The sequence below is a fragment of the Bradyrhizobium sp. NAS96.2 genome (assembly GCF_001908235.1).
Lineage (GTDB): Bacteria > Pseudomonadota > Alphaproteobacteria > Rhizobiales > Xanthobacteraceae > Bradyrhizobium.
On record NZ_LGHK01000001.1, the window covers coordinates 1 to 57671 of the forward strand.

36 protein-coding genes, 6 pseudogenes and 2 riboswitches are annotated in these 57671 nt (G+C 58.8%); of the genes and pseudogenes, 20 read left to right on the top strand and 22 right to left on the bottom strand.

All coding sequences use genetic code 11. The features are described from left to right. Nucleotides 1-431: 431 nt before the first annotated feature. The 8 genes and pseudogenes from AC628_RS00005 to AC628_RS00035 form a co-directional block, all read right to left on the bottom strand. A pseudogene (locus tag AC628_RS00005) lies at nucleotides 432-1040 on the bottom strand (IS110 family transposase); the annotation flags it as partial. A 518-nt stretch (nucleotides 1041-1558) separates the two neighbouring features. Continuing rightward, nucleotides 1559-2608 carry a homoserine dehydrogenase gene (locus AC628_RS00010; protein WP_074124677.1) on the bottom strand — a complete coding sequence of 350 codons (1050 nt, stop codon included), beginning with the start codon at nucleotides 2606-2608 and terminating at the stop codon, nucleotides 1559-1561. Nucleotides 2609-3052: 444 nt separating this feature from the next. Beyond that, a complete protein-coding gene (locus AC628_RS46045; protein WP_083632494.1) occupies nucleotides 3053-3967 on the bottom strand; it encodes a GntR family transcriptional regulator in 915 nt (304 codons plus the stop codon). Between the two features lie 225 nt (nucleotides 3968-4192). Beyond that, a complete protein-coding gene (locus AC628_RS00020; protein WP_210190135.1) occupies nucleotides 4193-5362 on the bottom strand; it encodes a M24 family metallopeptidase in 1170 nt (389 codons plus the stop codon). Between the two features lie 115 nt (nucleotides 5363-5477). Beyond that, nucleotides 5478-6941: an MmgE/PrpD family protein gene (locus tag AC628_RS00025; RefSeq protein ID WP_074124680.1), complete on the bottom strand. Its 1464-nt coding sequence runs from the start codon at nucleotides 6939-6941 to the stop codon at nucleotides 5478-5480. A 168-nt stretch (nucleotides 6942-7109) separates the two neighbouring features. Beyond that, the gene (cysE, locus tag AC628_RS41890; RefSeq protein ID WP_245320957.1) at nucleotides 7110-7841 is read right to left on the bottom strand and encodes a serine O-acetyltransferase; all 732 of its coding nucleotides are present in this window, start codon (nucleotides 7839-7841) and stop codon (nucleotides 7110-7112) included. A gap of 87 nt (nucleotides 7842-7928) precedes the next feature. Next, a pseudogene (locus tag AC628_RS41895) lies at nucleotides 7929-9065 on the bottom strand (hydroxymethylglutaryl-CoA lyase-like TIM-barrel protein); the annotation flags it as partial. Between the two features lie 2005 nt (nucleotides 9066-11070). Next, complete coding sequence (locus tag AC628_RS00035; protein ID WP_074124682.1) at nucleotides 11071-12180, bottom strand: TlpA disulfide reductase family protein; 1110 nt, start codon at nucleotides 12178-12180, stop codon at nucleotides 11071-11073. Nucleotides 12181-13191: 1011 nt separating this feature from the next. Here AC628_RS00035 and AC628_RS00040 point away from each other — a divergent pair. Continuing rightward, a complete protein-coding gene (locus AC628_RS00040) occupies nucleotides 13192-13437 on the top strand; it encodes a hypothetical protein (RefSeq protein ID WP_074124683.1) in 246 nt (81 codons plus the stop codon). Between the two features lie 849 nt (nucleotides 13438-14286). On the opposite strand, the gene AC628_RS00045 is transcribed toward AC628_RS00040, so the two are convergent. The 3 genes from AC628_RS00045 to AC628_RS00055 form a co-directional block, all read right to left on the bottom strand. Next, complete coding sequence (locus AC628_RS00045) at nucleotides 14287-15297, bottom strand: PLP-dependent cysteine synthase family protein (RefSeq protein ID WP_074124745.1); 1011 nt, start codon at nucleotides 15295-15297, stop codon at nucleotides 14287-14289. A gap of 86 nt (nucleotides 15298-15383) precedes the next feature. After that, the gene (locus AC628_RS00050; RefSeq protein WP_074124684.1) at nucleotides 15384-15872 is read right to left on the bottom strand and encodes a GNAT family N-acetyltransferase; all 489 of its coding nucleotides are present in this window, start codon (nucleotides 15870-15872) and stop codon (nucleotides 15384-15386) included. Nucleotides 15873-16533: 661 nt separating this feature from the next. Further along, a complete protein-coding gene (locus AC628_RS00055; protein ID WP_074124685.1) occupies nucleotides 16534-18018 on the bottom strand; it encodes an MATE family efflux transporter in 1485 nt (494 codons plus the stop codon). 1695 nt (nucleotides 18019-19713) lie between these two features. Here AC628_RS00055 and AC628_RS42385 point away from each other — a divergent pair. The 4 genes from AC628_RS42385 to AC628_RS00080 all read left to right on the top strand — a co-directional run bounded on the left by AC628_RS42385 (nucleotide 19714) and on the right by AC628_RS00080 (nucleotide 23260). Further along, complete coding sequence (locus AC628_RS42385) at nucleotides 19714-19920, top strand: hypothetical protein (RefSeq protein ID WP_143201349.1); 207 nt, start codon at nucleotides 19714-19716, stop codon at nucleotides 19918-19920. Nucleotides 19921-20696: 776 nt separating this feature from the next. Then, the gene (locus AC628_RS00070; protein WP_074124687.1) at nucleotides 20697-21446 is read left to right on the top strand and encodes a P-loop NTPase family protein; all 750 of its coding nucleotides are present in this window, start codon (nucleotides 20697-20699) and stop codon (nucleotides 21444-21446) included. A 61-nt stretch (nucleotides 21447-21507) separates the two neighbouring features. After that, nucleotides 21508-22179 carry a hypothetical protein gene (locus AC628_RS00075; protein ID WP_074124688.1) on the top strand — a complete coding sequence of 224 codons (672 nt, stop codon included), beginning with the start codon at nucleotides 21508-21510 and terminating at the stop codon, nucleotides 22177-22179. A 640-nt stretch (nucleotides 22180-22819) separates the two neighbouring features. Beyond that, nucleotides 22820-23260, top strand: coding sequence for a VirK family protein (locus tag AC628_RS00080; protein ID WP_074124689.1), 441 nt, complete (start codon nucleotides 22820-22822; stop codon nucleotides 23258-23260). Nucleotides 23261-23629: 369 nt separating this feature from the next. Here the strand turns inward: AC628_RS00080 and dctA are convergent, their stop codons facing one another. From dctA to AC628_RS45040, 3 genes are all read right to left on the bottom strand, one after another. After that, nucleotides 23630-24943: a C4-dicarboxylate transporter DctA gene (gene dctA, locus AC628_RS00085; RefSeq protein WP_074124746.1), complete on the bottom strand. Its 1314-nt coding sequence runs from the start codon at nucleotides 24941-24943 to the stop codon at nucleotides 23630-23632. Between the two features lie 2501 nt (nucleotides 24944-27444). Then, entirely contained in the window at nucleotides 27445-27624 is a 180-nt protein-coding gene (locus AC628_RS45035; protein WP_245320955.1) for a hypothetical protein, read from the bottom strand. Nucleotides 27625-27639: 15 nt separating this feature from the next. Next, nucleotides 27640-27873 carry a transposase gene (locus AC628_RS45040; RefSeq protein ID WP_502689519.1) on the bottom strand — a complete coding sequence of 78 codons (234 nt, stop codon included), beginning with the start codon at nucleotides 27871-27873 and terminating at the stop codon, nucleotides 27640-27642. A gap of 2354 nt (nucleotides 27874-30227) precedes the next feature. On the opposite strand from AC628_RS45040, the gene AC628_RS00100 reads away from it, so the two are divergent. Then, nucleotides 30228-30785 (top strand): type 2 periplasmic-binding domain-containing protein, encoded by a 558-nt coding sequence (locus AC628_RS00100; RefSeq protein WP_143201350.1) that lies wholly within the window; start codon nucleotides 30228-30230, stop codon nucleotides 30783-30785. After that, complete coding sequence (gene modC, locus AC628_RS00105) at nucleotides 30782-31948, top strand: molybdenum ABC transporter ATP-binding protein (protein ID WP_074124692.1); 1167 nt, start codon at nucleotides 30782-30784, stop codon at nucleotides 31946-31948. The genes AC628_RS00100 and modC overlap by 4 nt, the downstream gene beginning before the upstream one ends. A gap of 174 nt (nucleotides 31949-32122) precedes the next feature. On the opposite strand, the gene AC628_RS00110 is transcribed toward modC, so the two are convergent. The 5 genes and pseudogenes from AC628_RS00110 to AC628_RS00125 form a co-directional block, all read right to left on the bottom strand. Beyond that, nucleotides 32123-32473, bottom strand: coding sequence for a hypothetical protein (locus tag AC628_RS00110; RefSeq protein WP_074124693.1), 351 nt, complete (start codon nucleotides 32471-32473; stop codon nucleotides 32123-32125). Nucleotides 32474-32485: 12 nt separating this feature from the next. Next, nucleotides 32486-33520 (bottom strand): Y4kA family protein, encoded by a 1035-nt coding sequence (locus AC628_RS00115; protein ID WP_074124694.1) that lies wholly within the window; start codon nucleotides 33518-33520, stop codon nucleotides 32486-32488. Between the two features lie 1004 nt (nucleotides 33521-34524). Next, complete coding sequence (locus AC628_RS43655) at nucleotides 34525-34713, bottom strand: hypothetical protein (protein WP_210190136.1); 189 nt, start codon at nucleotides 34711-34713, stop codon at nucleotides 34525-34527. A gap of 45 nt (nucleotides 34714-34758) precedes the next feature. Next, nucleotides 34759-34899 (bottom strand): hypothetical protein, encoded by a 141-nt coding sequence (locus tag AC628_RS43660; protein WP_168193269.1) that lies wholly within the window; start codon nucleotides 34897-34899, stop codon nucleotides 34759-34761. A gap of 573 nt (nucleotides 34900-35472) precedes the next feature. Beyond that, nucleotides 35473-36066, bottom strand: a pseudogene (locus AC628_RS00125) (septation protein A); the annotation flags it as partial. An 819-nt stretch (nucleotides 36067-36885) separates the two neighbouring features. Between AC628_RS00125 and AC628_RS00130 the strand changes: the two are divergent. Beyond that, entirely contained in the window at nucleotides 36886-37740 is an 855-nt protein-coding gene (locus tag AC628_RS00130) for a host specificity protein (RefSeq protein ID WP_083632495.1), read from the top strand. 617 nt (nucleotides 37741-38357) lie between these two features. Here AC628_RS00130 and AC628_RS00140 read toward each other — a convergent pair. Both AC628_RS00140 and AC628_RS00145 read right to left on the bottom strand, forming a co-directional pair. After that, nucleotides 38358-39503 carry a ribonucleotide-diphosphate reductase subunit beta gene (locus tag AC628_RS00140; RefSeq protein WP_074124699.1) on the bottom strand — a complete coding sequence of 382 codons (1146 nt, stop codon included), beginning with the start codon at nucleotides 39501-39503 and terminating at the stop codon, nucleotides 38358-38360. A 22-nt stretch (nucleotides 39504-39525) separates the two neighbouring features. Then, nucleotides 39526-42402, bottom strand: a pseudogene (locus tag AC628_RS00145) (ribonucleoside-diphosphate reductase subunit alpha). 116 nt (nucleotides 42403-42518) lie between these two features. Beyond that, a riboswitch (cobalamin riboswitch) is annotated at nucleotides 42519-42740 on the bottom strand. Here AC628_RS00145 and AC628_RS43665 point away from each other — a divergent pair. Next, nucleotides 42713-42988, top strand: a complete 276-nt coding sequence (locus AC628_RS43665; RefSeq protein WP_168193270.1) for a hypothetical protein — start codon at nucleotides 42713-42715, stop codon at nucleotides 42986-42988. It overlaps the preceding riboswitch by 28 nt. Here the strand turns inward: AC628_RS43665 and AC628_RS45045 are convergent. Further along, nucleotides 42988-43116 (bottom strand): annotated as a pseudogene (locus tag AC628_RS45045) (IS5/IS1182 family transposase); the annotation flags it as partial. The gene AC628_RS43665 and the pseudogene AC628_RS45045 overlap by 1 nt on opposite strands. A 541-nt stretch (nucleotides 43117-43657) precedes the next feature. Here AC628_RS45045 and AC628_RS00155 point away from each other — a divergent pair. From AC628_RS00155 to AC628_RS00205, 11 genes and pseudogenes are all read left to right on the top strand, one after another. Continuing rightward, nucleotides 43658-44455 (top strand): glycoside hydrolase family 12 protein, encoded by a 798-nt coding sequence (locus AC628_RS00155; RefSeq protein ID WP_074124701.1) that lies wholly within the window; start codon nucleotides 43658-43660, stop codon nucleotides 44453-44455. Nucleotides 44456-44996: 541 nt separating this feature from the next. After that, nucleotides 44997-45216, top strand: a riboswitch (cobalamin riboswitch). Nucleotides 45217-45327: 111 nt separating this feature from the next. Beyond that, on the top strand, nucleotides 45328-47679 hold the full coding sequence (gene metE, locus AC628_RS00160; RefSeq protein WP_074124702.1) for a 5-methyltetrahydropteroyltriglutamate--homocysteine S-methyltransferase: 2352 nt from the start codon (nucleotides 45328-45330) through the stop codon (nucleotides 47677-47679). A 17-nt stretch (nucleotides 47680-47696) separates the two neighbouring features. Then, the gene (locus AC628_RS00165) at nucleotides 47697-47894 is read left to right on the top strand and encodes a hypothetical protein (protein WP_143201351.1); all 198 of its coding nucleotides are present in this window, start codon (nucleotides 47697-47699) and stop codon (nucleotides 47892-47894) included. Nucleotides 47895-48470: 576 nt separating this feature from the next. After that, nucleotides 48471-49673 (top strand): cytochrome P450, encoded by a 1203-nt coding sequence (locus AC628_RS00170; protein WP_074124704.1) that lies wholly within the window; start codon nucleotides 48471-48473, stop codon nucleotides 49671-49673. Between the two features lie 100 nt (nucleotides 49674-49773). Beyond that, the gene (locus AC628_RS00175; protein WP_074124705.1) at nucleotides 49774-51063 is read left to right on the top strand and encodes a cytochrome P450; all 1290 of its coding nucleotides are present in this window, start codon (nucleotides 49774-49776) and stop codon (nucleotides 51061-51063) included. Nucleotide 51064: 1 nt separating this feature from the next. After that, nucleotides 51065-51373, top strand: coding sequence for a ferredoxin (locus AC628_RS00180; protein ID WP_074124706.1), 309 nt, complete (start codon nucleotides 51065-51067; stop codon nucleotides 51371-51373). Beyond that, nucleotides 51360-52205, top strand: coding sequence for an SDR family oxidoreductase (locus AC628_RS00185; RefSeq protein WP_074124707.1), 846 nt, complete (start codon nucleotides 51360-51362; stop codon nucleotides 52203-52205). Before AC628_RS00180 ends, AC628_RS00185 begins: the two co-directional genes overlap by 14 nt. After that, nucleotides 52205-53548: a cytochrome P450 gene (locus tag AC628_RS00190; protein WP_074124747.1), complete on the top strand. Its 1344-nt coding sequence runs from the start codon at nucleotides 52205-52207 to the stop codon at nucleotides 53546-53548. The genes AC628_RS00185 and AC628_RS00190 overlap by 1 nt, the downstream gene beginning before the upstream one ends. Nucleotides 53549-53633: 85 nt before the next feature. Beyond that, nucleotides 53634-54641, top strand: a complete 1008-nt coding sequence (locus tag AC628_RS00195; protein WP_502689520.1) for a polyprenyl synthetase family protein — start codon at nucleotides 53634-53636, stop codon at nucleotides 54639-54641. Nucleotides 54642-54793: 152 nt separating this feature from the next. Beyond that, a pseudogene (locus tag AC628_RS00200) lies at nucleotides 54794-56339 on the top strand (hypothetical protein). Further along, the gene (locus tag AC628_RS00205; protein ID WP_074124708.1) at nucleotides 56336-57238 is read left to right on the top strand and encodes a terpene synthase family protein; all 903 of its coding nucleotides are present in this window, start codon (nucleotides 56336-56338) and stop codon (nucleotides 57236-57238) included. The pseudogene AC628_RS00200 and the gene AC628_RS00205 overlap by 4 nt, the downstream one beginning before the upstream one ends. Nucleotides 57239-57671: the final 433 nt, after the last annotated feature.

Genomic DNA, 57671 nt, shown 5'->3' on the forward strand with positions numbered 1-57671 from the left:
AAATGGCAGCCCAATCCAGATAATAAATTGAACATTAGCATCAACGATGAGTGGTGGGCTGACCACTTCGAGGAGCTAACGGTGCGCTTTAAGGAATGGGTACTAAGCTAGTGACATTGTCATATCCTTTTCACGGGGGCTTTTGCTGACGAAGAGAGATGGAGAGAGAGAGAATGCGGAGGCCTAAGGACCGACCGCTCTTGTCGAGTCGGCCACCGCGTTCTTGTCTTTTATGTGTTTCCGCCGCGCGTTAAATCGCGCACACAAGTTTGAATGGCACTGGCCACCTCTTACGGCGTATCAGCGGCTTTTGTTTTTCGCACATTCTGGTCCATGTTTGAGATTCGCATAAGCGCTGCCGCAGCGAGCCTCTTTCCGGGTATCCTAAAGGGATACATCCAGCGCGCCAGACGCTACCGTCCACACGGCGCTCGCGCCGACCCGCTCCCTGGGACGCGAATTGCTTCGACTATCTCTTGGAGCGCGATCTGATGTGCGGGGAGATCGAACTGCCGCTCGTGAAGCCAGCGCAGATAGCGCATCGTCCAACCCTTCTTGCGAAGGTAGGTACGGCGGTGCTTGAGCATGAAGGCGCTCACCTGTTCACCTGTCGAGACCCGCAGCGCCTCAACCGCTGCGGCTCGAGCGCGAACGAGATCTCGCATCGCTCGTGACCTTCATCGGGAACCCACACCGACGTCAGTTCGCCGGCGCGCAGCAACCGGGCGGGAGAAACGGCGTCTCGGCGGTTCGTCTTCACCCTATCGCCCGGCTTCCTTGGGATCGGCTATGGCACCACCACTGTGCATTCATGGCCGAGCGACCGGATCAGGCGATAAAGGCCATAACCGGTCGGGCCGGCTTCATAACAGAAGCGGAGGCGGTCAAACCGAGCGGCGATCCGCACTATGACGCGGCGGCCGAAGCATCGACCTCACCGGAGAAGCGAACCTCCCCTACCGGTCTGCGTCCGCAATCGCGACGGCATATCTCAGCTTGGCCACGTCGATTCCGACAAACCCTTCCCTATAATCCGCCACGGCTCGTCCTCCTGTGATGAGGATCGGCTCGGACCGCCCGAGCAACCCGCGGACGCGCAGTGTAGGGCGAGCCACCTCACCGGCAGCGGCGGACATACGGTCCTACGATTATTAGACATTCCGCAGGCGTGTGGCGCAAAATGCCTCCGAGCGACGGCGGTTATCGGCAACGATGCAGGCTTTCACGCCGAACCTCATAGGCGCGGCGGCTATAACCCCGCACTCCACCTCCGGGGTATCGAAAGAATGAAGCTTCCGTCCACGCCGGCGTTGCTATTGTGAGCGGATTTGCGTGGCTCAGCTAAGCCGGGAGGCGAACACCACCTGCAGCGCCGCGTGCCCCTCGATCTTGCGGCGGGTGTCGCGGATGAACCGGTCAGCCGGCCGCGCAGGATACCCGATGCAGTGTGGACCGCACAGAACTAGATTTTTGCACCCTGGCTTGCGGCATTATTCCTCCTTCGCCCCGCACTATCAAGAATTAGCCTCGAGGGACGTGGCTTTCAGAATCCCGTCAGTTAACCAGCCCGCGCGAGATTGTCAGAATGGATTGTAATAATATCAGACAGAAGCGCATATGCTGTCTCCGTCCGCCCTGCTCCCGGACCTGATATCGTTACTGGTCCGAGCAACTCGGTATTGAGCGAAACCGCGTTGATACGACCTGCAACCGCTGCGAGCGGGTGTCCGAGCGGCAGTCGTTTTGGACTAACGTTCGCGACCACACTCCCGTCCTTGTCACGAATGGCGGACCCAATTAGCTTCCATCGGGAGTTCTCCTTAAGCGCTGCGACGATCTCATTGAGAGACAATCTAGAGATTCCTTCGCAAGCAACGTCCTTTGGTTTGAGGTTTGCACCTAGTAACTCGTTCGCAAGGATCACGACTTTCAGTCTAATGTCGTTTCCTTCGATATCCGAAGTCGGATCTGCCTCAGCGTATCCCAGCACTTGCGCTTCCTTGACGGCGGAGAAACGATCGATGCCGCTCTCCATCCGCCCCAGAACAAAGTTTGAAGTCCCATTCAGAATACCCTCGAAGCCGGAGATCTGATCTCCAATGAGCATTTTTTTCGCCATGCGCATTATTGGCGTTCCACTCATCACTGCACCTTCGTACTCGAATTTTACCCCCTGATTCTTCGCCAACGTCTTAAGCTCGCCAGCGGCAAGAGCCACTGCGCCCTTGTTCGTGGTTACGACATGTTTGCCGGCGTTAATTGCCCAACGGCAGTGCGTCGCCGCAGGCTCACCGTCTTGCGAGTTGGTAAACGTCGCTTCAACGATGATATCGGGCGGCGCTGACTTGATGATCTTTTCATTCTCTGCTTGGGAGCTACCGCCGGAAAGCTCCCCAAAGCCAACTTGAGCGAATTTTGACTCGATGATCACTTTCGGGTCGAGCCCATCGGGCGACACCACGGAACCAAAGCGAAGATCGCTGACTGCGACAATCCTTAAACGGAAGCCAAGTTCACGCTCCCATGCCTCGTTCCTCGTTGCGACAAGCTCCGCCAAAGCTTGGTTCACGCCACCAAAGCCGATCAGTGCAACGTTGTAAGTCGTCATGACGCTTTTCCAAGATAATTTGCCAGCTATCTATATTGAAGCCCGAACCACTAAAAGCAAGGTGTTAGCCAAACGAAACTGCGGATCGCTCTGTCCAATGTTTATCGCCATTCCGTTGGCAATTGCTGGCTCAACTTGGAACGCCGATCGAGAGCACTAACCCAAGCGCGTTACGACGAAGAGCACTCGACTTCGAAGCATCGCTCCGCACTCGAGCGTGATACTTTTCAGAGCGCTAGGCTATTCGCATGCACAACCCCGATCGTTGAAAAGAGAAGCCCGCTGCGGCTAAGGAGACTCTGCTTAACCGTAATCCCCTTCCAGTTTTCCTCTTCCGCTGAACGGAATCTGCAAGGCCGATTGAGACAAGCACCGCCTTCGAGGAGAGCCTCCTGCACCATCGAAATGCATCTAAGCTTGCATCCGGTCGTATTGGAGCTCGTTTCAGATCGGACTCGATTGGCGATTTGATCCGACGCGACCCCGCCTAGATGGCCGGCGTGATGATCGCGACTCGCTCCATTTTAGGGACGGCCGGCAAGAATAGGCGAGTTGGTCGAACGGAGCTTGGGCAAGACCAAACAAAATCATCTCTGCGTCGCTTGTCGTACATTTATAAGAACGGCGCAGCATCGGATAACCGGTTGGTACTCCGAAGAGGCTCCCGAGCATGCCTGTAGCGGGAGCCGCGTCAATTACTAAGTCGGTATTCACGACGTAGACACTATGACTCTCTAGCGCCATCGTTACAAAGCGCTCACCGAGCCCCTCTACTATCCCGGCTTCTACATCGGACGAAAGATAGGTGGACTCATACATCACGGGCACGCGATCATCGAAGATAAGCTTACGGACACATAGCATGGCCTGCTTAGGCGGCCCGAATGCGCCTATTGCTGGATCAGATATCTTTTCCCGCGTGATGGACAACAGCTGGATCGTCGCACCGTCAACAGTAGGTGCGGCGACATCGAGCCTGCGTAGCATCCTTGTCTGCTTCTTCACATAGGTCCCCTTACCTCTGAACGAAACGACAACTCCCGTGGTTTGTAGATCGTGTAAGGCTCGTTTGATAGTGATTCGACTGACGCCAAATTCCTCAGCGAGCATAGCCGTGGATGGGATGGGAGCGCCCGGCGGATAGGTATGGCTCTCTATTCGCCTAAGCACTTCCCCACGAACCGCCTCATACAGCAACGATGATGAGGTTCTTAATGGTAGCTTATTCACAAACCTTCTCCATTGCGTGTGGCCCAAAGCTGACGTCGATCCATGACAACTCCGGTGACGGATCAAGACCTCGACACGTTGCGTGTTGGCCGATCGTAAACCCACTCGAAATCTGAGACAGTCAAGCATGGGGACGTAAAGACGAGGCCCTATTAAGCTCGCGATTACTAATTGGAAGCACAACAACGCCGGCTTTGCTGCACACTCGATCTTGCGTCAAGTTTCTCGGCCGGCAAGATCACCATTGCATTCATAACCAAGCGGCTTGGGGATGCGGAGCTACCAATCCGCGCGTGCAACACGAACGGTTTTAGGCCGTCACAGTCGCTGCGTGGTGAGATTTGCAACGAGCACTCAAATTTCGACAACAGGCAGTTTGGCCGGTGAGAGTTCTGTCAAGAACTCAGGACCGCTCGGCGTAACCCTGAACACTTCTTCCATTTGAAACACGCCGTCGGCGGCCTCGAGCTTTGGCTCTACATGCAGAATCATGTCTTCCAGAATCATCTCCGTAGAACCGGCCATCAGAGACGGCGGTTCCGTCAGCGCCACCCCCGAGCCATGTCCGACACGTCCGGCGCTGCCGACATTGCAGAGCCTCCGAGCAGACCAAAGCTTGTCAAAGAACGCATATACGTCGTGTCCAGTCATGCCTGGCCGGATTCCTTGGGCCAGACGGAGCGTAACACCTCTTACGAAATCATACATCCGCTCTTGTTCCTGCGTCGCCCGGCCCACCTTAGCCATCCGGCTTACGTCGCTGATCTGATCGGCACGGCGCGCACCTATGTCGACCCAGACGAAGTCGTCGTGTTGCAGCCTGCTGTCCGAGTTCGGCTGGGCGTAGCTTTTTCCTCCCCGTCCAAAGCGAACCGGGAGCCACTCGACGCTGTCTGCACCGAGGCCAATCATGCGTTGCGTGAGCAATTGCCCATATTTGTATTCGCTCATCCCCAGTTGGAGGTCCAGCAACCCATCGAAAAATGCATCAGTCGCAATCTTGCAGGTTACTTTTTTGGCTTGTAGCTCGTGCTCCCCCTTAACGGCGCGCTGTCTCCAAATCAGTTCGGCAGCATCCGCCAACCGAAAGTAATGCGGGGCGCCGCGCAGAGAATCGACCAAGGCTAGCGATCCGCGGCCGAACATATCTTGTCCGTAATCCAAGCCGATGACAGATCCGTTCGGAAGCTCTCGCAGTAAGTTGCCGGCGCTCTCGAGGGCGGCTTCGGTGAACCCGTCATAGAAAATCGGATGCACATCCGGATTACGACCACAATATTCGTTACGTTGCTCGATCCGGTTGATCAGAATTGAAATCCCGCATTTGTCGCGCCGAACAATTCCCAGCAATGGACGCGTGTCGGAGATCCAGGATAGCGTTCGGAATCCTGTGTAGTACTCGAAATTGCAACGAGACGTAATGACAAGCGCATCGAACGGCGACTCGATCATGTTTTCCTTCAGACGAGAGATTCGACAGCTTATTTCAGCCTCGCCCGGCCAGGAGGGAATCGCGGTTGACATCCTTTGCTTCTCCATAGACGTCCATTGCATTAAAAGATGAGATACGGGTTCCGTACGCTTTCTTTGAACCGACCGGCTTCGGGCTCTCAATTAGAATGAACGACCTCATGCTCACCTAAGTTCGGGTTGTACTCAGCAAGCCGCGAAGCTCGCTCAATGAGCTAAACCGGTCGATATTCATCGCTGTCTCGACAATTTGCTCTCCATGCATTTCAACACGCGTCCCGCGCACATTATGCAGAAATTTTTTCTCGACGTCGGAAGCACTAAAAGGTCTGCGCCAATGACCGGGTGGCCACGCGACGGTTGAACTGAAATGCTGGCCGTCCTTCAAAGAGATCATTACTGACGACATACACTGGCCATGGCTCCAGAATGCTGCTTCAGCAGTGGGATCGACTTCGATTTGGATTTTTCTCATCAGCGCCGACACGCTATCGCTTGCCATAATCGCCGGAGAGTACCACTCCCTTCCCACCTCTATCGAAAGCAAAGCCATGGCTGAGACGTATTGCACCGAGAATTGAGCATCAATCCAGGAAGAAGGCGCGCTGTCTGAAAACCACTCAGCTATTCTTGAGAAACAACGAATCCGTAGTTGATCTACCTTCTTATGATCAATGTGATATACGTCGACGAGCCGCGAAATTGCATCAATCGTGGTATGAAAAAAGCCACAACATGGGAATGCCTTGAGCGATGTTTCTCTTGTACGCCACACTTTCCCAAGGCCTGCTGAGAGATGGGTTGGGTCGAATTGATCGGATCCAATTATCTTCGCAAACCCCCTTTCTGCATCGCTTAGCATTGAGAACGGACCGACGATGTCTTGACGAGCGCAGATGGCCGCATCGAGACCACCCAGAGCCATCTGACCATAGTTTGCTTTGAGAGCATGAGCTGGCCGACCGTATTGAACGTACCAAACGGGAAGACTTGTATTGGCAGCGGCATGCCCTAGAGCAGATCGAAATTGCTCCTCCGACCCGCCTGACACGACCATAGCGGCAGCGCCAGCTGCCAGGCCGTGCCACGCATGGTAGACGGCTAGTTTTCGATAGGTTTCCGGGCTCGCTCTAGTCGCATCATGAACGCGTACACCTGCCTCATAACCAGCAACGACTGCCGCGAGAAACTGCTGCGGTGTTGTATTGAGATGCTCCGCCATAGCTAAGGCTGCGGGTATTATTGTTGCGCTTGGATGACCAAACGTTGCATCCTCGTAGTCAAGCACATCAGACAACCAAGCGTTCAACTTAGCTGCCAAGGATGGCGACAGTCGCAAGGAAGTGCCGGGAACGCAGCAGCCGTTCGGTTGGTTTCCGGTACCATATGCAGTCAAAATCTTCTCGCCGAGAGGCGTGATCGTCCCCGATATGATACAGCCTAGCGTATCAAGCGTAATAAGCTTTGCCGTTTGAAGAACATCGCTCGGAATATCTTCGTACCTTAAATTGGTAAGAAAGCGCGCTAAACACCCAGCATCCTCGTGAAGTGAGCTGCGTGGAAAGAGGATGTGTTCAAATGAGGAGAGCGCCCCAGTTTTCTCAACGAAAGTGTCGGTTCTTTCTATCGGCATTGTCTTTCCCGCATCTAACGGTCTGTCGAATTGGCCTTTGCTAACTTCTCTAGTATGCGCCTTAAGATACGCAGCTGCGTCCGTTAACGAATGTCGGGGCTTACTCGCCGCATATGAAGGACGAAACTGGTGGACTGAGGGCCCCTTGCTAAGGGACGATGTTGTTCATCATGCAACACCACATCGTTCTTGGCTGCGGGTGCCAGTTGATAAGGCCTTGTGCTCCGTACGCAGCGGGTCACGTAGTTGCTGTTGCATGTGGCCCACTCGCATCTCCAGAAATTCGAGGCGGTCAAGCAGCAGGGCGACTGCCTTGCCCACCGGCTTCGGCATCAAATGGTGGTCCAGATCGATATAGCCGGAACCGCGAGACTGACTATTTTGCGACCGCACCACTCTTGCTGGGATGCCTACGACGGTAACATCAGTCGGAATACTTTCGTTGACGACCGAGTTGGCGCCGATACGCGCGCCGTGGCCGACCGTGATTGGCCCTAGGATCTTTGCACCTGCGCCAACCACTACCCCGTCCTCCAGCGTCGGATGGCGTTTGCCGGATGACCATGGCCATGTTGCGCTGCCGAGCGTAACACCATGATGGAGCGTCACATCGTTGCCAATCTCCGCGGTCTCGCCGATGACGACACAGGCGCCATGGGCGATCAAAAATCGGGAGCCAATCGTCGCGCCAGGATGAATCTCGACATTGGTTAAGAAGCGGCCGAACAATGATAGCAGCCGGGCGGAAAGCCGCCAGCCGGCCCTCCAGAAGCGGTTAGCAATCCGGTACCAGATCACAGCTTGGACACCAGGACAGGTGAGCAATATGTCCAACCGGCTGCGCGCTGCCGGTTCGCGCAGCCGGACGCCAGCGATGTCTCCGCGGATCAGAGCGAGCACGGTAGGGGCTCGTGGCTCACGGCAGCGGAACCGGAGAAGAAGATGCTGACCGTTGACGCGTCGCGCGCAACGTAGCAAAGAGCCCCTGCAGATATCGCGCCAGCTTACGACGATGATGTTGCGCTCGGCCTGCCCCTGCTCGACCGCATACTTGCGGATACGCGCGAGAGTCCTGAGCGCTCGCCGTACATTGACGTTAAACTGCTGAGAGAGCCGTGCGACAGCGGCAGAAGACCATGAACCACTGCCAAACAAAGTGCGATTGGAGCACCCAAGCCGAGGCGGACCGATCGATCGATAAATGCGATGATCGTTCTGTCCGTCGACGTGGACAATTGATTTAGGCGTCAATACATGATCACCGAGACTTGCATTTCTGTCAATGTTCGCGCGCGCGGCTGCGATCGCGACCAATGCGGAGACGTTATCCAGTTCTGAAAGCACGATACCGGTGTTGTGTCGGTAGAGCTGTTTCAGTGCAACCGCGACGTCCTCCAGCCCCGCGTTGGCAGCGCGCTTACCCAAGCAGTTCACAGCGACCGAGGCATGGCTCGCGCCCCCCTTGATTGCTGCGAGCGTGTTAGCAGTGGCGAGCCCGAGATCATCCTGTCCGCCAAATTCCAATTCGAGATCGGTGGTTGCGCGCAAACGGACGACAAGTTCATAAGCCGAGAGAGGATCGAGGACGCTAAACGTGTCGGAGACACAAAAGCGCCTCGCCCCCGAGGTCTTTGCGGTTGCGATCAGCGAGATGAGAAAATCAACATTAGCGCGGGAGGCGTCCTCGCCCGCTACAGCCACTTGAAGCCCTCGCTCGCGGGCGTAACTGACCACCCGGCGCACCCGCCGCAGCGCCAGCTCGCGATCACCACCAAGCTTAGCGGCGATTTGAACGTCAGAGGCCGGAATCGTGACATTGACCATCGACACTTTCGCCTCGATTGCCGCATCGACATCGGCTTCACGCATACTGCAGCAGCCGATGGTCAGGAGCGGAAGACCGGCCTCGGCAATGGCTCGGATAGACCCAATTTCCTCTTTGCTCAGTGCTGGAGTGCCTGCCTCGATCTCGGTGACGCCCGCCCGTGCCAATGCCTGCGCAATTATCAGCTTTTCGGCAGCAGTAAAGGTAGCGCCGGGCGCCCGCGCGCCATGCCTAAGCGTCGCGTCGCTGAGTACGATGGACGTCGTCTCGGAGCATTTGGCAGTATTCGCGGTGATCATGGGAAGCTCCTCCTCGCCCTTGGCCAAGTAGGCGTCGAGCAAGTCGCATGCCACCCTGCATTTGTCCAAGGTGTCCAAGAAACCGTAGTTCGCCGTGCAGCCGGATTGTAGCAAATTCGACAGTGTCGCAACGCCGACACCATCGCGCTTGCAGCTCGGAACTCCGGATTTGTCTCAAACCGACTGGTGACCTAATCGGACGATGCGAGAGGATTCATGTCCCGACCGCCGCTGACGTGCCTCGATGGTATGATGTAACACATTTGATACTGTTCTCGCGCGACCGGCCGGTTGTGCAAGCGTTGTACCGCGCTGGTAGGCCCTACGATCTAACTCGCGTGACCATACTTGCTGCCCTTGATTGATGACGGATCGTCGCAAGAATCCACTTTGCAGACCCGTTTCGATATCTCCACGGCGTCAGTGCCACGGAATGTGAACAACGGCTCCAGCGTGCGCGAGAGCGCTAGAATGTATCGACGATCAGCAACATACGCATCTTGTGGTTGCGCGTCCGTTCGTCACGAACGAAGTCCGTAGCCCTCGTCTCGTTGGTCCTGCCCGCCGCCTGTCCCGCAGCTTTGCCTTAACAGGACGCTTGGGCATCTTGTCAAGTAATTGCAAGGCCAGCCACACAATAGATGCGCCGACTCCAATCTGATTGACGAGCCGACTTTTCACCGCTTCAGACGTGACGGTCCTTGTACCGCAGCGCAGGCTATTCTGACAAACCATCCACTATTCGGCTTGCCTGGACGATGAGCCGCGAAACCGCTGGCGATCGACGCTCCCAATCGTGATGCATCTCATCAACGAGCTTGCGCTTCCGGACGTGCATTAGATTTTCCGACGCAGCGTATCCTGCCGGTTTTTCTTGTCGAGCCGAGATATGTCATCAGGTTGCGCAGCCTGTCGTCATCGTCTTCGACCTGCTTCAGCGGTTGGATCTCGGTCGGCAAACGCGCGTCATTCTTCTAAATTGAGTAGCTCAATTGGCAATCCTTTCGCAGCTGTCCATCACCAGCATCGCATCGGCGCGTGCTGCACAAGGAGCGACTCTTCCGCTCTAAAAACTTCGAAGCCTTCATCTTTCTCCGCTCCCTCATCACAGCGAATTGCTGCGGATGCCTTCAGCGAGAGCGCTCCCGTAGTAGGAGCTTCAGGCCGCCGCCGATTGGTTCGACGAAACGATGGACTAATTTGTCAATATGCAAATTCTCGAGCCCATCTATGTCTTCTCCCTCCGGCTTGGCGTGTTAGGAAACTTGTTCTCCGAAGTCGAACGACTCTCGATTCATCTGGCATGCAAATTCGTCACCCGGAGGAGCGTTGGGACCTGAGGAGGAGAGCGAGGGCGCTTGTGGCGCATGCATAGCCGGCCGATCGCGCCGTTGGTACTGTGTCAAAATGAGCAAGCGTACTTAGGAAATGCTAGTTCGTCATCATCGCGTTGCCCAGTCGCTATCAAGCGATGCCGTGCGATCCGGCGATGTGCGGATGCCTGACCAAGAAGGCCTCGCGCCAAGCTCCGGCGCGGCCGCGCGACCGATTTTGACGCTCGCTATGGTGCTATGTAGTCTACACTGCAGTCCAGTCGCTTCGCGCTGTACTTTGAATGCGATACCGGCCGGCCAACGCACGGGCGATCCGCTTGATAACTGCGGAGATTGCCTTTTCGACCAAATCCGTCGATTGTGGGCCGCGTTCGGCTTGGCGCACCAGACATCCAAGTCTGGTGAACGATCCGCTATTCGTCGACAAGCTACGCGGCCTTCTTATCCCCACCTGAACACAGTCAGCGCGGACACCCGATCGCGAGCCGCCGCTCTTGCCTGGCGTACTGGAACGTCGCAGGCACAGCTATGTACGCTTGCCAGCCTCCGCTGCTTGTTGCACTTGACGTCGTCTCACGGTTTATCATCGGCGTATGCTACAGGCGTTACCATGGTGACGCAGACCAGATTTGGCTCCTGTCAAGAACTTCGATCACAAAGCTCGGCACTCCTTATTGGCGGACTTGACGTTCGCGTAACTCGCAACCTTTCTTGTAATTGGCCAAGGCCTGTAGCAACGACGGCATGCAGCGCAGCTTCACTCCGTCCGGGACATGTTCTGGAGTGTCCAGCGACTTTAATGCCAGCTCGACCAATTCGATCGCGCGCTCCTTGTCGCCACTCTCGTAACAATACTGAGCAACCGCTCCATAAGACAAGAACTTATAGCCCTCGTCTTCCGGGGGATTCAAGGCAAGAATTTTCTCGGAGAGATCTCTCCCCATCGCGAGCCGCTCGGCGCGCGGAATATGGTCGTGGTCCTGCGTCGGATCAAAGAGTTGGCTTATAGCCTTTGTCATCCACAGCTCGGACTCTTTATCGATCGCATCGCGAACCAATTGGCGCATGACCAGCAGGCCGGCCTCCACGTCATGCAGTTTGTGAAGCAAGAGGAGCGCATGAGTAACACGGAACTCGATGCTGTCCGGCATCAGGACGATTCCCTCTTCGACAGCCGAGAGCGCCCTTTTCCAATCCTCAGTCTTCATCGCCGACCGCAGTTTGGTGTAGATCGGTCCGGTCATGGCTAGAATCATAACTCGGTTTTCGGATATCCGCTCGGCATCCAAAGCTTTAGCTTCATCGCTTTTGCGCCACACGCCAGCGACAACTTTAGGCAAGACATAATCGAGCTGCGTCGGACTACCGACGAAGGCGATGTGACGATCTCGGTCGACGACAAACGAGGTAGGAATCGCAAGCGAAGAACGGGGATCACTCCAAGCATTGCGCATTTCATCGGTATCAAGAGCAACCCGATAGTTCAGTCTCGACAGGGTCTCGGTCAGACATGCGTCGAACTCGATTCGCGGTTCGGCCGTTGTTGAAGCTCGCCACTGACTCGCGACTCCTATGACCTCAAGTCCGCTATCTCTGTATTTCCGTTGCAGCCGTGCAAGGTAGAGCATCGCCGCCACGGATGGTCCGCAGGAAGTTGCCCAAAATTCAATGATGTACACTACTCCGATTTGGAAACTCGTGAGGGGCTGTCCACGCAGCCAGCTCTTCACTATCATCGGGGGAGCTGGGCTCTCCATACGCAGCACAATGTTGCTCTCCATAATCTGGGCATCGATTTACGCAACCTTGCGAGTCGGCTCTTAGAAGAGTGCACAGACTTCCGCAGCAATGGGAGCGTCGCCCGTATTGCGTTTGCTCGCGCTCACGTTCGCTCAACGTTGCCATATCAAAAAAAGCAATCGCCGTGCCAGCCGCCCTCTGGCGTACTAGGTCTCCGATAGTGCCCCGCCCTCCTCGATATGGAGATCACCGTGCTGACCGTAGCGAGCTTTCGCGAGAGGCAACCGACATCTATTGAGATGCAACCGTGTCCGATCGCAGACGACAATGTCGGAACACCATCAACGGAGTGCAGCTTGACGGACTGACAGCAAGGCGCGCTCCCGTTCAAGCGGCGTCAGCCATCCTCCGAAACAACCGACGATGAGGCCTTGATCATTTAGACCAATCGAGCGGGCTGAGCGTTCGAAGCCGGCCGGCGGGCGCATTGTCGAGGACGCCCGGTCAACCACCGATGACGAGCGAGAAACACATATGGCATATCATCGTCTCTAACGTTCAAAAGCTATCTCCAGCAGCTACCTCTTCGTCGTGCAATTCATGTCTGACTTAAGGCCTTGAGCTCGTTAAGTGGCTGCAAATTCAAATGGCCTATCGCCGCGCATCCGATCTCGCGAGTGGCACGCCGATTGCTGGAGCAAGATCACCAGGGATAGACCGGCGGCTCTTTCGCGGATTTGGTGGGAGCGCCTCCCCAATTGATGGTAACGAATGCGCTGACGCCGTTTATCCTGAGACTAGCACCGCCGACGCGGCAACGATTCACGCACCGGCTGCATCATTGATCCGATGGAGATTGTTGCAACAATCAAAAACACCAGTGACCTGGCCGTTTGGCGGCGCTGAGCTTCGGCTCAAGCGAATGGTGCTGCATATAGAGGTGCGCTAAACGCGGCGTCGCCAGGTGGTTCTCTCGGGCTAAGAACCCCATGCTGAGGAAGGCGATCGTCGCACGATTCCGGATCACTTGTCTTCATGGAAGGATTAAGAATATGAAGATTGTCGATCATCCTTCGTGCCCAGCATCGATCGTTTGTGTTGGCAGGAATCGTCGTGGCAACTGGGTTGCTCGCGAACAGAGCGGCCTTTTTGGTGGTCTGTTCGCGAGCCGCACCCAAGCCTTCAAATACGCGCTTTTCCAAAATGGTCATCATCCAGAAAACATCGTCGAGGTGCCGCACGAAATCGAACTCGAGATTCCCTATCAGAAACCCCCGTCGACGGGTCATAGAAGATGACTCCAATATCTCTCGTACTCCCGTGGTCTCTCAAATATGCAGATTCTGACTACGTCAGTGTCACGATTCTAGTCTTCCACGTCGCAGGCAGCACGCGGAATTTCGGCACGACGCGTTTTCAGCTGCTTCACTAGAGTTCTATGGAACCTCGATTAACCCAGCTTCGTCGCGTCAACCTTCTAACAGAGAACCTGAGAGTCTCATATGATAGCGTCCTGAACCTACGTTAACTAGCATCCGATCTTGTTCAGCTAAGCTCTGATGTAGCTGAGGTGGTCAGCGCGATGTCTTGCCGCCAAGTATCTGCATCGCTATCATGCAAGACTCGTCAATGTGATGATCCTCCCCAAAAACCAATTGATAGGGTTAAGCTGCTTTCTGCTCCAACACCTCATACTACAGGTGTCCATCAGTTCGGAGACGATTCAAGACACCCCCTATCGACGAAACACCTGTTAGCATACGAACAAATGCGTTTGCCGTTTGAGCCCGAGGCCATGCGGCACATCCTCAACGCGCCAGTCGGCAAATGCCGCGGACACCACCCACCGCAAAAAAATGAGAGAGCGCCGAAATAGAAAGCTTGTCTTCCGCTGAAGGTGGTGATGCATTCGGGCCCACCAGAGAGGGGCTCGCCTTGCCTGTTTGCGAGATCACGAGAAGTCGGCTTTCGAGCGCCCCACTTGGACTGGTTGCGGACACGGCCTTGCCTAGCGCTCACAAATAGGCATCTGGCATTTTTTCTATGCCACTTCTGTGGAGCCAGTCACAACGAAGTTCAGACGACTAGGCATTATTTGAAGTGGGATGTCTCGAGTGGCACGACCGATCGGCAATGCAAATGTAATCTCATGCTGCATGTGCCTTGCCCAAAAGCCAGGCATCCAATTGAGCGGCGATCTTCGGATCCAGCAGACGACGTTTCGCCATCCACTCGTCATCAAAAATCGTACTAAGGTACTTTTCACCGCCGTCGACAACCATGGTCACGACCGTGCCGGTTAGCTCGCCTGCAGCGATAAACTCCAAGGCCTTGTAAATCGCGCCTCCAGTTGACCCACCGACTAGAATTCCCTTACGTCGAGCGATGTAGCGTGCCGTCTCGAAGGCTTGGGTGTCGGTCACCTGCACTCCATTATCGATGCAGCCGTAGTCCAGCACCGAGCCGACCCAGTACCCCGATGGTATGCCCGTGCCCGATTGATAGTAAGGATGCCCAGGCTTGCCAAAGACAATGGAGCCGGCTGGCTCCACGCCGACCGTGCGCAGATTCGGATTATGGCGCTTGAGGCGCTGCGCGATACCCGTGATCGATCCGCCGCTCCCGACGCATCCGACAAAAGCGTCGATGCCATCGGAAAGCTGGCCGATCAGTTCTTCCGCGAGGTCCACATAACCTTCCGGATTTGCCGGATTCTCCTGTTGGTTCATGAAGAGGGCACCGGGAAGCTGTGCGCCGAGCTGCGCCGCTACGCGGATGCGCTCTGCGACAGGGATTTCGTCCTCGGCAAAATCCCCATCGACGTAACGGATCTCGGCGCCGAGCGCGCGCATCGTCCGGATCTTGTCGGGTGCCGCATGGTGATCGACAACGGCGATGAAGCGAAGGCCAAATTCCAAGGCGGCTAGCGCGAGCCCTGTGCCAGCATTTCCGGAAGAGGATTCAATTATCGTGCCCCCTGGGGCAAGGCGCCCGTCCCTCAGCGCGGCGACGACCATGCTGCGTGCCATGCGGTCTTTCATCGAGCCGCCGGGATTGTTTTTTTCGAGCTTCAATACCAGGCGGACGTTGGGGTTGGTGACTTCTATTAACATAATCGGTGTCTGGCCGATCAATTGCGTTACGATCCTGGGCAGCATCATATCTCTCACTGTATTTGGTAAGACTGTTGGCCGAGCCGCCGGCGGATGGGCCGGTAGCGCCACCGGAAGGTCAATAAGGGGTATCATCCCGAACTGATTTCATATTCAAGGATGTTCTGAGGACCGATTGGGCCAGAGTGGGTAGCGCCAGTATCCCGAAAACCAGACTTCAGATAGACGCGCCTAGCTGTTAAGTTTCGTGCGTTGACAGCTAGCATGAGACGGTTGATGCCTACTCGGTTTGTGGAGATCCATTCAGCGGCAAGCCCAGTTGTTGCCTTACCATATCCGTTGCCTTGGAATGCCCGGCCAACCCGAACACTATGCAAAGTGACCACGTCTGGTGGCGCCCATTCAGGCAAGGCCGCCTTTTCCCGAAGAACAAGAAAACCTACAACATCGGGGCCGAAAACAATCGAGAAGGGGTGCTCAAGTTCGTGATGTGAACTTTTTCGAAGCTGTGCAAACACCAAATCCAAGGGATCCACGAACTGTTCCTGCTTGGGCTCGAGCTTCAAATGGGCAACCATGGCGTAATCAAAGTAAGAGACGGCTTGCAGCCTCGCCCGCATATTGATCTCCTATTAGCTCGACCTCGATCTCAACCTCTGATGTACAAGTAAATTACTCACCAGCTGGTATGGCTGGCAGCTCCTTGCTCCGGGCAAGGGATGTCAAAAGTCGTGCCAACTGCGCAGAAAGAGGCTCACCACAGTTTCTCACAATGATTCAATCGATTACGGGGGCGCAGCACGGATCAAGCCTAACATGACGGTGTCGCGGACCCGACAACCCCCAATAGTGGTTGTCTGGTGCTTGAGCTTCCCGAAAGACTCACAGAGAGTATTCCGAAGGTGGCAAAACTAGACCCGTCACTGCGTATTTCCCCCAAGATGGAGTTTTGCTGACGAACTCACCGCGCCGACGCTGGCTCCTGGCTTCGAATGGACGAAAACGGCCTAATTTGGGGCCGATGCACGATATGACCGAACCTTTGGCCTCAGCGGTCCCACGGCGTCGGTTTGTCGCTTCGGAGACAGCCGCTCCGGCGAATGTGTGGTCCAGTTGTTATCGCCGTCCTACAAGCAAACGGTTGAGCTGCTATAAGTTTGCACGGGCCCGATCGCGGCCTGATGCCATCACATTGGCTGGCTGCAGATCACACAGCACGAAAGTTCTTCGAGCCGTATATGCAGTGAACTCAAGAGTCGTAACGACACGGTCGAGCGACCGTTACACCTCAGAATTCTCTTTTGCCGAGCAGGCGGTGCAATGACGTTGGCTTGCGCGATCAAATATTGGTTCTGAGGGGTGCCGCCTGTTTGTCAGCAGGTGGAAACGCAGGACAAGAAGTCCCGCGTAGATGGTCGTCCCAATTGATAAACCAATCCAGATGCCAACGATGCCAAGGCCTATCTTCAAGCCAAGCAAGTAGCTGAGAGAGAAGCCGATCAGCCAATGAGCGATGCCGACGAATAGAAGCGGCACCCGCGTGTCCTTCAGTCCGCGCAAACTCCCTGCCGCAATGAACTGCGCGGCATCAGCGATAAAGAAGCTCGCGCCGACCAATAGGAGTTTCGTAGCCAGTCCGATCGTCTTATCGGCATCATTTTTTGAGTTCTCGAGGAACAATTCAGCAATTTCAAAACGTGCGGCGATCACCGCAAGCGTCAGTATCGCGGCGATTATGATACCGAGCAAGATCGCGGCCAGACCTGCCCGCCTGATACCGGGACGGTCGTTGCGGCCGACGGCATGACCAACGCGCACGGCCGCCGCCATGCTAATACCGAAAGGTATCATAGAAAGGCTCATAGTGACTTGAAGAGCGATTTGATGAGCAGCGAGCGCGCTGGTGCTGATCAGACCCGCCAGAAGTGCTGCGGCCGAGAACGCACCGTAGCCCATTAACGAGGCGATTGAGGTCGGCATTCCGATTACTATGATTTGTCGCATCAAGGGCCAATCAAAATGCGAAAGATGTGCAAACACGCGGTAGTCATGGAAAGGGCGACGCATTGTGGCGAACCACAAACCGGCCAAGAAAGTCGCATAATTCACGAGGGTCGTCGCAAGACCTGCCCCGAACAGCTCAAGACGCGGCAGCCCAAGCTTCCCATATATGAAAAGATAAGCCAGCAGGGCATTGAGTGGAATGGCCGCGACCGTGATCCACAAAATGGGCTCCGGACGGTTGACCGCACCCATGAAGCCGCGGATAGCCACAAAACCCAGCGCCGGCGTTGCGCCCCAGGCTAACCCGAATAGATATCGCTGGGCGAGTTGCGCCGTGTCGGGCGCCTGGCCAAACGCCAACAGTATTTGCTCTCCGCACAACGCAAACGCCATAGTTGGGAACGATAGCATCATCGTCGCCCACAATCCCATGCGTAGGGTACGCCGTACCCTGGCAAGATTATTCGCCTCAAATGCCTGTGCCACCAACGGTGCTATCGGTGACAGCAGGCCCGTACCAAACGTGAAGGCAAGGAAATAGACTCTGCTAGCCAACGCTGCCGCGGCGACCGGCTCTGCACCGACGTGCCCAATGAAGGCAAGATCCGTTGTCATCATCACGATCTGGCCAATTTGGGTGAATGCTATCGACCACGCGAGTTTCATGGTTTCGCTGAGCTCGACAGCGACGCTATGGCCCGCCCGTCTGGTCACTTCCTGCCCCGAAGCCGACCCCGGCATTCTTTCGGCTATCTTGTGCATGAGAATTTTTGTCCAGGTTTGCCTCAGTGGTTAGACAACTTCGTTTTCCATTGAGATGGATCCGATTCCCGGCCAGGATTCACTGCCACTCGCGGGCAGGACTCACGCGCAGCGCTGTTCAGAAGCGCCTCGCAATCGACGCACGCAGTCGATAAAACTGACGTTAAGCTCGGATCTGGCACACACTTGGCCCATTGAAGAAACCAATGCACCTCGGCTCAGCCTTTCCGTCAGCGAACGCGGCAGATGGCCCGCGCGCCCGAAATTTGCTCGATTGCCAGCATCGCCCAATTGATGCTGTGCGAACCGCGATCACTGTGTGGTCCGTCAGAGGATAAATTCGTCTGCGACCAGCACTAAGGCGGATCCTTTGCATACGGGGCATCGATGTGATGAGAAGCGACAATTTCTATAAGCCATCACTGGAAATCCTCGAGCACGCGACGGGGGGCATCTGGATAGCATCTGCTTTTCAAGGCTCGTGCCATCTGTAGGAGCCTGATTTGTGACGACTATTTGCTCAAGCCCACGTTTCGTGGTCCGACAGCATGTCGTACATCCGACAATCGGTATGAGACGCTTGGTTGGGCATTACAGTGATCGCCCAAATGAAAGCTTTCAGTAATTGCGCAGTCCGCCGTTGGACCGGCCAATCCGGCCTGTTTGTGCCGAACAGATAAGAAACAACAACAGTATTGACCTTGCTCCCACATTTTATGCAGTTCTTAGTCCGCCCCGACAATCGCTATGGAGCGGCCGCGCGTCCGGTTCTCTGTCCATAATCGCGTATCTGCCGTAGGATAAGGCCCGTGGGTCTGAAGCGTGACATTATGCATCTAGTCATGTCGACGCATAGGGCACTCGCGATCCAGTGGAGTTTCTCAGGAAAGCCAGCCGGCAGCGACAGACCGCGACTGGACCAAAGCTCCCAACCGGTTTCGTCGACTTTGAGTCGCTACACAACAATCAACTATTTCGAGTAACTATGCGCGAGCATTCCGATTCTATGACACTGAAGGCCAGACTCGTCTCGACTACCACCAAACGCGGAGATGCAGCGGGTTACAAACCAAAGCTGCGGCTAAGTCTTAAGATTCCTCGGGAAGGACATACGCGGCATTTACTGATGAGCTCTCGCGACCTGACGACCGCGCCACTCTTACTATCACGCAGCTAACGTCCGTCGGAATATACTTCCATGCCTTTGGCGTTCGATTATCGCCCAAACGCCGCCAATTGAACCCGGATCATCATAGCGCCTACAGAAATATCGCAGCGAGCGTACCAAGCGCGCCGAACGCCAGCCCGATCAGCGAACCGGTTGTCGGTATTTCTCGAAAGAGCAGGAACGTGAGAATTGGTTCCACCACCAAAATCGCTCCCACAGATATTGCGACAATTATCCAAATATTCTTGAGATGCATGCATCCGAGTGCGTAATCCATAGACGAGCAAGATGCCACCGATCGTAATCAGCAAGAGCGCCGGCAGCAGTGTTGTCAGATACTCGCCGGCTTTTCCAAACTAAAGCGAACAACTCAGCGACTAACGAAAGGACTTCTCCTAAGAAAATTGCCCTACCGCTACAACCTTCGACACCGAGCTCATCGTCTAAGCTTAGCGAAAAGCAAGGATGAAAGGTACCTCCCAATATTCAACTTGGTTTCTAGACTGCCTTTAACAGCTGGAACCGCAATGCAATTACTCGTAGTGCAGCGGATTGATCGGGGATTCGGCGCGCTCGAAAGTCTTAACGAGGGCTTCGGCTATTCCATCGCTCCGAAGCTTGCCACAAAATCTAAGTCGGAATCTGCCGGCAGCCGTTTGCAGGAACATCGCGCGATCCGCCATCATCCGCAGCTGCTTGCCGTGCTTGACCACTGCGGTCGCAGAAGTCGCTAATGTAGCTCGCGCACTCAATCTCGTTTAGGGCGGCATTAAGCAACGCACAATCCTTTCCGAGCTGCCAGCGCTCTGGGCGGGTCCGCTTGGTCGTCATTCCCGGCCGGCACTCGGCTACACATGGATGCCTTCACAGCGCGAAGGCAATGGTTGGACGCTTCTGGTGTTTGCGAACCCCTTATTGTCTGACACAAACGCTAGTTCGAAACACGCAAATTCAGTGCCAACCCCGTCACCATGCATCCCGCATCTTCACATCATCGCAGCTCGCATCAAGAGAATGCACATGGTCTTGCGCCGGGATGATCCTCATCTTCGAGGTCACTGCGCGTCCAGCTAACTCACTCACTGGCAAGACCTCTTGGTTCGCCTGTTAGTCATCGATGCCAAGCGTGGCATCTCATACGTCACCGCTTCTTCAACTCTACAACCTGACGCAACGTGCGGTTCAAGCCATTTTAATACTGATACACAGTCGAACAACGCGACCGTTATGCGAGTGCCACTATCTCAGCAGCCCGGGCCTTTGCCGAAATGCTCGTTAGGATGCTGGCAAGCCATTGGAGTCACCATCAGCAACTGCCGATCGCTTCGCTCTTTTATCGTCATTGCACTCCTCGTCCTGATAGCTCGGTAATGAAAATTGTCGCCTAAACCCTTGGATGATGTCTCAAAGAGTCACTTGTCCCTCGTTCTGCCATGTTCGCATCCAAAGCAGACCGCCGCCGCTGGCGCATGTCGCGCCGGCGCGAGAGCGAGTGTCTCAGGGGAATTCCATGGTGAAGCCAGTTGTGATTGTGGTCGGCGCGGACAAGGGTGGCGTTGGAAAGACGACGGTATCGCGAACGCTTCTCGACTACTTCAGCAACAATACCGTGCAGACACGCGCGTTTGACACGGAGTCACCGCGGGGAACGTTGAAGCGCTTTCACCCTGACATCACCGAGATCGTCGACATGACGACGACCGGGGATCAGATGAAGATTTTTGACACCTTAAACTCCGGGCTATCCGTCACCGTGATAGACGCTCGCGCTGGCCTATTGTCCTCGGCGTTGAGTTCCTTGCGCGATATCGGATTTTTGGATGCCGCGCGGTCCGGGCAAATCACATTTGCCGTGTTCCATATCCTGGGTCCTTCCATCGCCTCGCTGGACGAGATCGCCGAAACCGCCGATTTCATGGGCGGCGCGAAATACTTCCTGGTGAAGAACTTCATCAACGACACCCAGTTCTTCCAGTGGGACCAATCGACCTACAACTCCTATTTCCACCGCATCAAGTATGCCACCGAGCTGACCATACCCAAGCTCGATGCGATGGCCTATGAGCAGGTCGAAGTCGCTTCCGTCCCCTTCGTCGACTTCGTCGCAAACAAGGGACGACGCGACGAGCCGGCGAACTACTCTTTCGTGCTGCGCGGCTACGTCCGTCACTGGCTCGCAAATGTCTGGAGCGAGTATGACCGCATCAACTTGACCGAATTGACCGGCGCCAAGCCGGTGACCCGCGGCGGCGAGAAATAGCCGCGTATTCCGCGAGCGACGGGCTGGGCCCACGTACGAAACTCGATTGATACTGCCGGCTATGTTAGCAACACCCATCTACATCATCTGCTCTCCTAGCCCGCAGGTCGGCAAAACCCTGATCGCCCGCCTCGTAAGCGAGTTCCTGGTGCTGACGAACGGCACGGCCCTCTCGTTCGATGTCAACCTGAGGGAGCCGTCATTGCTCGATTATCTCCCTCGCATCACTGAAACCGCAGATGTGATCGATACTTACGGCAAGGTCCAGCTGATCGACCCGCTTATCGTCCACGATGGGTTGGCCAAGGTGATTGACCTCGGCTTTCATGCCTTCGACGAATTCTTCAAGACGTGCGAAGAGATCCGCTTCATGAAGGAGACGGTGCGCCATTACGTCGTCCCGATTATACTATTCGTCGCAGGCACTGATCGTATGTCCTGGCGCAGTTACGAGATGCTGCGGCGACAGACCCCGCCGGGGGCGCTGGTCACCGTCCACAATGAATTCGTGCTACGCGGCGCATTGCCGGACATCATGGATGACGGGCGTGTGCTCCGGATCCCCGCGCTTCCGACATTTCTAAGGGCCTACATAGACCGACTGAGTTTTTCCTTCACTGGATATCTGCGCAACGAGAAGGATTGGTCGACCGAGCTGCATCAATGGATACGAGGGAATTATACCCTGCTTCGCGACTTGGAAATGAGTGCTCAGATACGGAGATCATATTAAACTCGCAGATTCAATGTCGTTGGTCTAGGTCGCACCATTGAGAGTCGAGGCTCCATCGGGTCGACTGCACCAATCGTCCCGTTATGAGCGCGGTCGTTGGCCATCGGCCTAAAATCTCCGCGATATGAGGTCACCGCGCGACCTGCGATAGGCGATCACGCGGGCGGGGCGGTGACTGTCGAACCCGCCGGACGTGGAGCATGGCAGAACGAAACTGATCTCGCTTCGACCTACATAGTCCAGCCCATGGATCTTCCCATCAGACTTTGGACTGCCTGGTCCTATTGCGCCCATGTCACGACGGCGCATTGGTCTCGATTCGATTGCGCAGCACGGAGATCAGCGTAGCCGCCGAGCCAATACGCTCACGAAATGCCGCCGCCTGATTGCGTCCGAGTCGGCATGTGGGGCTCGGTTCTGAGCGAGGGCGCAGAAAACTCGTCGCGTCGTTTCGAAAACCTCACATACGAGTTTGTGACGTTCGATTAGCCCTCGCAATGACTAGCTTGCGGTTGCAACGCATGGTGTTGTCGGAAGGCAAACGCGCCAGATGTCTGGGTTCTGCCAAGCTGGTTAGGGACACGACGCCGGGCAAGTTGGCGCATGCGCGGACTTTGATTCCTATCGAGGAGAATACCATATGCAGTTCAGTGGCAGATGCGTGTCGATCCTGTTGTCCCTGCTGTCGGTTGCAGGCGTGAGCGCGATCGCCAGGGCTGATGAGCCCTCGCCGAAATACGCCGAGGTGCTCAGTGCCCTGCAGGACGGCAAGAACGTGAAGGTCGTACTGGACCTGAGCCGATGCACCACCGCCGATGGCGGCAAGCCCGGACCGGCCGTGCAGGGCGGACTGGCTATCCGTGCCTTCAGGGTGTCCGCCCAGAACGGCATCAGCTTCGCCGATGCGCATCAAACCCTGGACAGCTCGGGACATCCGGTGACCGAATACATTCGCCACAGCCTCGGCCGCGACGGCAAGCTCACCGTGCGGGCGTCCAAGCTGGCTGCCGGAACTACGGAAGCCGTAAACCAGGGCGAGTTCACCTGCGAATTGCCCGATGGCGCGAAGTTCGTCTGGTAGTCGGAGAAAGCGCAGCCGTCGGCCGGTGTGCAGTTTCGCGCATCCTGCTGATGGCTGGCGCGCGTCCGGCTCTGGTCCTTAGTGACTTTGCCGGGCGATAAGCGATGTATCGTTCGCCACGAGATTTGGCCATGAACTCCGCCGATGCCATGACGGCAACATCAAGCTATAGGTCGGGGTACGCTCTCCACGAGTTCCCGGCCCCCGATAGCGTCTGCGATCCGCCGCCAAACGAAACGTGAGATTCAAGCCGAAATGCCAATCCATCAGCCGGCGGCGATGTCGCTGATGGCGATCGAAGGATCACGACCGACGCCACCTTCCTTCGCCGACACTGCTCGCGGTCGAAACACTGCCACCTACCCCGCCTTATTCGGATGTCCCGACATCGGCCGCTCGGTCTTCCCGGTTGAGTCGCTTGCGTAGGCTCGCTTGGTCGAGCTCGCCTTCCCACCAGGACACAAACATTGCGGCGACACCGTTCCCCGTGACGTTTGTCAGCGCACGCACCTCACTCATGAACTTATCGATCGAGAAGACGATCGCGATGCCCGGTACCAGCGCCGGACTGACAACCGTCAGGGTCGCTGCGAGCGTAATGAAACCTGCACCGGTGACACCGCTTGCGCCCTTCGACGTAAGCATCGCTACAATTATGATTGTGAATTGCTGGCCTAGGGTCAGGTCAATATCGAGCGCCTGGGCAATGAACAGCGTCGCCAAAGTCATGTAAATGTTGGTGCCGTCGAGATTGAATGAGTATCCGGTCGGCACCACGAGGCCCACCAGCGGCTTCGAGCAACCCAGCCGTTCCAGCTTTTTCATCAGCTGCGGCAGTGCGCTTTCCGAAGACGAGGTACCCAGCACGATCAATAGCTCATCCTTGATATACGCAATGAACTTGAAGATGGAAAAGCCGATCAAGCGCGCAATCAGGCCAAGCACGAGCACCACGAAAAGCGCGGCCGTGGCATAGAACAGGATGACCAATCCGACCAGATTGCCAAGCGCAGCTGGTCCGAATTTGCCGATCGTGAAGGCCATGGCGCCAAAGGCGCCGATCGGCGCCGCCTTCATCACGATGGCAATGACGCCGAATACTGCGTGGGCGGCATCGTCAATGATCCCACGCAAACGCTCACCCTTCTCGCCGAGGGCCATCAGCGAAAAGCCCAACAGAATGGCAAACAGCAGCACTTGCAGGATGTCGCCCCGCGCCAGCGCCCCGACCACGCTGTCCGGAATGATGTTGAGGACGAAATCGACCCCTTTCTGCGCTTCGGATTTGTTGACCAGGCCGGCCACAGCCGCGGCGTCGGGCTTGACCGCGAGCCCATGGCCGATCGGGACCAGATTGCCTATGACCAGACCAAGTAATAGGGCAAAAGTGGAAACAACCTCGAAATAGACCAGCGCCTTGATGCCGACCCGGCCGACCTTTCCGGCATCTTGAATGTGTGAAATGCCGGATACGACGGTGCAAAAGATGATCGGCGCGACAAGCATCTTGATCAGCTTGATGAATCCATCGCCGAGCGCCTTGATCCAGTCATTTGTCGCAACAGATGGCCACAAGTAGCCGACCATGACACCGATCAGGATTGCGATAAGTACCTGGACATAGGGGATTTTGTACCAGGAGCGCGAGGGCGCCGCCGGCGGAGCGGCTGCGATGATTACCATGATGATCCCTTCCCAAGCGAACAAGGACACGCGCCGCAGCCCCACGCGGCAGGTCTTCTCCTCTCGATGGGATTACGTGAAGCCTGCCATTTCAGGACAGCGAATGCTGTTTGTGGCCTTGTGAGACCGAGCGAGCCGAAAGTGCCGGGTCGCGTCTTACCCGGCCAACATGCGATTGGCGCGCCGAGCAATATCTTTACAGAGACAAGCGAGGCTCGGATGCGACGCCGGAGGCGCCGACATAGAGCAAGACTGCTACGGCGGACAGGATTTCGGAGCGCGTCCCGCAGCAAGCTATAGATCAGGACGCGGATGATTTCCGAATAGTCGCACTTGAGCGTCGCTAGTTCGTCGCTGTCGAAAGTCGCGCCCGCGCGAACCGCGACAGATCCTAGACAGAGCTGGCCCGATTTTGCGGCTGTCGTTCGATACTGCGCACTGCTCCGGGTCTGTCCGTTGAGCGCGATCGGAAAGCGGATGACAGTTCGGTCGTGGACCGGATCGAGGTTATTCGCCGGTGCCACGACATGCGAGTAGCGATGACGGGATCTCAACCACGGCCAACGAACACTGGCATCGGTTCGCAGGATAAAGATCTGTATCTTGCTTATCAGCCCACCTTCGACGAATCTCTTCGCCACGTCCGACCTCCCTGACCGGCGACTGCAAGGCTTGCAGTGGTCGCCGCTTATCTTGTTCTCCCCATCCAGCAAATGGCATGCCGCCGAAGAAGAGTGTGAGCTTTGCTTAAATGGGCGAAATGCCACGCGGTTCGCGACGTTCGCGCGGGACGCGTGCCCGTTAGTCGGACTTGCGACATTGATGCCTTCAACTAGACATTGCAGGAACACGACAAAACGATGACAGGCCGACGTGCTTTTTTGCCGGGCTCGACCCTCTGGAGCACGTCCTCCTATGGAGGTTTCACTCAGGGGACTTGCCTAGGGGCTTGCGCGAGCAAGCCCGGTCCGAGATTTTCAATTCAGCGCAGTTCGAATCTGACAAAGTCGGCGATAAAATATCGCCAGGGTTGGCGCGGGAGGATCGAAACCGGCTTTCCAAGCCTGCTGACGGGTTTGAGGCGCCGGACAATCCGCTATCCCTTTGATCGATCACGCATGACGGATAGTTCTTGGCCGCTCACGCCCGGGAGCTCCTTCGGACCGGCCGGGGTCCGTCAGGGCATGAATCTTGGATCTTGCAGTAAGGTCAAACGTCACGCACCTGAGAAGCAGGTGCAACGCTTCCGGACGCCCGCTAGATCCGCCACCTCATCGGCGTCAGTGATCAAGCTCGCGGGACGGAAACTCTAAACCCACGGCACGACGATGCCCTCTCGTTCCTCGAACCCTCGCGCCTGGAACATGCCGGATAGGCAATCTGGTGGTGTTTTAGAACTCGATCTCTAGCCACGAGCACATCTCGTCCGAGTACCCGTTGTCAGGCAATAGAAGCATTTGCTTCATGCAAGGCAACCTTTTTTTGCGCAATAGATAGAGACCTCATCCCGAGCCCGTTGAGACCGATGCTGCGCGCAATCACAAACCTCTTCGAACCTGGTTGCTGCCATAATCGGCTCAAGGACATGACGTCTGCAATCGAAAACTCGCAAGTACCGAGGCGTCTAAACCCGGTACCTTTATGGTCACGAGCATCTTGCCTTAGCAACTCCCCAGGACTTATCGCTTCCGCCGCGATCCAGCCCCAGCTTAAGATGCTATCGGGTGGTGCGCGCACAACCTCGCAGCGCTGCAGGAATCCCCAATTCGGACGCCCACAACGCCGGTAAACTTCGTGATCCGCCGCAAATGAGGTCACACGCGCGGCAACAGAGCGATATCGATTGAAGGCCTCGCGTACATTGAACTATTCGCAATGTCCCCGAAGCAAAATGGTCCGCGCCTTGCACTTGCGTAGAAACGAGACCGGTCGGCATAACATGGCGTGATGGAGCCGCGGCTTGCTGCGCGCCGGCACGCTGGTCACTTTACCGAAAGTTTAAGTCGGCGTGCGTGATGACTTCGATTGATGATAAGCTCAGCGAGATCAGATCAGTACGAAACGACATTTGGTGGTATCGTAAGCTGCTTCAAACCGAGTTACCTGGTGCGGAGCGGAAGCTCATTGAGAATCACCTGCTCGAACAGCATTCTGTTTTTGAGCGGCTGTTAGCGACAACATTTCCTTTGAGTTTCCGGCTCTGAAACTGGTTCGAGGCCAGCGCCGCTAAACCGTGGATAGGGATGAATGTTTAGCAGGTAGCTGACGTAGCCGGCTACTCTTGCTCGATCCACTGCCGGAAACTCGATGTCAAGGCGAACCGACCCCGTCAACAATCCTGCGACAAAGGCACGGTCTTCCGCGTCGTCGCGGGCGCCGTGAACTTAGCGGCGCGCGGCAGAAGACCTACGAGATCGCGTGCGCCTCGAAGCCCTCCACTGCCTTCCGGACGTCGACCGACTAGGTCGCCATCATCACTGGGGCCGTTCCGGATGGGCCGATCACCGAGTTACCTTCAGCGCATGAACGATGGCAGCAACCATCGCTGCGTCCGCACGGCGGCCGGCCCGGATGGTGATGCCATCGATCTCAATCACGATGGTACTCGCGCTATCTGGTCTGGCCTTGCGTCCTCGTGCCTTGCGCTCCGAGGCGACGGCCACGGTCGGTGCGTCGACCACATCAAGTCCAAAGTACTACTCGTCCGCCTTCGCCGGCGGTACCTCGCGCGCTTGCCGGCGCCAGGTGAACACTTGTTGGGGCCTCAGCCCGTGTCGCCGGGCAACGTCCGAAACGACCGCGCCGGGCGCCAACGTCTCCTCGACAATCCGGGCCTTGTCATCCTTGGAGAAGCAACGACGCCGTTCCGTCTCCGTGATCACTTCCAGCCGGCTCGCCGTTACGTCCGATTTAAGCCTATGGTCAAGCATAGATACAAGGCGATCCCTTCAAAGAGATCGTGAACCTCACCTATCCCGCGCGCCGCGAGAAGGGTTCAGAACCATACTTACGGTGCACCGCCACTAAAGCGCGGAAATGTGGCGATCGCCAGAAGTCAACTCCAGACGGCATCGTGGCCCCACTTTCGCGACGTCCGCCACCTTTCGATGACTGGATGACAATTGACTATTAGTCACGTGTCCCTCGGTGGACCAGCTACCAATCTTGGTGGGGCGAGGCCTCTTTCTTCCCTACTGATTGTCTCAATTCTCTCGGCGGAATGATTACAGCTCGAGTCGCATCGGTTCGACGGTTCGCTATGGTACCGTTGCGCACTTGCAGCTCGGATGCTCTCTTCCGAGCGGAGACGCTCGGAAGAGAGCGTTTGTTGATACCGCCTCCTCCGATGCCTCCTCTTCTCTCCGTCGCACCTGGAACCAGGCGGCGACATTTCGCACGCAAGGTTTTAAAGTGCTCCCTGAGACAAAACATAGCGGCGTCTGGGTCATCACGCCCAGTAAAATGGTCACAGAAGCGTATCAGGTCCGGCCTGCAAGACGCTAGCGTCTCTGCCGACCTCAGATCTCGCGCTCGAGCGTGTCTTGTATGCACGGTTGTTGTCGCCGCCAGAATAGCGATGGCTGCTGCAAAGCGATATGCCATGCAGATCCAATAGTTGCGTCGCTTTTGATTCACCATCTCTCTCTTAAGCTACGAGCGGTTCGCTATGGTCTTGCGCAATGTACAACGTGGCCTGCCAACCAGAAAAACAAGCCGAACCTCTTGAAGCATAGACGGCAGGGGACGCGCTCTCGTCCTCCCCCGATCGATGGCAGCGCTCTCGACTCGTTGACGCAGGGAACTACTCGCAGCCGAGACCAACTTCATTTGCGGCCGAACAGCGGGAGAAATTGACATACGATGCTCTCGGTGCTGGCCTGAGCGCGCAATCAATCTCAGAGCGCCGCTAGCACCTGCTCATGATCTGACCATCAAGCAATTGATCCGGTTGGCTCAAGCGCAGATCCAAACGATCCTTGCCGCGATGTGGGTAGACGAACGCCACCCTTACAAGAAGATCAGATCAGGGCCGAATGCCGGGCGATTCTGCGTTCGGTCAAACCAGGTGCGTCGGTGACTCCATAGCTGGTTGAGGAGAGTAAGCAGTTCATCCCCAGTCAGCATTTGACGTCTATGACACTATTGGGTGCTGTAAACCCGACCATCTGCGAAGAGCGGCGCGGAACATCGAAGACCGCACCTCGCCCGGGTCTGATCTTCAGCAGCACCAACGCTAAGACGTTCCGCTCAGATCTCGAACCGATCGTCCTGCTCCGGTGCTGCTTGACCCGCACCTATGCCGTGCATAGCCACTTTGAGTACTGAGCTCTCAGCAAGGATACACAAAGGGCTCTAGCGGAGTGAGCTTTGCAAGCTTGAGGCATTCGAGTTCTTTATTGCCCGAGGTGAAGATTCGAGTGGCGACAGCCGCCCGCCTCGATCGTACAACCTGACGCTACGTACGCTTCAAGTCCTTTTTTGCGCCCTGGGTGTGACGATAACGTCACGCGTACGTCTCGAAACATCTGGCCTGGCCACGACCGGCGGCGACACTCTGGCTGGCTTGTAAATGGCAGGTCAATCCGTCGTGTTGTGACAACAACGACAGGACGGCTGATCCGTTAATTGAGCGCGCACAGAAACGGTCTGTGTCGCCAGACGACTTGCGCGATTTGGATCTCCTCCGTGTCCCCTCCTGTTTCCGCTCAAGTGGTTGATGTGTTGTCGAAGATTCGGTCACTGGCCACGATCCGTATGCCGATCTGATACGAACCGGCTGGTCGGGGACCTATGTCCCATCGGATGCACATTGCGCATTCGGCTTCGCGCGCGGGGACCTAGATTCAGTACCACCTATGCCAACGGGTGGAAGTGGACGAAGCCGAGATCTTCGAGTGGGTTGTGAAAAAAGAATCCCTTGCACGCCACCCGTTCAACAGACGGTGCAGAGAGATTCAAAGCCGGCCGTCTCCTCCTACGCTGCAAACAAGCCGCTCGTCAGTCATCCGGCGGCTCTGCTTGACGAGATCATCCGTCCCGATATGCATACGCCCGAAGCCGGCGCCCTCGAGTCCGACTCTCGTCTGGTATCTATGTCCGTTTGGAGACACCAACGTCGGAAACTGGACGGATGCCGCGCGGCCAGGAGCTGCGCTGACAGCTCGAATTTCACCACGATCAAGCAACGCGCGCAAATTCCGGAAGCGGCACGCAGATTGCTGTGATGAGAAGCCAAGCGCCGCCGCAAGGAAAGCGGCGCAACCGCTCGCGCACGGGGTCGCTGATGAAGCTGAGACTAGCCCAGTTGATTCTGATCGTTGCAGCTCTGATGCTGCTTACGCTCGGAAGCGCTGGAGCGGTGAACATCCATGTGGCGGTCAGAGCGCACCTTGCGCTATTCGCCCAGGGAATTGCAGCGCCGTTTAAACCGAAGACCCGACACGAGGCCCTGGTGAGCTATGGTACGAGCCGATTGCTCTACAGCCAGACTACCCAAGCCGATTCATTTCAGGCGTCTCTGCCTGCCGACGGCTCCCGGCCGAGCGGAGCGATCGGCCATGGAACTGCAGTTCCATCAAGCGACTTCACCTGTCCGATCGGCGGCCACGCGCCGCGCAGTTCGGCTGCGGCGTTGATGAATGACACGGACGCGATCAAAATGCCGCGCATCATAAAACCGATGGTCTGCAATCCTGCCCCCGCTTCTTATGGCATAGAAGCGGGGCAGACGTCGCGCTCAAGCGAGACAGGCTGGCTTGCCGGCAGCATCGTGATGTTAGGGCTTGCGGTAGCCTTGATCGAAACCTTGATCGAGCGATACGGCCTGGGCACGAGCACGTGAGGACAGCAAAACCGGGCCGTCTCGAAGTCGCCTTCAGCGGCTCTCTCGCGAACATTCCGCTGGATGCCCAATTCAGCGTACCGGCAAGCGGTATGACGGCTATTTTCGGCCCGCCGGGCTGCGGCAAGACTACGGTGGCGCGTTGCATCGCAGGCTTCCAGCATCTGCCGACTGGTTTCTGCAAGATCGATGGCGAAGTGTGGCAGGATGAGACCACGTTCCGGGCGGCGCATCTGCGTCCCGTCAGCTATGTGTTTCGGCATCCGACCATTTTTCCTCATTTGTCTGTCAGATCCCATCTGTTTTATGCGACGCCTAAATCGGGACCAACGCTGATCGGTTTTGAGGAGGTGGTCGAATTGCTCGGCTTGGCATCGCTCCTCGACCGTTCTCCCTCGCATCTCTCCGCCGGCGAGCGGCAGCGCGTTGCCATGGGCCGCGCGCTACTGTCTCAGCCCCGATTACTTGTGATGGATGAGCCACTGGCCTTGCTCGATCGCTCCGCCAAGCGCGAGATTCTACCGTTCCTCGAACGCATGCATGACACGCTCACGCTGCCGATGATCTATGTCAGCCGCGACCTGGCCGAAGTCGAACACTTTGCCGATCATCTTGTCATGATGAAACACGGCAGGGTGACTGCGGCAGGGCCATTGCATGTCTTGCAAAGCGATCCAGCGCTGTGCCTTGCGGCACGTAGCGAAGCCGCCATGAGCCTCGATGCCGTGGTCGGCGGCTATGACGGGCGTTATGGGCTCATCATACTCCGCCTCAAAGGTGCGCGCCTGTTGGTGCCGGGACCACCGCTCAAACCCGGCGCACGCCAAAGGCTGCGCATCGCAGCCTGCGACGTCGGCATCGCTCGCGAGGCACCGCGCGCAAGCTCCATCCTCAACGTCTTTCCAGCGCGCATTAAAGCCTCTTTGCCATTCAGCGCGGCGGAGGTCACATTGGTGCTTGCCCTCGAGACTTCAGACATAGGCGCACAGATCCTGGCGCGCATCACGCGCCGCGCCTTTCATGCACTAGGTCTCAGCGAGGGAGTGGACATATTCGCCGAGATCGCACGCATCTCTCTGGTCTCAGCCTCTGAACGGCCGCTGCACGCCGTTTCGACCTTGAGCTTATCGACAGATGTTGCACGGGCACGCACCATGAGGTGACGCCATGACAATAGGACAAAGCCGGCGACTGCCGGCCCCGCCCAAGACAGCTGCCGCAGCGCCTCGGCCCGGCATGTCCTTTGACGGGAGATCAGGACTAGAAATTCAGCGAACGTACTGACGAGACGGCGGACACGATCACGCACCTTCAAGTGTCGTCAGCGCCCTGCCCATTCACCCCGGAATGTAAACGCATCCCGGATCGTCGGGTGGGCAGTCACAATCGCCGATGGTCTGAGCTAAATTAGAGAGTTGCGGTCTCTCTTCCACGAAGCCCTTGATCGCCGTCAAGCTGTTGCGGCGCACTTTGACGAACTGTCCGGAACCGGCAAGATGCGCATTGAGCTCATCACCCAGGCCGGCGTTGTGTATGGCAGTCATGATTTTTCCCAAGCCGTGCACTCCGAAGTCGACGTGGGTTCCTCCCGAACGGGCGGGCTTTGGCGGAGCGGCCGTCTTGCTAGCTTTCCCCGCCTTCTTGGCCCGCGATGGTTTGCGGGTCTTCGCCTTTTTGACTTTTGCCATGTCAGGACTCCCTTATAGTGCTGGCTTGAAAATCTTCAGTGCTAGAAATTGCTGAACAGCCCGCGCGGCGCCTTGTTCGGCTCTTCCACCTGAGGCGGTGATGAGCGAACCTTCATAAATCGGACCCCGAGCGGCATCGAGGACCTTTGCCTCGCCCTTGTCCAGATACAAGCCCACCGTCAGCTGGTGCGTATCCTTGCGCGACACGGTGACGGGAAAGCTCACGTCAGTGACTTGTAGCTGCGGCCCTGAGGGCGCGAAGACGATCTTGGGCGATGCCCCGCCGCCGATGGCCGTGGTGAACTGAAGCTGCTGGACCATGCTCGGCGGCCCTTTTTTCACCGTCGCAACGTCCTTGTTGAGCTCATCGAGATTCTCAAACAGGCTCATCAGGGTAAATTCCTTGATCAACTTGGCGAGCCCTACCTTTCCCGCGATCGGGTAGATGTAGTCCTCGGTTCTCACCAGATGGTTCGCGCAATAGCTCCCACTCGTCTTTTGAACGAGGTTTCCAAAGTTGTCCGTGATCGTAAACGACCATTCGTTCTGTCTCTGCCTGTCGAAGCTGCCGGTGAGGCCGAGGGTCACCAGTGAAGTTATGGGCGTCGGCCGAATGAGGTTCGCCGCCGGATCTATGTTGTTGGTCTCCAGGCCCGTCAGATCGTAATAGTAGGCAATGCCCGTGCTGTAGAGTAGCTTTGTCACCGTATGGGCGAAACCAGTCACCTGAGAGGGATCGAAGGCTCTGATCGCCTCGGGATTCTCGTTGTAGGCCCGCTCCAGCTCGTTGCCGATGGCAAAGGAGTAATCGTCGAGTTTCTTCTTGTTCACGTTGTTGTCGGCGCTCGTGAGATAGCCGAGCAGCGCGTCAATGACAGCCTGCCGTGCTTCACAGCGAATCTGCCTCGCAATATTGGAGGCTGAAACATGCGCGACGTCATCCGTGACCGGCGCAATGGCGCATCCGCTCAGTAGAAACAATGCACTAAACAAAAATGGGCGACTGCCCTTCGCCCGGAATCTCATCGCGCCCCCGCAATAAATCATTGAAAAACATCCGAGAATTTGAAGCCAAAAATTAGCTTAGAAATGAAGATAGAGAAATTCGCTCTCGCAGGTTATCGATCGAGCCTTCAAAAACGCAGGCGCGCGCGGTTGCTACCGAGCGGGCCACGCTAGCGGATTAAGTTCGGTGCTCCGAAAAGCCGTGAGCCTTCTCCTCCGAACGGTAAGCAAAAAGCCCGATGCGGCAGACCGATCCGACCTGTTCTTTGCGACAAGCCGAGGTCTCATCGTAGAATAGAGCTCCCCCTTCGGATCAAGGACAACGGCCCGGCTGGCTTGGCTCGCCCCGAGGCGGCGCCAGCGTTGGGTCCCCGCCGTCTCTACTCGCCGACAGACTTCAGAATGCACGGCTCCTTTTGAGAAATGTAACAAGATTGCTCAATTGCGTCCACGATGCTCCAGCCGACGCGCTCCCTTGCTGTGGTGCCGGGCAGATCAACTCGCCTCGCGTTCTCCTCGGGACGAGGTGCGGGCTATCCAGTCCATGTCTTGTCGCTCCACCGTCAAAAAAGGCGAAGAGACTCGCCTACCGCAAATTGCCAGCGCGTTGGGCCTGTCGCCGCGCGTTGCAGTCCGTCGGTAGGCGTGGAAGTTGGACGGCGGACCTTGGATCAGTCGAGATTCTTGCAGTCTTTGCAGCGCGGCCTTCCAGCATCACCAGGCTTGCGGTGAGCTTGCTTGATCGTCTTTCCGGCGGGGCAATTGTCGCGGTCGTGATAGACGTTACGGTGGGACGGCGGATATTCGAGCGAGTCAGTGTGGTAGGGAACTACTTTGGACATGTAAATCCTCTAATGCACCGATTGAGTAATGGTTGATAACAATCGAACGTTGACGGTGCAATCAGACACACGGTCCGGAACGTACGATCGTCAGCCGGCTGCTGGACGTCTCGCTCCAAGCCGCAACCTATCCGTCGAGACGCGGCTCGCTTAACCACACATTCAACAGCTAGCTACCTTGAACGATCCGCAGTACAAACGGGATTATTTGGTGATCCCATGCTGGACGATGAATTTAACAGGCAGCGGGCTCGTCTGGTTCGCGACCTTGCCGATCGGGCCGACCCGTTTATCAAGCGGCGGCTCCTGGATCTTGCGTCCCGGTACGAGCAGCCCCGGCAGACCAAGCCGCTGGTGCTCCCCTCGATAAACGTTGAGAAGCATCTCGACCACGGGGACGATGACTAGGAGCGTCCGCTAAATAATCCGGTCCCGCTCCTACTCCTTTTTAGCATTCTTCTCTGGCTCGGCTTCGGCCTCGACGTGTTCAAGCACGGCTTTTCGCTTGTCTTCGCTCTCGATCTTCGAGAATGCGCGCAATAGCCTGAGTGCCTGCAAATTTGCCTTCGTCACCTTCATCCTGTTCTTCCACCCCTCTTATATCCGAACGCGCGGAGGACGTCCTTCGCGTTCGGCTTGACTTGACGCTCTTCGCATTTCACGGCTTCGCCTCTGACGACGATCGGCACGGATGTCAGGTGCGGGACGTCCAGTTGGCCTCTTTCGATCGGTACCATTGTGACAATCCTGCGCCGCTCGGCCAAATGACAAGCTTAGCCCGGGACTGGACGTTAATGGGTCGGAGCATCAGATCGTTGCGTCGTCGGCCAGTTGACTGCCGGTCGAATGGGCGATACCGCCGTTCGTAGCATCGGCGAATGTTTTACCTGACCGACGCGCTTCCCACGTTAAGGGATTCGAGTTGCGGGAACGCGCAGACGAGAACTTTGCCGGGAAGGAATGCCGATGCTTGCGTGTCGACCGGCGCATCTCTTTGTTCGATTTGGATCCGATCAGCCTCTGGATCATGCCGAAACGGGGCACCGCTCAATTGCGACGTTCGCCGGGTCGGTCAATCGGTTCTTGTTCGACCGGCCCCTCGACATCTCCCCTGAATTCCGACTCGGGCAGTCGCTGATGGACTTCGATAAGAGATGATTGAGCGGACGGCGGCGCAGCCCCGGCATAGTAGCGCGTGGTCAGCGGCATCAGAACGGAACCGAAGAGCAGACTCAACATCGTCACGCCCAACGTCCTGAAAATCACCCAGGCATCCGTGGTTTGGGTTCGCCAGATGACCTCGTTCAAGACAGCCATGCCTGCGAAGAACATTGCCCAACGAAAGGTGAGGATACGCCAGCCCTGCGTTGTCAGATTGAAGATGCGATCCAATGTCACCACGATGAAGGAGCGGCCAAATAAAAGCCCGCCACCGAGAAGCGTCGAAAGCAGTCCGCTGACGATGGTTGCCTCTACCTTGATGAACGTATCGTCATGCAACGCCAGTGTCAGCATACCGAACGTCAACACGCTGACGCTGGTGATCAGCGATGTGATCGGCATGTGGCCCTTGACCACGAGGGATGCGATCGCGGCCAGGACGGTCACGACCATGAATGCGGCGGTAGCCGTAAAAAGCCGGAATTTCGCGTTCACAATATGGAGGACAATCAGCGGACCGAGCTCGGTGGCGAAGTCGAGCATCGTATGCGGTTGGTCTTGTCTATCACCTGCGCTGGCTGCCATCCTCTGACCCTTTTATTCAGTTGGAGAACGCTAAGGCTGAGGATGTACAACCTGACGCTGCGTGAGGTTCAAGCCCCTTCGAAGCCGATTCTCTTATGCCATGCTTGCGGTAGCCGCAGCCTTGGTTCAGCGCGGTGTTTGCTTCGTTCAAGGCAGCATCACCAAGTCGCCCGATGATACAGAGGTCTATTCGGCGCGTTCGGCGTCAAATGTCAGACCCCGGCGGAAGAACTGGATTCCGCCCAATCAACGTGAAGAATCCTATCAATCCTGGCGCAACACTATGTCTCCACTGCCGTCCGGATCCTGGCTGCTGTCGACGTCTCGATAGATACTTTGTATCGAAACGGAGCCTTGCGGGAGAAAGGCTTCTAGGCGTTCGGCCAACTAGTCCGTTTTGGGATTGCGCCTGCCAGAACCTCTGCACACGGTGATTGTGACCGATTGAGCGCCAGATCAAAGTAGATCCGGCAGTTAGCTGGGATCAAAATCATCGATGCTACGGGAACCTCGGCGGCCTTCCGATGAAGCTCGCGTTCAAGCGTCAGCACCATCTGGTGAACCGATGGTAAGATAACATGGACTTACTCCTGCATGTCGGTTTCGGCCGAAGCGCGGCTGAGCACCGCAGATCTGGGCGAAACCAATGCGGCCCCGCATGGCCGGTCAATTTGACGAACGCAAATGGGTCAGGGCATGCAGCCATGTACCTTTCTTGTACATCAGCTTGTTGTCAGCTCGCTCGCCTAAATTGCTGACTGGTCTTGAGTAGACCGACACCAACTAGCATCCAATGTTGTCGATAGGAGAACTACTCGCATGTATGGCAGAATCACTGGACCATTCAGCCCGTCTACAAGCGCGGGACAAGCCGACGAGTCTGGGCAGGTCGCAGATCACCATATGTTTACGGAACGGCTTGCAGACGCCGCGGCTGGCTCATCGTCGGCGAGACGGCCGTATTCCCTAACCGACGAGCCTCCGATCTACGAGATGGACAGCGATTCATTCAGGCGAGAACTGCGCAACTTTTATGGCGACGATGTCAAGCACATAGCCGATCATCCGCAAGAATACTCGGACTTCGTGTCCTCAAAGGCCGAGAGCACCGTAATGGTCGCTAGAGCCGGCTCGACCGAGGATCACAAGACGGGTTCGCAATACTTTAGCTACCAGCTGGGCGATAAGAGTGTCGGACTCCTAAGGACGGATCCAGGATTTCGCATCAAAGGGGAAACGTGGCAGAAGGAACACTTTCCGGATCGCAAGAACATCTCATCTGTCGTAGCTCTCCGAGTCACTCATCCGCTCGTTCTGAACGCGGGCGATGTTCTGCTCGAACATCAGCTGCGGCAGGACGGCAGGCGGCCATTGATCATGTCGCGTCCTGCCTCCGATGAAGCCAAACCACGTCTGGAGCAGATGGGCTTTGTTGACGTCGGTGAAAACCAGTTCGTGCTTGACCCTAGACGTCACCCCGATAAGTGGACGAAGAACGACCAGGATGAATGGCAGCGCGCAGACAAGCCTCGACAGTATCTTCAAGCGGAGAGCGAGGGTCCTGTCGAAGGAAGCCAGCACGATAATTCGAACGACGAATACCAGACAGACTCGTCTGGAGACGATCCTTCCTGGTATTTCGATCGCCTCAATATGGGCCCACCGACCAGCTAGTATCTCGTCATAGAGAGGTTTGGGCTGGTTGAAATTGACCTGGCTTGGCATCGGCCCTTGCCGGTCGTGCCATTTGACGTGAGCGCATTCGACATTGCGCCGCTTCTCCAGACCGGCCGCCTCGGCGACGAGGCGGCCGAAACTGTCGAAGCGCCGATCGAGGCATTGGCAGGCGACGAGAGCCCGATCAACTCATCGGCGAACTGCGCGAGCCGGTCCAGGCCGAGCAGGGATAGATCGAGCGCTGCGATTGCGCATGCTAGTCGAATGTCGTGACTTGCTGACGCCAATTGTAGACCGAACGTTGCGCAATCAGAGAGTCAGAGAGACGACCTCTGCGCGCCAATCTTTAAAGGCCCGCTCCGGCACTGTTCCGACTGCCGTTTCGATTCCCGCCGTAATTTGCAGCGGATTGACATGCCCTGAATTTTCATTCGGCGGCAAGCAGCATCAGAGCGACAACGATTCGAAGCGATCGCACATTCCATAACCACTTGGCTCGCAAAGCGACCGAAGTGGTTAAGGCGGCGCTGCCTGGCGCATAGGAGCAATATCCGGCGTTACGACAGCTCGGCTCACACCGCACAGATCACAGGCACCGGTTATCGCAAATCGGTTCAGCCCCAATCGAGCGCACCGCCGTTCTGATACTCGATGATGCGGGTCTCGAAGAAATTCTTCTCCTTCTTCAAGTCCATCGCCTCCGACATCCACGGGAATGGATTCTCCGCCTCCGGGAACACCGGCGTGAGGCCGATCTGCGCGCAGCGGCGGTTGGCAATGAAGTGCATGTACTGCTCGCACAATGCGGCGTTCAGCCCGAGGAAGCCTCGCGGCATCGTATCGCGGCCATAGGCGGCCTCGAGTTCGGCGGCCTCGCGGATCATGTTGCGAACCTCCTCCTGGAAAGCCGATGTCCACAGGTGCGGGTTCTCGCTCTTGATCTGGTTGATCACGTCGATGCCAAAGTTCAGATGGATGCTCTCGTCGCGCAGGATGTATTGATACTGCTCCGCGATGCCGGCCATCTTGTTGCGGCGGCCGAACGAGAGGATCTGCGCAAATCCAGTGTAGAACCACATGCCCTCGAAGATCACGTAGAAGGCAACAAGGTCGCGCAGGAACGCCTGACCGGCCTGCGGTGTTCCGATCTTGAAATCGGGATCGTCGAGATGCTGGGTGTGCTTGATCGCCCACGCCGCCTTGTCGGTGATCGAGGGCACCTCGCGGTACATATTGAACAGCTCGCCCTCGTCGAGGCCGAGGCTTTCGACAATGTACTGAAAGGTGTGGGTGTGGACGGCCTCCTCGAAGGCCTGGCGCAGGAGATATTGCCGGCATTCCGGATTGGTGAGGTGGCGATAGATCGCCAGCACGATGTTGTTGGCGACCAGGCTTTCGGAGGCCGCAAAGAAGCCGAGATTGCGCTTGATGGCGCGACGCTCGTCCTCCGAGAGGCCATCGCGTGATTTCCACAGCGCGATGTCGGCCTGCATCGAGACTTCGGTCGGCATCCAGTGATTGTTGCAGGCGGCGAGGTATTTCTCCCATGCCCATTTGTATTTCAGCGGCAGCAGCTGGTTGACGTCGGCGCGGCAGTTGATCATCCGCTTCTCGTCGACCGAGACGCGGCCGCCATGACGGTCGATCGTACCGAGGCCGGTTGCCTCGCTCAGAGCGGCGGGCGCCGCCGCGAAGGACTGCGGCATGAAGCGCGTGCGCTCCTGGCGGGCTGTGGTCGCAGTTTCTGAAAAGTCGAGCATAATGTCCGTTCCTTTGTTTTGCTTACTGGCAGGCTTCGCAGTCGGTATTATCGATCGAGCAGGCCATGGCGCTCGGTAGATCGGGGCCCGGCGCGGTCAGCGCCACTGGCGAGACAGCATTAAGCTTGCCGTCGGTGCCCTTGAGCGTTGACTTCTCGACATGGGTCGCGCTGCGCGAGCGCAAGTAATAGGTCGTCTTCAGGCCCAGCGACCAGGCTTGACGGTAGAGCGCGTCGAGCTTCTTGCCGGAGGGATTGGCGATATAGAGATTGAGAGACTGCGCCTGGTCGATCCATTTCTGCCGCCTCGCCGCGGCCTCCACCAGCCAGCGCGAATCGATCTCGAAGGCGGTCGCATAAAGCGCCTTGAGGTCGTCGGGGATGCGGTCGATCGCACCGACGCTGCCGTCAAAATATTTGAGGTCGTTGACCATCACCTCGTCCCACAGCCCGCGCGCCTTGAGGTCGCGCACCAGATGGTCGTTCACCACCGTGAAATCGCCGGACATATTGGATTTGACATAGAGGTTCTGGTAGGCCGGCTCGATCGACTGCACGACGCCGCAGATGTTGGAGATCGTCGCCGTCGGCGCGATCGCCATCACGTTCGAGTTGCGCATCCCGACCGAGGTGACGCGGCCGCGCAGGGCTGCCCAGTCAAGCGTGCTCGTACGGTCCATCGCAACCCCACCGCGGGCATCGGCAACATAGTCGATCGAATCGATCGGCAGGATGCCCTGGCTCCACAGCGAGCCCTCGAACGACGGATAGCGTCCGCGCTCGGCGGCGAGATCGCAAGACGCCGAAATCGCATGATATGAGATCGCCTCCATGCTGGTGTCGGCGAAGGCCACGGCGGCATCGGACGCTACCGCAATGCGCAGCATGTGTAGCGCGTCCTGGAACCCCATCAGCCCGAGCCCGACCGGGCGATGCCGCAGATTGGAGCAGCGTGCTTCCGGGATGGTGTAGAAATTGATGTCGATGACGTTGTCGAGCATCCGCATCGCCGTCGTCACCGTCTTTTTCAGCCTGACATCGTCGAGCCGGCCGTCCTGGATGTGGTCGGCGAGGTTGATCGAACCGAGATTGCACACGGCGGTTTCGTCGTCTTATGTGTTCAGCGTGATCTCGGTGCAGAGGTTCGAGGAGTGGATCACGCCGGCATGGCGCTGCGGCGAGCGCAAATTGCACGGGTCCTTGAAGGTGATCCAGGGATGACCGGTCTCGAACAGCATGGTCAGCATCTTGCGCCACAGGTCGACGGCGCGGATCTGCTTGAATAGGCGCATTTCGCCGCGCGCGGCCTTGGCCTCGTAATAGGCGTAACGCTCGGCAAATGGCTTGCCATAGAGATGGTGCAGATCCAGCGTCTCGTCGGGCGAGAACAGCGTCCATTCGCCGTCGGCCTCGACGCGCTGCATGAACAGATCGGGCACCCAATTGGCGGTGTTCATGTCATGGGTACGGCGGCGGTCGTCGCCGGTGTTCTTGCGCAGATCGAGGAATTCCTCGATGTCGACATGCCAGGTCTCGAGATAGGCGCAGACCGCGCCTTTGCGTTTGCCACCCTGGTTGACGGCAATCGCGGTGTCGTTGGCCACTTTCAGGAACGGAACCACGCCCTGGCTTTCGCCGTTGGTGCCCTTGATATGAGCGCCGAGCCCGCGGACGCGGGTCCAGTCATTGCCGAGCCCACCGGAATATTTGGCAAGCAGCGCGTTATCCCTGATCGACTTGAAGATGCCGTCGAGGTCATCGGCCACAGTAGTCAGGAAACACGACGAAAGCTGCGGCCGCAGCGTGCCGGAGTTGAACAGCGTCGGCGTCGAGGCCATGAAGTCGAACGACGACAGCAAATCGTAGAACTCGATCGCGCGAGCCTCGCGATCGATCTCGCACAGCGCAAGCCCCATGGCGACACGCATGAAGAAGGCCTGCGGCAGCTCGATGCGGTTGCCGCGGACATGCAGGAAATAGCGGTCGTACAGCGTCTGCAGGCCCAGGAACTGGAACGACAGATCGCGTTCCGGTTTCAGCGCCGCGGCAAGCCGCGCGAGGTCAAAACGGCCGAGCTCGGCGTCAAGCAGTTCCGACGTGATGCCGGTCTTGATATAGGCCGGGAAGTACTCTGCATAGCGCGTGGCCATGTCGGCCTGCGACGCGCTGGTCGGCGCATCGAGCACATTGGTCAGCACCTCGGTGCGCAGCTTGTCAAGCAACAGGCGGGCACTGACGTAGCTGTAGTTCGGCTCCTGTTCCACGAGGGTGCGGGCCGCCATCACCGAGGCGAGCGCCAGCTCGTCCTGGCCGATGCCGTCATAGATGTTGCGCTTCGTCTCGGCGATGACGGGCGCAGCGTCGACGCCGTCAAGGCCGGCACAGGCCTCGTTGATGATCAGCGCCAGCCGCGCGTGGTCGAGCGGCACCTTGGTGCCGCCGCGTAGCGTGACCTGGACCGCTGGTCCCGCCGCAGGCTTTGCCGCTTTCGCCGCCTCCTGCTCGGCGCGCTGCCTCGTGCGTTCCTCTCGGTAGAGCACATAGGCGCGCGCCACCTTGTGGTGCTCGCTGCGCATCAGCGCCAGCTCGACCTGATCCTGCACGTCTTCGATGTGGAAGGTGCGGCACTCGCTGATCCGCCGCGACAGCGCGGTGACGACCTCAGCAGTGAGTTGCTCGACGATCTCACGCACCCGGCGCGAGGCGGCCGCGGTATGTCCCTCGATCGCGAGGAACGCCTTGGTCATCGCAACCGAAATCTTGCTGGCGTCGAATTTCGACACCGTGCCGTTACGGCGGATCACCTGCATCGGAGGCAACGCTTCCGGCGCGGCGAGCGATTCTGGACGCAACTGGATGCGTGGCGCTGGCTTTGTTTCGCGATCGAGAGAGAGTGACATCGTATAGACCCCGTGATGCTTGTTGGGGCCGGATGTCGAGAGGACGCTGCGTCATTCCGGCGGACAAGCGTCGCCGGCATGGCTGTGCAAGCGACCGCCGGGACACCCCGCCCGTGGACGTGTTTGGTGTCGCGGCAGGTCTCCTGGCTCGCAGGTCGCCGTTGCTCCCTTGTCTTCCCAATGCCTCGCGGCACCAGTGACTTAACAGGGCGAGAGCAACTCACTGCTTACAGTTGCGGGGGCAGCGCCGGATTTTTACGGATCGATCCGTAGTTCACCGGCTTCCCTCTTAGCCACCAAATCTTGCGATATGGCGGACCGTGACGTCTATATCTGGTGCGATTTGGAGAGGAATGTCAACGACCGCAAGATCGCCTTTCCAAAATTTCTGCAAGCTTATCCCAAGGCCCATGAGCGACTGGCGAGAAGCTTCAATGCGCTCCCCTTCTCATCCAGCCCAAACCTCGACCGGGTGATGCGGACGCTCTGCCCCGAACTTGTGTATCGGGCACAGGCCAGCAGCTCTTTCGAGCAATGGTGGTCTTTGATTACGAAAGGCGCCCTTACCGATCGTATGCAGGTCTAGTGCGGTCGCCCGACGTTGTTCGGCCTTGGCATCAACAGCGCGATCAATCCCCTTCCGAATCGTACGTCGCTTTCATGGCGGAGCTCTGGTCTGTCATGCTGACAGCGGGTGATTTCGGTCCAGGTCATCTACCTCTCCGATGGCTTCGCACACCTCGAAGAGTCACAACCCGCTGAAACCACCCGACTTTAATTCCGGTCGCCCTCTTACACTCCATCAGGCGTCTTCGGCTGACTATGCCCGGCGGAAACTGCGCGCCCGATTGAAGTTCCACTATGTCCCAGAGCACGCCTGGGGGCTGAACATAGTTGAGATCGAGATCAGCATTCTCGCCCGCCAATGCCTCGATAGACGCATCGACAGTTTCCCACACCTCGTCAAAACGTCGCAATGTCAACCACGCCTGCGTCAATTGGATGCTCACAACCGAAAAGGCTCGCGCAAAATGGCGTGCGCCGTCCAAACCCTTCAGCCAGATCAAGTCAATTTCAACGACCCAAAACCTCAGTGTCGAGGTCTTAGTCAGCTTCTCGAAAGCTGACCTTCCTAGCATCGGACTTGGTCTGTAGATGCCCTTGCCGCCCACGCCTGAGCTTGGTCACGAACCTAGGGTAGGCGCTGGGCCGATCGGAACGATGCTTTGTCGCTTATAAGAGCAAGGAGAGCCCTATGGATTCCAATCGGATAAACGGTGCCCTCTCGCGCGGGTCCCAAACTTGGGACGTCAGCACACAGGAGAATCATGAATTATTTAGCCAGACTGTGAATCAAGTCAGGTCAGCGTCCGCCGCGCCTGTATCGGCAAAGACTCCGATTTGGAGTTCGAATGCTCCGTACGGGAACTTCTCACGCAATGGACACTCCTGGAACAACGACGTATGGGGCGCTGGCGCTGGGCCTCAGACGATTTCGGTGTATGAAGCCAACCGGTGGGGCGTGTGGTCGAACCAGCCTAATTCGAAAGGCATCAAGAGCTATCCGCACGAGTCGGTCGATATCGGCAAACCCCTCAGTTCAATCAACACTCTAAGCTCGAGCTTCAATCAGGTTGTTCCTGCTGGTGGCGCTTGGGACGTCGCCTACGATATCTGGGACAGCTCAAAACAGCAGGAGATTATGCTCTGGACAAACTACACCGGAAACCCAGACGGCAGCGGCAACGTAAAGCCGATTTCATATCACTATGACTCTTCCGGGGCGGCGATCCCGGTTTACCGCAATATCCATGCAGGCGGGGCGACTTGGAACGTGTTTGAAGGCTTCAATGGTCACAAAGTCATCTCACTCCTGCGCACTTCGAAGACCAACAGCGGGACAGTCGACATCAAGAGTATCCTGCAGTGGATCAAGTCGACGGGCTATTTCGGCGACATAAACGTCGGTAGCGTGCAATACGGCGTCGAGATCACCTCCTCTCCCGGGGGGATGAATTTCAATTTCAACAACTGGACCGTGACCTCGAAGTGAATATCCGCCTCCTGGGACGTGAGATCTGAAGGGCACCAGCCGCAAACGGCACGAACGCCATTTCGTGGAACATAAGCCTGCGCGGATGCTCTGCCTCATGGTCGACAGCGTTCCGAGCGCTTCGAGCCGAATTTCTAGTTCCGCTCGGAATAAGCTGCTCCGGCTTTCACACTGAAGAGCGAGAGGGCCGCCGGCGCCGGTAGGCGCTCCATCACGGCCTCCGACATCGGCAGGATAGGGCCCTCTCGCCTTTAAGACGCCTTTCTTCACGGCCGCTGAGTTTGAGGCCATCGGCTGCGCGATGGTCATTGGCCAGCGTCCGCGTTGGGTCGCCAGCAAGGCGCAATCAGACGTTATTCCGCCATTTCGCGGATGACAACGCGCACATGGTTGTCGAAAGCATCCAGATGGGCGCAGAATTCTACGCAATCATTGAGTTGCCACTACAAGTCACTCTATTCTCGTCCGTACAGAGCATCATTCCCGTCGGGATGCCGCAGCGACCATGATTTCTGAGGGTTGACGCAGTCCCTCCCTTGCAGGTAATCGAAACCGTTGAGGTTCTCCAGATCCAGATTGACCTGGAGCTAAGAGGGAAGCCGGTGCGCAGGTTCTTCGGAACGATGCAATGCCGGCGCTGCCCCCGCAACTGTAAGCGGCGAGCCATCGTCCATTTCAGCCACTGAAGCGCAAGCTTCGGGAAGGCCGGACGATAGCTAGGACCCGCGAGCCAGGAGACCTGCCTCGGCAACATAAACGTCCACGGGCGGGGTGTCCCGGTGGTGCGGTTGCGACCCGCTCGCCCCTCAACGCGCCTTGCGGAGTCCAGACGTGTCACTACGGCCTTTGCCCCCAACTTTGGGGTTAAGCCAATGTCCTCTACTTCTATCTCCTCACTTGCGGTCGCAACTCTTGGTACGCCGCGCATCGGTCCACGCCGCGAGCTCAAGCTTGCGCTCGAAAGCTTCTGGTCCGGCACATCGGACGAGAAGGCATTGATCGAAGCCGGGATCGGATTGCGTACCGCCAACTGGGCGCGGCAGAAAAAGCTCGGCGTCTCGGTGATCCCGTCGAACGATTTCTCGTTCTACGACCAGGTGCTCGACACCTCGGTGATGGTTGGTGCGATCCCCGCTATCTATGGCTGGACCAGCGGCCCAATACCGCTTGCGACCTATTTTGCGATGGCGCGCGGCAGCCAGGGTGATGTCCAAGGCAACCCGCACGATGCGTCCCGCGGCAACGCCCATCATGGCCAAAGCCTGCCGGCGCAAGAAATGACCAAGTGGTTCGACACCAACTACCACTATATGGTTCCGGAACTTGCGAAGGATCAGCAATTCCGCCTCATCTCGCGCAAGCCGATCGAGGAATACGAGGAAGCCAAGGCGCTGGGCTACCAGACCCGACCCGTGCTGGTCGGTCCGGTCACCTTCCTCAAGCTCGCCAAGAGCAAGGATGCCGGCTTCGAGCCGCTGTCGCTGCTGGACCGGCTGCTGCCGGTCTATGTCGAGGTGCTGCGGGAGCTTGCCAGCCGCGGCGCAGAATGGGTTCAAATTGACGAGCCCTGTCTGGTGCTGGATCTCGACGAGGCGGCTCATGACGCGCTGGGGCGTGCCTATGCCGAAATCGCCAGGGCAGTGCCGCACATCAAGATCATGCTGGCGAGCTATTTCGGCGGCCTCGGCCAGAACCGCGACACGGCGTTCGCGCTTCCAGTGGCCGGTCTGCATTTCGACTTGGTGCGCGCGCCCGAGCAGCTCGACGACCTCGCCCGCCTGCCCGCCGACCGCGTCGTCTCGCTCGGTGTGCTCGACGGCCGCAACGTCTGGCGCGCCGATCTGAGCAGAATCCTCGACCGGCTTGAGCCAGTCGTCGCAAAGCTCGGCAACGACCGCGTGCAGATCGCACCCTCCTGCTCGCTGCTGCATGTGCCGATCGATCTCGCCCTGGAAGCCAAGCTCGACGCCGAGGTGAAGAGCTGGCTGGCCTTCTCCATGCAGAAGATCGAAGAGCTGGCCGCGCTCGGCACGTCACTTGCAAGCGGGCGCAGGTCGATCACAAAGTACTTAAAGGCATCCGACGCTGCCGCGCTAGCGCGCAAGACCTCGCCGCGCATTCACGACGCGAAGGTGGCAAGCCGTATCGCCGGGATCGACGAGGCAATGCGTCGGCGCGCCAGTCGGTTCGAGAAACGAACCGAAGTGCAGCATGCGCGCTTCAACCTGCCAGCTTTCCCCACGACGACGATCGGCTCCTTCCCGCAGACCCAGGAAATCAGGAAGGCGCGCGCCTCGCATGCCAAGGGAGACCTGAGTGATACGGCCTACAAGACCTTCCTGCAAAACCAGACGGCACGCACCGTGCGCTGGCAGGAAAGCATCGGCCTCGATGTGCTCGTCCATGGCGAGTTCGAGCGCAACGACATGGTGCAGTACTTCGGTGAGCAGCTCTTAGGATTCGTCTTCACCGAGAACGCCTGGGTGCAGTCCTACGGCTCGCGCTATGTCAGGCCGCCGATCCTGTTCGGCGACGTGTCCCGTCCGAAGCCGATGACCGTCGAATGGTGGCAGTATGCGCAGTCGCTCACCACAAAGCCGGTAAAGGCGATGCTGACCGGCCCGGTCACCATCCTGAATTGGTCCTTCGTCCGCGACGACATTCCGCGCAGCCAAGCCTGCCGCCAGATCGCGCTCGCCATCCGCGACGAGGTTACAGATCTCGAAGGCGCCGGCGCTGGCATGATCCAGATCGACGAGGCCGCCTTGCGCGAAGGCCTGCCGCTGCGGCGCTCGGAGTGGGCAACCTATCTCGACTGGGCGGTAGAATGCTTCCGCATCTGCTCGTCGGGCGTCCGGGACGAGACCCAGATCCACACCCATATGTGCTACTCCGAATTCAACGACATCATCGACGCGATCGGCACGATGGATGCCGACGTGATCTCGATCGAGACATCGCGATCGAAGATGGAGTTGCTGGACGCATTCCGGAACTACCGCTATCCGAACGAGATCGGACCCGGCGTCTACGACATCCACTCGCCGCGTGTGCCTGAGGTCACCGAGATGACGGAGCTGCTCAAGCTGGCGCGGCAGCGCCTGTCCGACGACCAGCTCTGGGTCAATCCGGATTGCGGCCTGAAAACTCGCAAATGGGACGAGGTCCGTCCGGCACTCGTCAACATGGTGGCGGCCGCGCGCGAGCTGCGGGCAGCAGGCTGATGTCAGGGAGCCTGCCGATGCAATTCTGGATCAAATGCACCCGCTACGGCAAAGCGGAATCCTACTATGTCAACATCTCGCTCGTTAGCGGCATGTCGCGCGAGCGCGACAAGACGATCCTGGAATTCGTCGGCGCTCAAACCATCGTGGTGAACGAGACGCCAGAACAGATTCTGGCGCTTCACCTCGGTACGTCTGCCGGACAACGCATCTGACTCGCAGGGCTGGAGCATGATCGTCTGAGGCTGATTCGATTGGGTATTCCCGAATCAGGTGGGTTCTGATTCAAGGTGCTGACCGGACTGGAGGCCAGCATCCCGTGGGGCGAGCCTATTCGCTCCATTTGCACAAGAGGGGCGTTGCTGCCCGCGCCAAGCCAGTGCGGTGGTCCTTCGCGCCGCATGCGTGATCCTCGAACAGCTGACGCGAATCAACGCCGCGGCGAGCAGCGCATCGCGCCTTCAAGTCCGTGGTCCGGCGGTCGGAGGCCGGCGATACGCCGCATGCGGCCAACCAACATAGGCGGACACCCATCGGAAATAGGTTTGCGTTTGGCAGCGCATGGCGAAGAGTTTTCCGCATATTTTTGCGCCACCAGGCTTTTGGCTTAAGGGCCGGCTACAAGATTCGGTAGATGGCTAAAGCCAAATTGAGGCCCTAGGATCCGGCCGCGTTCCCCGCCTGTCATCATATCATCGACGAACGGAAGTGAACGCAAGCGCACGTGAAGCGGCGGCCCGCAACGCCCACCCGTCAGCTTCCGTCTTTCCATCGCTTAGTGGGGTAACATCATGTCCGAACAACTCTTGCCGACGCTGCCGATGTGGCGCGTCGATCACATTGAGCCGTCGCACGAGATGTTGGCACTACGCGCCAAGGGGCCGATCCAGCGCGTGCGCTTCCCATCGGGGCACGAAGGCTGGTGGGTGACAGGCTACGACGAGGCCAAGGCGGCGCTGTCGGACGCAGCGTTCCGGCCCGCGGGAATGCCGCCGGCGGCATTCACCCCGGATTCGGTGATTCTCGGTTCGCAGGGGTGGCTGGTCTCGCACGAGGGAGGCGAGCATGCCCGGTTACGCACGATCGTGGCGCCGGCCTTCAGTGACGGCAGGGTGAAGCTGCTTGGGCAGAAGGTTGAGGCGATCGCCGCGCAGCTGTTCGAGACGCTGGCGGCCCAGTCCCAGCCAGCCGACCTGCGGCGTCACCTCTCCTTTCCGCTTCCGACCATGGTCATCAGCGCGCTGATGGGCGTGCTCTACGAGGATCACGCCTTTTTCGCCGAGCTGTCCGACGAAGTGATGACGCACCAGCATCAAAGCGGCCCGCGCAGCGCGTCGCGCCAGGCCTGGGAAGAACTGCGCGCCTACATTCGCGGCAAGATGCGGGACAAGCGCCAGAATCCGGGCGACAACCTGCTGACGGATCTGCTCACGGCGGTAGACCAGGGCAAGGCAACCGAGGAAGAGGCGATCGGCTTGGCGGCGGGCATGCTGGTGGCAGGGCACGAGAGCACCGGCGCGCAAATCGAATTCGGCCTGCTGGCTATGTTCCGCCATCCGCAACAGCGCAAACGCCTGGTCGGCGATCCATCCCTGGTGGACAAGGCGGTGGAGGAAATCCTGCGCATGTACCCGCCGGGCGCCGGCTGGGACGGCATCATGCGCTATCCGAGGACCGACGTGACCATCGCGGGCATGCATATTCCCGCGGAGAGCAAGGTGCTGGTCGGCCTGCCGGCGACGTCGTTTGATCCACGCCATTTCGACGCCCCGGCAAACTTCGACATCGGACGCGAGGAAAATCCGCACCTGGCGTTCTCTTACGGACCGCACCACTGCATCGGCGCAGCGCTGGCGAGGCTCGAGCTCAAGGTAGTGTTCGGTTCGATCTTCCAACGTTTTCCTGCACTGCGCCTAGCCGTGGCGCCCGAAGAACTGAAGTTGCGCAAGGAGATCATCACTGGTGGGTTCGAGGCGTTTCCGGTGATCTGGTGATGCGCAGACGCCGCCGGGGATCGCAATCTTCTCTGCAATTTGCCGGTGCGCGCTCCCGTCAGATCAGCCAGCCAACAGGAAACCAACACAGGTAACCAAGATGGACATGCAAGAAACCACGGCAGCATGCCGGGACGCCTTCGCCGAACTGGCGTCACCAGCGTGCATCCACGACCCGTATCCGTTCATGCGCTGGTTGCGCGAGCACGATCCGGTGCATCGGGCGGCATCGGGCCTTTTTCTGTTGAGCCGCCATGCCGACATCTACTGGGCCCTCATGGCCACGGGCGATGCGTTTCGGGGACCGGCGCCGGGCGAACTGGCGCGCTATTTCCCACGTGTGCCGACCAGCCTGTCGCTCAAGCTGATGGCGTCCACGCTAGCGATGAAGGACCCACCGACGCATACGCGTCTGCGCCGGCTGATCTCGCGTGATTTCACCATGGGCCAAATCGACAAGCTGCGGCCGAGCATCGCGCGCATCGTCGCAGCGCGCCTGGACAGCATGACTCCCGCGCTGGAGCGCGGGGAGGCGGTGGACCTGCATCGGGAATTCGCCCTAGCCTTGTCCATGCTGGTCTTCGCCGAACTGTTCGGCATGCCGCAGGACGACATCTTCGGGCTCGCCGCCGGCATCCGCACCATTCTGGAAGGCCTGAACCCGCAGGCCAGCGATCACCAGCTCGCCGCGGCGGACGCGGCCAGCGCCAGGGTGCAGGCCTACTTCGGCGGCCTCATACAGCGCAAGCGTACCGATCCCCGCCACGACATCGTGTCGACGCTTGTCGGCGCACACGACGACGATGCCGACACGCTCTCGGATGCGGAGTTGATCAGCATGCTGTGGGGCATGCTGCTCGGCGGCTTCGCCACCACCGCTGCGACCATCGACCATGCGGTCCTGGCCATATTGGCTTATCCCGAACAGCGGCACTGGCTGCAGGGAGATGCCGTGGGGGTGAAGGCATTCGTCGAAGAAGTCCTGCGCTGCGACGCGCCCGCCATGTTCAGCGCCACTCCGCGTATCGCCCAGCACGACATCGAACTGGGCGGCGTGGTGATCCCGAAGAACGCGGACGTGCGCCTGCTGATCGCGGCCGGTAATCGCGACCCGGACGCCTTCGCCGATCCCGACCGCTTCGATCCCGCGCGGTTCTACGGCACCAGTCCTGGCATGTCGACCGACGGGAAGATCATGCTGAGCTTCGGCCACGGCATCCACTTCTGCCTCGGTGCGCAACTGGCCCGGGTGGAGTTGGCCGAGAGCCTGCCGCCGATCCAGGCGCGCTTCCCCACGCTGGCATTGGCCGAGCAGCCGACCCGGGAGCCCTCCGCGTTCCTTCGGACGTTCCGTGCGCTGCCGGTGCGGCTGCACGCGCAGGGGGGCTGAGATGCGCGTCGTGGTCGACCAGGATCTGTGCGGAACAACCGGGCAGTGCGTGCTGACGCTGCCGGGCACCTTTCGCCAGCGCAAACCGGACGGCGTAGCCGAAGTGTGCGTGGCGACGGTCCCGCAGGCACTGCACGCCGGCGTGCGGCTCGCGGCCAGCCAGTGCCCGGTCGCCGCCATTCGGGTCATCGAAAGCGACGTCGGCGATGAGGAGCGCGCCAGCGCCGACCCCGCGCCTTTTCCGGCCGAGGCGGAGCGGCATGCCGCGAAAGGCCAACGCAATTTGGGAGGACACGATGGGACGATTTGAAGGCAAGGTGGCCGTGGTGACTGGCGCCGGCGCCGGCATCGGCAAGGCATGCGCCCTCGCCATCGCGCGCGAGGGCTGCAGAGTGGTGGTGGCCGACATTGATGGTTCGGCGGCCATCGCTTGCACCGCGCAGATCGCGTCCGAAGCTGGCCACGCGCTGGCCCTGGCCATGGACATCGCCGATGCGCAGGCGGTGGCAGCGCTGTTCGAGACGGCGGAGCGGCAATTCGGTGGGGTCGACCTGCTGGTGAACAACGCGAGCGCCATGCATCTAACCCCGCGCGACCGCGCGATCCTCGACCTGGACCTGACGGTCTGGGATCAGACCATGGCGACCAATCTGCGCGGCACGCTGCTCTGCTGTCGGGAGGCCATCCCACGGATGATCGCCCGCGGCGGTGGAGCGATCGTCAACATGTCTTCGTGCCAGGGGCTCAGCGGTGATACCGCGCTGACGTCCTACGCCGCCTCGAAGGCGGCGATGAACATGCTATCGGGCTCGCTCGCCACTCAGTACGGTCATGTGCAGATCCGCTGCAACGCGGTTGCGCCAGGTCTCATTATGACCGAGCGTCTCCTCGCCAAGCTGGACGAGCGCATGCAACGGCATCTGCGCCGGCACCAGCTCCTGCCGCGCGTCGGCCGCCCCGAGGACGTAGCGGCGCTGGTGGCGTTCCTGCTCTCCGACGATGCTGCGTTCATCACCGGCCAGGTCGTGTGCATCGATGGCGGCATGCTGGCGCATGTGCCGACGTACGCCGACGGTGGCAACAGCGGCGGAGCGCGGCCTGCCGGCCACACCGCCGATGCGGTCACGGTGCCGCGCGGCTGATAGACATGCTGCTCAACCCGCTGAACCGTCGGCACCGGTCGCGGCACGACATCCCGGTCGTGCCCGGCGCCTTCCCTCTGATTGGACATCTTCCCGCCGTCGTCTGCGACCTGTCGCGCCTGCTGCGGCACGCCGAACGGACGCTGGGCAGCCACTTCTGGTTGGATTTCGGCCCTGCCGGACAGCTGATGACCTGTGTGGATCTGGATGCGTTCGCACTGCTCCGGCACAAGGACGTGTCCTCGGCGCTGATCGAAGAGATCGCGCCCGAATTGTTTGGCGGAACGTTGGTTGTCCAGGACGGCAGCGCTCACCGGCAGGCGCGCGATCCGATTAAGGCGGCGTTCCTGCCCAAGGGGCTGGCCGAGGCCGGCATCGGGGAGCTGTTCGCGCCCATCATCTGGGAGCGGGTGCAGGCGTGGCGGGATCGCGGCAACGTAACTATCCTGCGCGAAACGGGCGGCCTGATGCTCAAACTCATCTTCAGCCTGATGGGAATCCCCGCGCACGACCTGCCGGAATGGCATCGCAAGTACCAGCAACTGCTGCAGTTGGTCGTGGCGCCCCCGGTCGACCTGCCCGGACTACCCTTGCGGCGCGGCCGCGCCGCCCGGGACTGGATCGACGCGCAGTTGCGCCAGTTCGTCCGCGATGCGCGCGCGCATGCCCCGCGCACCGGGTTGATCAACGACATGGTTAGTGCCTTCGATCGCAGCGACGATGCGCTCTCCGATGACGTCCTGGTCGCTAATATCCGCTTGCTGCTGCTTGGCGGTCACGACACCGCCGCCTCGACGATGGCCTGGATGGTGATCGAGCTGGCGCGACAGCCTGAGCTGTGGGACGCCCTGGTCGAGGAGGCGCAATGTGTGGGCGCGGTGCCGACCCGGCACGCGGACCTGGCGCAGTATCCGGTCGCCGAGGCGCTGTTCCGCGAGACATTGCGCGTGCATCCGGCTACCACGCTCCTGGTGCGTCGCGCGCTACAGGATTTGCAACTTGGCCAGCGGTGCATTCCCGCGGGCACCGATCTGTGCATCCCGCTGCTGCATTTCTCGACCTCGGCGCAGCTGCACGAGGCGCCTGATCAATTCCGCCTGGCGCGCTGGTTGCAACGCACGGAGCCGATCCGACCGGTGGACATGCTGCAGTTCGGTACCGGCCCACACGTCTGCATCGGCTACCACTTGGTATGGCTGGAGTTAGTGCAGTTCTGCATTGCCTTGGCGCTGACCATGCACAAGGCAGGGGTACGCCCGCGGTTGCTGAATGGCGTCGAAAAAGGCCGGCGCTACTACCCGATCGCACATCCGTCCATGACAATCCGCATCGGATTCTCATGAGCTGGCATCGTATCACGTGCCCCGTGTGGCGGAGGCGTCGGCTGCTCGCGGCTCGCCGTGGCCATCTCCTGTCGGGTACAAGGATATGAACAACATGCAGACCGGTTCCAGGCAATTTGAACAGGGGATTGGCGTTTGCGCGCTTGGCGGATTGGGCGCGCCGGTGCACGGCGAAATCGGCAGGCTGCCGCCGGAGATCTGGATGCAGGACGGCGCAAAGCGCGTCGAACAGGCGCTGGCGCGTCGTCTCTGCGCCGAATACGACGGTGAGACCGAGCTGATGGAGGCGATGCGCTACGCCACCCTGCAAGGCGGGAAGCGCACCCGCGCGTTGCTCTGCATGGCTGCAGGCGCGCTGGCCGGCACGTCAGCACACGTGCTCGACGAAGTCGGCGCCGCCATCGAGATGATGCACGCCTGTACCCTGGTTCACGACGACCTGCCCGCAATGGACGACGACGTGCTTCGCCGCGGCCTTCCGACCGTGCACGTCAAGTTCGGCGAAGCCACTGCGATCCTGGTCGGCGATGCGCTGCAGGCGCATGCCTTCATGATCCTGGCGAGCCTGGAAACGCCGAGCGACCACCGTATCGCGCTCGTGCGCGAACTAGCGCAGGCGGTGTCAGCCGAGGGTGCCGCAGGCGGGCAGGCCATGGATTTGTCGCTGGTTGGAAAGCACGTCGAGCTGGACAAGATCGTGGCGATGCACCGGATGAAGTGCGGAGCGCTAGTGCGCGCGTCCGTTCGCATGGGCGCGCTATGCGCCATCTCGGATGATGCCGCGCACGCACCGCTGTACTGTGCGCTCGATCGCTACGGCGCCTGTTTCGGCCTAGCGTTGCAGGTGATCGACGACATTCTCGACGCGACAGCGGATATAGCGACGCTGGGCAAAACTCCCGGCAAGGACGCGGCGGCGCAGAAGCCGACCTGTGCGTCGATCATGGGGCTGCAGGCGGCGCGCCAGTTCGCGTCGGATCTGTTGCGTGACGCCGGGGAGGCCATCGTCCCGCTGGGGCTGCGTGCGGAACGGTTGGCGCAGATCCTGCAGCGGGCCAACGCGTTTCTGTTTAAGCACGCGCCATGCGCATGAGCGCGCCCGTCCGCATGGAGGCGGCCCAATACCGCTGCGATCGGCAGCGGTGCCTGCTGCACTATGACCGAGTCCACGGCGCCGATTGCAGCTTTTGCCCAGCACGGCCGCGGTGTCTGCCTCGTCAACCGTCTGCAGAAGGAACATCCCGCGTGAACGCGCTGTCCGAACAGATCCTTTCCGAATTGCGCCACCTGCTGCGCGAGATGAGCGATGGCGGCAGTGTCGGTCCGTCGGTCTACGACACGGCGCGAACTCTGCAGTTCCAGGGCAACATCACCGGTCGGCAGGATGCATACGCGTGGCTCATCGCGCAGCAACAGGCCGATGGCGGATGGGGAAGCGCGGACTTCCCGCTGTTCCGCCATACGCCCACATGGGCGGCGTTGCTGGCATTACAGCGTGCCGATCCTCTTTTCGGCGCTGCCAACGCAGTCCAAGCTGCAACCCAGTTCCTCTGGCGCCAGTCCGATCCCTACGCGCATGCGGTGCCGGAAGACGCGCCGATCGGCGTGGAGCTGATCCTGCCGCAGCTTTGCGGCGAGGCCGCATCCTTGCTAGGCGGCGTGGCGTTTCCGCGCCACCCGGCGCTGTTGCCGCTGCAGCAAGCGTGCCTGGTCAAGCTGGGGGGCGGTGGCGATGTTGCCGAGCGGCCATCCGTTGCTGCACTCCTGGGAAGCCTGGGGGACGTCGCCGACCTCCGCATGCCCGGATGACGACGGCAGCATCGGCATCAGTCCGGCGGCCACCGCCGCGTGGCGTGCGCACGCCGCGATACAAGGGAGCACGCCGCAGGTCGGGCGCGCCGACGCATATCTGCAGGCGGCTTCTCGGGCGACGCGCAGCGGCATCGAAGGTGTCGTTCCCAACGTCTGGCCGATCAATGTGTTCGAGCCAAGCTGGTCGCTATACACCCTGCATCTGGCCAGGCTGTTCGCGCATCCCGCGCTCGCCGATGCGGTGCGCGTGATCGTCGCGCAGCTCGACACCCGCCTGAGCGTGCGCGGTCTGGGCCCGGCCTTGCACTTCGCCGCCGATGCGGACGACACCGCCGTTGCGTTGTGCGTCCTGCGTCTTGCAGGCCGCGACCCGGCGATCAATGCGTTGCGCCATTTCGAAATCGGCGAGCTGTTCGTCACCTTCCCCGGCGAGCGCAATGCCTCGGTGTCGACCAACATCCATGCCCTGCACGCGTTGCGACTACTGGGAAAACCCGCCGCCGGCACCAGCGCCTACGTCGAGGCCAATCGCAACTCGCACGGTCTATGGGACAACGAAAAATGGCACGTCTCGTGGCTGTATCCCACCGCCCATGCGGTCGCTGCGCTGGCGCAAGGCAAGCCCCAGTGGCGCGACGAGTATGCGCTGGCGGCGCTACTTCAGGCGCAGCGCGACGACGGCAGCTGGGGCGCCGGTCGCGCGTCCACATTCGAGGAAACCGCATATGCGCTGTTCGCGTTGCACGTGATGGACGGGAGCGAAGAGCCGACAGCGCGCTGGCGTATCGCGCAGGCGGTGGCGCGTGCGCTGGAGTGGATGCTCGCCCGCCATGCGGCGCATGCATTGCCGCAGACGCCGTTGTGGATCGGCAAGGAACTGTATTGCCCCACCCGGGTCGTGCGTGTGGCCGAACTCGCCGGGTTGTGGCTGGCACTTCATTGGGGGCGGCGCGTCCACGCCGAGGGAGCGGCGCCATGAGCCAGACCGAAAGCGCGCTGCAGCAGGTGCTGGAGTGGGGGCGCTCCCTGACCGGGTTCGCCGATGAGCATGCCGTGGAAGCGGTTAGGGGCGGCCAGTACATCCTGCAGCGCATCCAGCCGAGCCTGCGCGACAACAGCGCCCGCACCGGCCGCGATCCGCAGGACGAAACGCTGATCGTGGCGTTCTATCGCGAGTTGGCGCTGCTGTTCTGGCTCGACGATTGCAACGACCTTGGCCTGATCGCGCCGGAGCAGCTCGCCGCGGCGGAGCAGGCGCTCGGGCAGGGCATGCCGTGCGCGCTCCCCGGATTCGAGGGCTGCGCCGTGCTGCGCGCTTCAATGGCCGCGCTCGCCTACGATCGTCGCGACTATGCTCAGCTTCTCGACGATACCAGGTGCTATTGCGCGGCGCTGCGCGCCGGACATGCGCAGGCGGCAGGGGCGGAACGCTGGTCCTACGCCGAGTACCTGCACAACGGCATCGATTCGATCGGCTACGCGAACGTGTTCTGTTGCCTGTCGTTGCTGTGGGGGCTAGACATGGCGATCTTGCGTGCGCGTCCGGCGTTTCGCCAGGTCATGCGGCTCATCTCCGCGATAGGGCGCCTGCAGAACGATCTTGTTGGACGCGACAAGGACAGGTTGGCCGGCGAGGTCGACAATGCTGCGATCCTGCTGCTGCAACGCTATCCGGATATGCCTGTGGTGGAGTTCCTCAACGACGAGCTGGCCGGCTATGCTCGCATGCTGCACCGCGTGATGGCGGAAGAACGCTTTCCCACGCCGTGGGGACCATTGATCGAGACCATGGCGGCCATCCGCACGCAGTACTACCAGACCTCGACCAGCCGCTACCGTAACGACGCTGCGAGGAGAGGCCAGCGTACGCCGGTCTGAACTCGCGGGAGACCGCGGCGTACGCGCGCTGCCGTCGGTTCGATCCGACGCAACGCCGTCGCCCGATGCGACCGATGGAGCCAGCAAGACCGACACCGACCCTTGAGAAACTCAAAGTAATTAGGACGACATCAGTACCGCTTCCTCCGTGATTTGAATATCCGACGTCTTCTCGGTCGGCTTCTTCGCTGCCGCCGTGTTCTAATCGATGTTTCCATCAGTCGGTTGCCCATCAGCTGCTTCTTTTGCTGCTGTTTTTTGACCACCGCTCTGCGACGGTCGTCTTTGCAACAACTGCGCTCTGCTCAATCATGGTAATACCCGTCAATCGTCTCAAAACGTGAGTACAACTGTTCTACACGCCAAGGAATAGCTGGTCGTGCTCGCCAGGCTGATCGCTACACGCGCGGGAGGGCGTGATTCAATTTGCGCC

Bases quoted from the DNA above. Each gene is read 5' to 3' on its own strand.
- AC628_RS00010 (WP_074124677.1), bottom strand. From the start codon at position 2,608: ATGACGACTTACAACGTTGCACTGATCGGCTTTGGTGGCGTGAACCAA.
- AC628_RS46045 (WP_083632494.1), bottom strand. From the start codon at position 3,967: ATGCTTGACTGTCTCAGATTTCGAGTGGGTTTACGATCGGCCAACACG.
- AC628_RS00020 (WP_210190135.1), bottom strand. From the start codon at position 5,362: ATGTCAACCGCGATTCCCTCCTGGCCGGGCGAGGCTGAAATAAGCTGT.
- AC628_RS00025 (WP_074124680.1), bottom strand. From the start codon at position 6,941: ATGCCGATAGAAAGAACCGACACTTTCGTTGAGAAAACTGGGGCGCTC.
- AC628_RS00035 (WP_074124682.1), bottom strand. From the start codon at position 12,180: ATGGAGAGCAACATTGTGCTGCGTATGGAGAGCCCAGCTCCCCCGATG.
- AC628_RS00040 (WP_074124683.1), top strand. From the start codon at position 13,192: ATGAAGATTGTCGATCATCCTTCGTGCCCAGCATCGATCGTTTGTGTT.
- AC628_RS00045 (WP_074124745.1), bottom strand. From the start codon at position 15,297: ATGCTGCCCAGGATCGTAACGCAATTGATCGGCCAGACACCGATTATG.
- AC628_RS00050 (WP_074124684.1), bottom strand. From the start codon at position 15,872: ATGCGGGCGAGGCTGCAAGCCGTCTCTTACTTTGATTACGCCATGGTT.
- AC628_RS00055 (WP_074124685.1), bottom strand. From the start codon at position 18,018: ATGCACAAGATAGCCGAAAGAATGCCGGGGTCGGCTTCGGGGCAGGAA.
- AC628_RS42385 (WP_143201349.1), top strand. From the start codon at position 19,714: ATGCAATTACTCGTAGTGCAGCGGATTGATCGGGGATTCGGCGCGCTC.
- AC628_RS00070 (WP_074124687.1), top strand. From the start codon at position 20,697: ATGGTGAAGCCAGTTGTGATTGTGGTCGGCGCGGACAAGGGTGGCGTT.
- AC628_RS00075 (WP_074124688.1), top strand. From the start codon at position 21,508: ATGTTAGCAACACCCATCTACATCATCTGCTCTCCTAGCCCGCAGGTC.
- AC628_RS00080 (WP_074124689.1), top strand. From the start codon at position 22,820: ATGCAGTTCAGTGGCAGATGCGTGTCGATCCTGTTGTCCCTGCTGTCG.
- dctA (WP_074124746.1), bottom strand. From the start codon at position 24,943: ATGGTAATCATCGCAGCCGCTCCGCCGGCGGCGCCCTCGCGCTCCTGG.
- AC628_RS45040 (WP_502689519.1), bottom strand. From the start codon at position 27,873: ATGCTTGACCATAGGCTTAAATCGGACGTAACGGCGAGCCGGCTGGAA.
- AC628_RS00100 (WP_143201350.1), top strand. From the start codon at position 30,228: ATGAAGCTGAGACTAGCCCAGTTGATTCTGATCGTTGCAGCTCTGATG.
- AC628_RS00110 (WP_074124693.1), bottom strand. From the start codon at position 32,473: ATGGCAAAAGTCAAAAAGGCGAAGACCCGCAAACCATCGCGGGCCAAG.
- AC628_RS00115 (WP_074124694.1), bottom strand. From the start codon at position 33,520: ATGATTTATTGCGGGGGCGCGATGAGATTCCGGGCGAAGGGCAGTCGC.
- AC628_RS43660 (WP_168193269.1), bottom strand. From the start codon at position 34,899: ATGAAGGTGACGAAGGCAAATTTGCAGGCACTCAGGCTATTGCGCGCA.
- AC628_RS00130 (WP_083632495.1), top strand. From the start codon at position 36,886: ATGTATGGCAGAATCACTGGACCATTCAGCCCGTCTACAAGCGCGGGA.
- AC628_RS00140 (WP_074124699.1), bottom strand. From the start codon at position 39,503: ATGCTCGACTTTTCAGAAACTGCGACCACAGCCCGCCAGGAGCGCACG.
- AC628_RS43665 (WP_168193270.1), top strand. From the start codon at position 42,713: ATGGCGGACCGTGACGTCTATATCTGGTGCGATTTGGAGAGGAATGTC.
- AC628_RS00155 (WP_074124701.1), top strand. From the start codon at position 43,658: ATGGATTCCAATCGGATAAACGGTGCCCTCTCGCGCGGGTCCCAAACT.
- metE (WP_074124702.1), top strand. From the start codon at position 45,328: ATGTCCTCTACTTCTATCTCCTCACTTGCGGTCGCAACTCTTGGTACG.
- AC628_RS00165 (WP_143201351.1), top strand. From the start codon at position 47,697: ATGCAATTCTGGATCAAATGCACCCGCTACGGCAAAGCGGAATCCTAC.
- AC628_RS00170 (WP_074124704.1), top strand. From the start codon at position 48,471: ATGTCCGAACAACTCTTGCCGACGCTGCCGATGTGGCGCGTCGATCAC.
- AC628_RS00175 (WP_074124705.1), top strand. From the start codon at position 49,774: ATGGACATGCAAGAAACCACGGCAGCATGCCGGGACGCCTTCGCCGAA.
- AC628_RS00180 (WP_074124706.1), top strand. From the start codon at position 51,065: ATGCGCGTCGTGGTCGACCAGGATCTGTGCGGAACAACCGGGCAGTGC.
- AC628_RS00185 (WP_074124707.1), top strand. From the start codon at position 51,360: ATGGGACGATTTGAAGGCAAGGTGGCCGTGGTGACTGGCGCCGGCGCC.
- AC628_RS00195 (WP_502689520.1), top strand. From the start codon at position 53,634: ATGAACAACATGCAGACCGGTTCCAGGCAATTTGAACAGGGGATTGGC.
- AC628_RS00205 (WP_074124708.1), top strand. From the start codon at position 56,336: ATGAGCCAGACCGAAAGCGCGCTGCAGCAGGTGCTGGAGTGGGGGCGC.